Source organism: Streptomyces flavochromogenes (genome assembly GCF_000717595.1).
In the GTDB taxonomy this organism is placed as follows: domain Bacteria; phylum Actinomycetota; class Actinomycetes; order Streptomycetales; family Streptomycetaceae; genus Streptomyces; species Streptomyces flavochromogenes.
This window is the reverse complement of record NZ_JNZO01000018.1, coordinates 56,507-113,872: the sequence shown is the minus strand read 5'-3', so window position 1 is coordinate 113,872 and position 57,366 is coordinate 56,507. Positions and strand designations below refer to the sequence as shown.

Below are 57,366 nucleotides of genomic sequence, written 5' to 3'. Positions count from 1 at the left end.
CACGAGCCGGTGATCATGGCGATCGTGAACCGGACCCCGGACTCCTTCTACGACCAGGGCGCCACCTTCCGGGACGAGCCGGCGCTCGCCCGCGTCGAGCAGGCCGTGGCCGAGGGGGCGGCGATCATCGACATCGGCGGGGTGAAGGCGGGCCCCGGCGAGGAGGTCACGGCCGAGGAGGAGGCGCGACGCACGGTCGGTTTCGTCGCCGAGGTCCGCCGCCGCCATCCCGATGTCGTCATCAGCGTGGACACCTGGCGGGCGGACGTCGGCGCGGCGGTCTGCGAGGCCGGCGCGGACGTCCTGAACGACGCGTGGGGCGGGGTCGACCCCGGACTCGCCGAGGTCGCCGCGAAGTACGGCGCGGGGCTCGTGTGCACCCACGCGGGCGGCGCGGAGCCGCGCACGCGGCCGCACCGCGTGGAGTACGAGGACGTGATGGCCGACATCCTGCGCGTCACCGTGGGGCTCGCGGAGCGGGCGGTCGCGCTCGGGGTGCGGCGGGACGCGATCATGATCGACCCGGGACACGACTTCGGGAAGAACACCCGGCACAGCCTGGAGGCGACGCGTCGGCTCGGCGAGATGGCGGAGACGGGCTGGCCGGTGCTCGTGTCCCTGTCCAACAAGGACTTCGTGGGCGAGACGCTCGACCGGCCGGTGAAGGAGCGGGTCCTCGGGACCTTGGCGACGACCGCCGTGTCCGCCTGGCTGGGGGCGCAGGTGTACCGGGTGCACGAGGTCGCCGAGACACGGCAGGTCCTCGACATGGTGGCGTCCACCCCCGCCCCGTGGACCGCTACTTGCCCGTCTCCTTCGTCACCAACGCCACCGCCTCTTCCACGTCGTCCGTGACGTGGAAGAGGAGCAGGTCCCGCTCCGAGGCCTTGCCGCCCGCGACGACCGAGTCGCGGAGCCAGTCCACGAGGCCCTTCCAGTACTCCGTGCCGAAGAGGACGATCGGGAAGCGGGTGACCTTGCGGGTCTGGACCAGAGTCAGCGCCTCGAAGAGCTCGTCGAGGGTGCCGAGTCCGCCGGGCAGGACCACGAAGCCCTGCGCGTACTTCACGAACATCGTCTTGCGGACGAAGAAGTAGCGGAAGTTCACGCCGATGTCGACGTGCGGGTTGAGCCCCTGCTCGAAGGGGAGCTCGATGCCGAGGCCCACCGAGACGCCCTTGGCCTCGCGGGCACCCTTGTTGGCCGCCTCCATGGCGCCGGGGCCGCCGCCCGTGATGACCGCGAAGCCGGCCTCGACGAGCGCCCTGCCGATCCGTACACCCGCCTCGTACTCCGGCGAGTCCGGCTTGGTGCGGGCCGAGCCGAAGACGCTGATCGCGCTCGGCAGTTCGGCGAGGGCGCCGAAGCCCTCGACGAACTCGGACTGGATGCGCATGACCCGCCAGGGGTCGGTGTGCACCCATTCCGAGTCGCCCTCGGTGTCGAGCAGCCGCTGGTCCGTGGTGCCCGGCTGGACCTGGTCCCTGCGCCTGAGCACCGGCCCGAGCCGCTGCTCCTCCGGCTTCGTCTCCCCTTCAGGGATACCCATGGCCTGCTCCCTCCGTCGATCCAACGATCTTCTGGTCCGGTCAGCGTAGGACCACAGAGGTGACGAAATGCGAAATTACGGGAGTCGGGGCGAGGGAAGTCAGGCGGTCAGCCAGTCGCGCAGCCGTGCCTCGCAGTGGTGGATCCGGTCGACGGGCACGTGCTCGTCCCGCTTGTGGGCATAGATGGGGTCGCCGGGGCCGTAGTTGACCGCGGGCACGCCGAGGGCGCTGAAGCGGGCCACGTCGGTCCAGCCGAACTTGGGCTGGGCGCTGCCGCCGACGGCCTTCATGAAGGCCTCAGCCGCCGGGTGGGAGAGGCCGGGCAGGGCGCCGGGGCTCTCGTCGTCGACCACGAGGTCGGCGATGTCGCAGTCGGCGAAGAACTCGCGGACGTACGCCAGCGCCTCGGCCGGCGAGCGGTCGGGGGCGTAGCGGTAGTTGACCGTGACCGTGCACGCGTCGGGGATGACGTTGGTGGCGACGCCGCCCTGGATCGCGACGGCGTTGAGGCCCTCGTGGTACTGCAGGCCGTCGATGACCGGCTTGCGCGGCTCGTACGCGGCGAGTCGGGCCAGGATCGGGGCGGCGGAGTGGATGGCGTTGGAGCCCATCCAGGAGCGTGCGGAGTGGGCCCGCTCACCCGCGGTGTGCAGGATCACGCGCAGCGTGCCCTGGCAGCCGCCCTCGACCTGGGCGTCGGAGGGCTCCAGCAGGACGGCGAAGTCGCCCTCCAGCCAGTCGGGGTGCGCGTCGGCGATCTTCCCGAGGCCGTTGAGGTCGGCGGCGACCTCCTCGTTGTCGTAGAAGACGAACGTGAGGTCCCGGTTGGGCTCGGGGACGGTGGCGGCGATCCGCAGCTGGACGGCGACCCCGGACTTCATGTCGGAGGTGCCGCAGCCCCACAGGATGCCGTCCTCGTCGAGCCGCGAGGGCACGTTGTCGGCGATCGGCACGGTGTCGATGTGGCCGGCGAGGACGACGCGCTCGCCGCGGCCGAGGCGCGTACGGGCCACGACGTTGTTTCCGTACCGGTCGACCGTGAGGTGCGGCAGCGCGCGCAGTGCCTGCTCGATGGCGTCCGCGAGCGGCTGCTCGGTCCCGCTGACGGACGGGAAGTCGACGAGGGCGGCGGTGAGCGCGGCCCCGTCCTGGGACAGGTCGAGGGGCGCGTCGAGCGGGGTGATGTCAGCCATGTGCCGACCCTAACGCGGCCTCCAGTACGGTGGGCCCCGTGTCCGAGCCCACCCGCCCTCGCCGTCGCGGCCGCCTCGCCCGTTCCGCGGCCGCCTTCGCCGCGCTCCTCGGCCTTGCCTCGTACGTGGCCTTCCACCAGATGACGGGGAGTACCGGTACGCCCCGGTGCAGTGTCGGCACCGGGGACAACCGGTACGAGTTCACTCCGGAGCAGGCGTCGAACGCCGCGATGATCTCCGCCGTGGGCACCAGCCGGGGCCTGCCCGAGCGGGCGGTGACCATCGCCCTCGCGACGGCGCTCCAGGAGTCGGCGCTGCGGAACATCGAGCACGGCGACCGGGACTCGCTCGGACTCTTCCAGCAGCGGCCCTCGATGGGCTGGGGGACTCCGGCGCAGATCATGGACCCGGTGTACGCGTCGGGGAAGTTCTACGACGGCCTGGAGAAGGTCCCGGGGTATTCGCGGCTGCCGCTGACGGTGGCGGCGCAGAAGGTGCAGAAGAGCGGTTTCCCGCAGGCGTACGCGAAGCACGAGCCGGACGCCGGCCTTCTCTCGGCCGCGCTGACGGGCCGGTCCCCGGCCGCCCTCTCCTGTACGGCGAGCGATGCCGAGGGCCGTCCGGGCGATCCCGAGAAGGTGCGCGCGGAGCTGGTGCGCGCCTTCGGCGAGAAGGCGGCTCCGACGGCCGTGACGGGCGGCCCGAGCGCGGGCCGGTCGGCGGCCGAGCCGCCGGTGCTCGTGGTGCCGGTCCGGTCGGCGGCCGGGTCCGGGCGCGCGGCGGCGGACGCGCGGCGCGGCTGGGAGCTGGCGCAGTGGGCCGTGGCGCGGTCGGAGACACTGCGCATCACGGAGGTCGCGTACGGGGACCGGGTGTGGCGCGCGGGTGAGGCGCGGGGAGGCTGGTCGAAGGTCTCGGGGTCTTCGAAGGCGTTCTCGGAGGGGTCCGAGGGGTCTGCCGGGACCACGGGCGCGCCTGCCTCCGGCGGGGAGTACGTCCGCATGCGCCTCGCCCGGTAGTCGCTCGGCGGCCGATCACCCGTACGGTGATTCACTCGCCCGTGGCATGGCAGCGGTGCGCGTCCGGAGAAATTCGCGACCCTTCCGCGCCGTCTTTTGCGCGATGCGCCCCGCCTTCTCCATTCCCTTGCGGGACAAGGGAAGTGACGGTTCGCCAGACGACTGCGCAATGACGCGTTCGTCCGTTTTCCTCCCCACCCGACAATACGACGCATTACCAAGTCTTTACCTTCGACCGCCGCAACCCAACCCGCCCCAGCGCCGGTTGTCACTGCGTCCGAACCACACCTCGCACCTCGTCGAAGGAGCACCATGTCCCTCCCCCTGACCCGTCGGATCGCCCGCGCCGCCCTCCTCATCGCGGCCGGAGCAGCCCCCGTGGTCGGTGCGGCCGGCTCCGCGAGCGCCCTGGACCACAACCTCGCGCCGACCGGCACCCTCGGCGGCATCAGCGCCCTGGACGCCGCCGGTGCGGGCACCGCCGTCGACAGCGCCTCGCAGACCGCCACCGGCGTCGTCGGCTCCACCGGCAGCCAGGCCGTCGGCACGGCCGTCCCCGCCGCCGGCAAGACCGTCGGCGCGGCGGGCAAGACCGCCACCCCGGCCGCCCAGCAGGTCGCCGGCGAGACCGCCGGCAGCGCGGGCGAGGTCGTCGGCAAGACCGCCGGCGCCGCCGCCGAGAGCGCGGAGGGCCCCACCGGCGGCGCCCTGGGCGGCGGCCTCGGCGGCCTGCCGACCGGCCAGACCCTCGGCGGCCTGCCCGTCGGCGGCTGACCCGACCGGGGGACAGTCACACGCGGAAGGGCCCGGGGAGCGGATACTCGCCGGGCCCTTCCGTATGCCGTGCATGTCGCGGGTGGTCAGCCGAGCCGCTTGACCGCCGCCGCGACCCGCTCGTCCGTCGCCGTGAACGCGACCCGCACGAAGCGCTCCCCCGCCTCGCCGTAGAAGTCGCCGGGCGCCACGAGAACGCCCTTCTCCGCCAGGTACGCCACGGTCTCCCAGCACGGCTCGTCCCGGGTCGCCCACAGGTACAGGCTCGCCTCGCTGTGCTCGATCCGGAAACCGTGCGCCTCCAGAGCCGTACGCAGCGCCGCCCGGCGGGCCGCGTACCGCTCCCGCTGCTCGGCCACGTGCGCGTCGTCTCCGAGCGCCGCGACCGTCGCCGCCTGCACCGGCGCCGCCGTCATCATGCCGCCGTGTTTGCGGATCTGGAGCAGCTCACCGAGCACGGCCGCGTCGCCCGCGATGAACGCGGCCCGGTACCCGGCCAGGTTGGAGCGCTTGGACAGCGAGTGGACGGCGACGATGCCCTCGTACGAACCGCCGCAGACGTCCGGGTGCAGCACGGAGACCGGATCGGCCTCCCAGCCCAGTTCCAGGTAGCACTCGTCGGAGAAGACGAGGACACCGTGCTCGCGCGCCCAGGCCACGATCCGGGTCAGCTCGTCCTTCGGGAGGACCTTGCCGGTCGGGTTGGACGGGGAGTTCAGCCAGAGCAGCCTGAGCCCCGCCGGGTCGAGCTCCCGAGGGTCGTCGTAGACGACGGGCGTCGCACCGCAGAGCCGCGCGCCGACCTCGTACGTCGGGTACGCGAGCCGCGGGTACGCCACCCGGTCGCCCGCGCCGAGACCCAGCTGCGTCGGCAGCCAGGCCACCAGCTCCTTCGAGCCCACCACCGGCAGCACGTTCTCATGGGCGAAGTCCACCGCGCCCAGCCGCCGCTCGCACCAGCCGGTCAGTGCGTCCCGCAGCTCCTTCGTCCCCCACACCGTCGGATAGCCCGGCGAGTCCGCCGCCGCGACCAGGGCCTCCTGGATCAGCGCGGGGACCGGGTCGACGGGCGTGCCGACGGAGAGGTCCACGATTCCGTCGGGGTGCGCCACGGCCGTCTTCTTGTACGGCTCCAGCTTGTCCCAGGGGAAGACGGGCAGGCGCGAAGAGACTGCGCTCACGGGTTGGCTCTCACTTCCTGTACGTGCGCGGGTGAGGCGTCGGGAAACGCCTCGGTCCCGTACGGCGGCCGACGCCGTACGGGACCGGATTCGACCTGAAGCGGTCGATCAGCCGTTCTGCGGCGGCAGGGCGGCGATGAAGGGGTGGTCGCGCTCGATCTCGCCGAGCTTGGAGGCACCACCGGGCGAACCGAGCTCGTCGAAGAACTCGACGTTCGCCTTGTAGTAGTCCTTCCACTCCTCCGGGGTGTCGTCCTCGTAGAAGATCGCCTCCACCGGGCAGACCGGCTCACAGGCCCCGCAGTCGACGCATTCGTCCGGGTGGATGTACAAGGACCGCTTGCCCTCGTAGATGCAGTCGACGGGGCACTCCTCGATGCACGCCTTGTCCTTCACGTCGACACAAGGCTGCGCGATGACGTAGGTCACGCTGTCGTTCCTCCTCGATAGGGCTGGTCTGCGCGGGAGCGCGGCGTCGTCGATGCCCGCACCTAGTATCTCCGTTCTTGGGGGCGATCCGAACAGGAGGGGCGGAGAAGCTGTGGAATTCACCGGCGGAGGACGCCTGGAGGTCCGAATCACCAGCGCTGACGTGGGAAAACGTGTCTCCGTTCGGTACGTGACGGACTCGGCGGCCGCGGGCGAGAAGTTCACCGACGCGGTCGGAGTTCTCACATCATGGGACAACTCTGTGCTGCTGATCACACGAAAGAGCGGCGAGAGCGTCCGGATTGCGGAATCCACCCTGGTCGCCGGGAAGATCGTCCCGCCCGCCCCGGCCCGCCGGCGCGGCCCCTCCGCCACCTTCCCCGAGCTGGCCCGCGCCACCGCGCGCGCGTGGCGGCCGGTCGAGAGCGAGGCGCTCGGCGAGTGGACCCTGCGGGCATCCGACGGCTTCACCCGGCGGGCCAACTCGGTGCTCCCGCTCGGTGACCCAGGGCTGCCGATCGCCGACGCCCTGACACACGTACGCGCGTGGTACGAGGCCAGGGGGCTCCCCGCGTACATCCAGACCGCCACCGGCGCCGAGGGCACCCAGGAGCTGCTCTGCGCGGCCCTCGACCGGCACGGCTGGCGACGCGAGGTCTCCGCCGAGGTGCGGATCGCGGCACTGGCCCCGATCGGCGACCTCGACACCGACATCTCCGCCGTACGCCTCTCCCGGACCGTCGACGCCTCGTGGCTCCGCCGCTATCAGCGCTCCGGCGAACCGAGCCCCGCTGTACGGTCGGTGCTGACGTCCGGCCCGCGTGTGTGGTTCGCATCCGTGGCGGGCACGGGAGAGGTACCGGCGGCGATCGGACGATGCGTGGTCGACGGACGCTGGGCCGGCTTCATGGCCGTCGAGGTGGACCCGGAGCAGCGGCGCCGGGGCCTGGCGACCTCCGTCATGACCGCGCTCGCCCGGCAGGCCCTCGACGAGGGCGCGTCGGCGGCCTGGCTCCAGGTGGAGGCGGACAACGACGGCGCGCGGGCGCTGTACGACGGGATGGGCTTCGCGCCGCACCACCACTACCACCACTACCGATGGGCGGAGGCGTGACGGAGGCGTGACGGAGGACGTACCACCACCGGAGGACGGGCCGGAGAACGGACCGGAGGACGGACCAGCACGGCGGGACGGGGCAGCGGGTGAGGACGCCTTCGAGAGCCCGGACCCGCCCGACTGGCGGCGGGAGTTCGCGGAGGAGGCGCGGTCGGAACGACCCGACCTCGCCCGGCTCTGCCTGCTGATCGGAGCGGTGGCCGACCCCACCGTCACCCGGCACGTCCTGAACGAGGCCGAGATCGAACTCGACCGCCTCGCCGGGCTCGTCCCGTACGCCACCCGGATCCTCGGCGACTGGACCACCGCCCTCGCGGAGCTCCTCGGCAGCCGGGAGGGCTTCGAGGGCGTGCCCGCCGACTACCAGCGTCTGGAGTCCTCGCTCCTGCACGAGGTGCTCAGGCGCCGGCGCGGCCTGCCGATCCTGCTCTCCGTCGTCTGGATGGAGGTCGCACGACGGGCGGGCGCCCCCGTGTACGGGCTCGGACTGCCCGGCCACTTCGTCGTGGGCTTCGGCGACCCCGCCGACCTGAACCTCGCCGACCCCTTCGCGGGCGGCCGCGCCATGACGGGCCCGGACGCGGAGCTGCTGGTCACCAGCACGACGGGCGAGGCCCTCGACCGCTCGATGCTCCGGCCCGCCGAGCCCGGCGCGATCGTGCTGCGGGTCCTCAACAACATCCGCGCCTGGGCGGCCCCCCGCCCGGAGCGCTCCGACGTGGCCCTGTGGGCGGTGGAACTCTCCCTGCTCCTCCCCTCCCACCCGGCGAGACTCCGCTACGAGCGCGCCGAGCTGCTCGTCCAGCGCGGGGACTTCCTGACGGGGGCGGCGGAGATGGAGGCGTACGCGCAGGTCATGGACGCGGTGGACCCGGAGTCGGCGACGACGATCCGGCGCCGGGCACAGGCGGCGCGGGCACGGCTGAACTAGCACGTGGGCTTGAAGGGGGCGGGGCGACCGGATTCGAACCGGCGTCCTCCGAGATGCTGTCGCGGCGCACTACCTCTGTGCTACGACCCCGCCCTTGGGATGATCGTAAGGGGTGAAGGGGCGGGGGGACGAGGGGATTTCGGCGAGAGGGCGGGTCCCGCCCGGCACCCGCACCCGGCCCGCCCTCGGGCCCCCGGGACCCGTACCACCCGCCGGGCGTCCCCGGCGGGTGGCGGTGGATCAGATCTGCCAGTACTTGCGGATGTATCCCGTGAGCGTGGCGCTGGCGTGATCGTGGTCCAGCAGGTTGACCTTGGCGTTCATCTGGCCGCCGCCGGTCGAGTCCTCGAAGTTGCCCTCACCCCGCAGGATCTTGAACGTGCCGGACGGGTAGACCATCGTGTCCGACGTCAGCGGCGCGGAGAGCTCGTAGCTGATGAAGAGCTTGTCGCCGTCGCTCTCCGTCAGCGTCGCCGTCCCCTTGATGTCGTACTTGCCGGGGACGGTCGCGGTACACGCCGTCTCGTCCTGCGCCCAGGTGGCTCCGCTGACCGGTGCCCCGCCGGCGGTCCCCGTCCCGACCACCTTGTAGCCGTTACAGCCCACGGTGTCCGGGTGCGTGGTCGCGACCACGCCGAAGTTCACGCTGATGGTGACCGTGGGCGGGTTCTCTATAGCGAACGACGTGCCCGCCATCCCGCCGAAGATCATTGCCGATGCGGCCCCCACGCCCGATATGCGCGCAGCCCAACGACGAGCGGTTCCTGCCATGTTGTCCCCCGGTTGTGATGCGGATTCTGTCCAACGAGGCCTGTGTGCAGGCCTGTTGCAGACAGTTTCCCGGTCCGGAGGCTTCTCCGTCGAGCTTTTGAGACTATTTTCTGATTTTTAGTTTGGGATCCGGAATTAACCGTTCGTTCTCGCGAACCGCCCTACGCGAGTCGTTGCGCGCCTCCCCCCGGCCCCCGGCCGCCCGACGGCACAATGCGGCCATGCCGCTGACCGCAGACATCCTCGTCGCCCTCGTCGCCCTGCTGCACGCCTACATCCTGGTGATGGAGATGTTCCTGTGGGAGAAGGAGACCGGCCGCCGCTTCTCCGGGTTCGACGCGAAGACGGCGCGCGACACCGCCGCGATGGCCGCCAACCAAGGGCTCTACAACGGCTTCCTCGCCGCCGGGCTCGTCTGGGGGCTCATCGCCGACGACCCGATCGCCTTCCGCGTCCGGGTCTTCTTCCTGTCCTGCGTCGTCATCGCCGGCCTCTACGGGGCCGCCACGACCAACCGCCGCATCCTCTTCGCCCAGGCCCTGCCCGGCGCGCTCGCCCTCTCCGCCGTTCTCGTCGCCCACTACTGAAGCGGCGGTACGGGTCCCGCGATCACGCGCCGAGCCCCCGGCCGATGTTCGTCGGGCGGGGGCTCGGAACGCGTCGCTCGGGGCGGTCAGCCCTTCGGGTTCAGGTCGATCGTCTTGGTGCGTTCGTTCTTGGTCTTGCCGAGGAGCGCCTCGCGCATCACGGAGGCCACGTCGTCGGCCGAGACCTCCTGCTTGGTGCCGTCGGTCTTGTTGATCATGATGCCCTTGAAGGCGCCGTCGAGGAGGCGCTCGATGGCCTTCGTGTCGTAGACCGCCACCAGTCGGCCGTCGGCGGCCTTCATGGAGAGGATCTGCGGCAGCGAGCGCGCCGGGCCGAACTGGATCTCCCTGCCGCCCGCCCGGATGGTGATGCGGTCGGACATCGCGGGCGTCGCGAACTCCTTCATCGCCCGGTCCACCTCGGCCTTGCTGATGCTCGGCTGGCGGTCGGTCACCGGCAGCTCGACCAGCTTGGTCTGGCCCGTCTCCACCTGGGCGCGGAAGGCGTCCCTGACGGAGATCATCGAGCGCTGGACGTCGAGACCCTTGCCGGGCTTGCCCTGGACGGGCGTCACCTTGTTCGGGGCGAACAGGATCGTGCCCTCGGTCGCCGACGCGGACGTGCCGGCCAGGTCGGCGAGGGTGACGGCGAGCTTCTCCTCGTCGACGGGGAAGACCGGCTTGGCGACCCGCTCGCCGCCGAAGAGGGAGCCGATGACCGAGACGGGGTTGTAGTCGCTGCCCGCGGCGGCGCGGACGGTCTCCACGCTGTCGAGCGCCAGGCCCGCCTTGTCCGGGGCGAGCTGGACCTTCTTGCCGCCGATGCCGAGCTGGAGCGGGGTCCCGGCGCGCTTGCCGAGGGCCGCGTCCAGCTTGTTGACGGCCTCCTCCCTCGTACCGCCGCCGATGTCCACGCCGAGGACCGTGGTCCCCTTCGGGACGTCGGAGTGGTTGAGGAGCAGCCCGGCGCCGTAGGCGACGCCGGCGAGGCCGACGACTCCGGCGGCGACGAGGACCAGCTTGGAGCGGCCCTTCTTCGCCGGGGCGGCGCGGTTGGGGGCGGGTGCGGGACGCGGCGCGGGGGCCGGGGTCGCCTGCTCCTCGCTGCGGGGGGTGGGCTTCGGGCGGGCCGCGTGCGGCGGGACGACCGGGATGCCGCTGGTGAGGGTGTCGCCGGAGACGTGGCCGTTGCCACCGCCGTCGGCCGGTCGGCCCGGTCCGCGCTTTCCGCCGGGACCCCCGGGACCGCCCCGGCCGGGGGCGGACGGCGCGGGTGCCTGCGGGGTGAGGACCGCGGTGTCGTCGGACATGCGGGGGGCGCCGCCGGGGAACGGGGAGCCCGCGCCCTGGCCCGGTCCGGAGGGTCCGGAGGATCCGGCCAGGCCGCCCGGCCCGCCCAGCGAGGCCGTGCCCGTGACCGGGCCCGTCGTGGGGCCGGTCGGCGCGGCGGGGCCGCGGTACGCGGGCGTACCGCCGGGCGGCGTGCCCGGGTACATCGGGGTTCCGGCGGCGGGAGTGCCGTCGTAGAGCGGGTTTCCGGCGCCCGGGTGGGCGGCGGAGGGGTTGCCGTCGTACCGCGGCGAGCCTCCGGCGGGGGTCCCGTCGTACATCGGGGTCCCGCCTGCCGGCGTGCCCGTGTACATGGGGGTTCCGCCCGCGGGCGTGCCCGTGTACATCGGGGTGCCGCCGGAGGGCGTGCCGCCGTCGTACAGCGGGTTGCCTCCGGTGGGCCTGCCCTGGGTGACCGGGCGGCTCGACGGGGCGGTGCCGACCGTCGGGACGCCGGACGTCGCGGAGCCGGCGAAGCCGGTGCCCCGGTCGTCCGGTCCGGAGGTGGCCGGAGCGGGCTTCGGGGTCGGCGCGGGTGCCGGGGGCAGCGCGGGCTCGGGGGCCGGGCTCGGGGGCGCCGCCTTGCGGGGCGCGAACCAGTCGCTCGTCTCCTTCGCCTTCGGCGCCTCCTCGGCCTGCGGCGGCTCGGGGGCCGCCGCCTGCTCGGGCTCCGGCTCCGGGGCGGGCGCGGGCTCCGGCGCGGTGGCCGGCGACGCCGCGGGCGACTCGTTGACCGTGGTGCGGACCACGACGGGCGGGATCGGACGCGAACCCGGGATGTTGATCCGGATCCGGGTCGTCAGCGTCGTCTCGGTCTTGGGCTCCTCCGGCGGTGCGGGCGCGGCGGCAGTCTCCTCCGGCGCGTCCTGCGAGGGGTGGAGCGACGGATACTGGCGGGATCCGTACGGCGGTGTACCCGAGGGGTACGCGGCTCCACCGCGCCCCTGGGCGCCGGAGGACGAACTGTCAGTCTCTCGACCAGTTTCACGACTCAAAGCAGGATCTCCCGGTTGGCTCCACCGCCCGCTCTTGCTGATGCTCGTATAACCCGGGCGGTTCGGCGGCGCGCACCACCATACTGGGCGCCGCCGCCGTATAGCTGACCCATGGGTGACTGACGACGGTCAATCCGGCCGAAGTCAGGGCGTCCGCGGACTCAAGTCGTCCTGTTCACGGGATCGGTCGGGGCAGGCGGGCCAGCGTGGTGCACATCACAGCGATCGCCATGCCGCCGAAGAGGAAGAGCAGCTCGCCGACGCCTCCGCCGAACGCCCCGTCACCCTCCGGGCGTCCGAAGCTGAGCAGGATGACGGCGACGAGCCAGCCGACGCCGCCCGCGACGACGCCGACCTGGGTCTCGGTGGCCCGCAGTCCGCCGTAGAAGAGGGCGGCGGTCGCGAGGAGGGCGAGGATCAAGCCGACGGGGAGCCAGGCGGCTTGGACGAGTGCGCCCGCGGTGCCGACGAGGACGCCGAGGACGACGAGGCCCGCGTACCAGGCGAATCGGGCGTTACGGGAGACGGTGGACGCGGTGCGTGCGGTCGGTGCCTGGGGCGGGGTGGGCTTCGCGGGCGGCACGGGCGGCTTGGGGCTCATGCGGTCACTCCGGCGAAGAGGTCCGTCTCGCGGGTGCCCGCGGGGGCGCCCGCGGCGCCTCGTACCAACTCGTAGTACTCGGTGGTGAAGATCGGCTGGCCGAGGTCGTTCGAGAGGGCGAAGAACGGGCCGTCGACCGCGACTTGGGTGGCGTGGGCGGCCATCGCCGCGCTCTTGCGGGCCGTGTGCTCCGGTCCGGCGTCGATCTCGGTGGTGATCCGGTCCTCGTCGACGACGCCGGGGACGTCGTCGATCACGGCGGCGGCCGGGAAGGCGGAGCCCTCGGCGCGCAGCCGGGCGAAGCCGGCCTCGGCGACCGGACGCGGGACCCGGTTCCAGTAGATCTTGGCGATCGTGTGGGCCGGTCCCAGGTCGGGGCGGTACGCCGGGTCGGCGGCCAGTTCGGCGGCGCGCATGGCGACCCGGTGGGCCTGGATGTGGTCGGGGTGTCCGTAGCCGCCGTCGGGGTCGTAGGTGACGAGGACCTGCGGGCGGGTCTCCCTGATCACCTCGACGAGGTACGGGGCGGCGGTGTCGACGTCCGTGTTCCAGAAGGCGTTGGCACGCTTGTTCTGCTCGACGCCCATCATTCCGGAGTCGCGGAAGCGCCCGGGGCCGCCGAGGAACCGGTGGTCGGTGACACCGAGCTCGGCCATCGCGGCGGCGAGTTCACCGACCCGGTACGGGCCGAGCCGGTCCTCCCGGTCGGGGGCCAGATGGGCGAGCTCGGGCGGGATGACCTCGCCCTCCTCGCCGAGCGTGCAGGTGACCAGGGTGACGAGGGCGCCCTCGGCCGCGTACCGGGCCATGGTGGCGCCGTTGTTGATCGACTCGTCGTCCGGGTGCGCGTGCACGAGCAGCAGACGGCGGGCGGGGAGATCGGACATGTCCCCACCCTACGAGGTCGGCGCGCGGGGGCGCGCTCAGAACTTGAGGCCGCCGACCATGTTCGCCACGTTCGTGGTGAGGGTGCTGATGGACGGGGCGATGGACGAGCTCGCCAGGTAGAAGCCCAGGAGCGCGCTGATCGCCGCGTGTCCAGCCTTCAACCCGGATTTCCGGATCAGAAGGAAGACGACGATCGCCAGCAGCACCACCACGGAGATCGAGAGTGCCACGGCGGTTCACCTCCACACTTCTTCGGTCGGATATTCGAGTGGTTCGGTCGATCAGCATGTGCCAGGGGGCAGGCCCGTCGGATGCATACCCACCTAGCGCTACGGATCATAACTATCCGTGCGGCCGCATCGATCGGCGGACGGAGGCACGAGGGGGGCGCACAGCGCTAGTTTCAGCCGCATGACCTCGTCTCGACAGCAGCCGGCCACACCCCCTGCCGAGCTCTCCTTCCCCCGCCGTCACGCCCGTACCCAGCGGTTCACCCTGGGCGTTCCCCGTGCCTTCTCGGTCTCCCCCGACGGGGAGCGCGTCGTGTTCGTCAGGGCCGCGTCCGGTGTGGACCGTACGCACCGGCTCTGGGTCCTCGACCTGCCCCGCGACGGCGGCGCGCCCGTGGAGCGGGTGGCGGCCGACCCGGAGGTGCTGCTCGCGGGCGGCGAGGAGGAGTTGTCGCCGCAGGAGCGGGCACGCCGGGAGCGGAGCCGGGAGGGCTCGGCCGGCGTGGTGGCGTACGCGGTGGACGGGGCCGTGGAGTTGGCGGCCTTCCCCCTGTCGGGGCGGCTGTTCGCGGCGGAGCTGCGGGCCGGGACGGCGCGGGAGCTGCCGGTGCCGGGGCCGGTGATCGACCCCCGGCCCTCGCCGGACGGGCGCCTGGTCGCGTACGTGACGGAGGGCGCGCTGCGGGTGGTGGGCGCGGACGGTTCGGGCGACCGGGAGCTGGCCGTTCCGGAGGAGGCGCATGTGTCCTACGGATTGGCCGAATTCATCGCATCGGAGGACATGACCCGGGACCGGGGTTTCTGGTGGTCCCCCTCCTCGGACCGGCTGCTCGTGGCCCGCGTCGACGACCGGGCGGTGCGGCGCTGGTGGATCGCCGACCCGGCGCATCCGGACCGGGAGCCGCAGCCGGTGGCGTATCCGGCGGCGGGTACGGCCAACGCGGACGTGCGGCTGTTCGTCATGGACCTCGCCGGGGTCCGCACGGAGGTGCTGTGGGACCGGGAGCGGTATCCGTACCTCGCGCGCGTGCACTGGTCGGCGGCCGGGGAGCCGCTGCTGCTCGTCCAGGCGCGGGACCAGCGGGAGCAGTTGTTCCTGGCGGTGGACCCGGAGTCCGGGGAGACGAGGACGGTGCGGGCGGAGCGGGACCCGGTGTGGCTGGAGGTGCTGCCGGGGGTGCCTGCCCGGGCACCGGACGGGCGGCTCGTACGGCTCACGGACGAGACCGGGGCGCGGGCCCTGGCCGTGGGCGACGAGGTGCTGACGGATGCCGCGCTGCACGTCCGGGCGGTGCTCGACATCGGGGAGGACGATGTCCTCGTGTCGGCGTCGGCGGGCGCGGAGGCGACTCTCCCGGAGACCGGCGAGGTCCATGTGTACCGGGTGACCGGTGCGGGCGCGGAGCGGTGGTCCGAGGGCGTCGGCGTACACGGAGCGGTGCGTTCGGGGGCGGTGACCGTGCTGGTGTCGGCGCGGCCGGAGACGCCGGGGAGCGTGGCGCGGGTGCTGCGGGACGGCGCGCAGGTCGCGGTGGTGGCCTCGTACGCCCAGGATCCGGTGCTCCGCGCGCGCGTGCGGCTCACGGAGGCCGGCGCGCGGCGGATCCCGTGCGCGGTGCTGCTGCCCTCGGGGTACGCGGAGGGCGACGGGCCGCTGCCGGTCCTGATGGATCCGTACGGCGGTCCGCACGGGCCGCGGGTCCTCGCCGCGCACAACCCGCATCTGACGTCCCAGTGGTTCGCCGACCAGGGCTTCGCGGTGGTCGTGGCGGACGGGCGGGGCACGCCGGGCCGCTCCCCCGCCTGGGAGAAGGCGATCGCGCGGGACTTCGGGCCGACCCTCGACGACCAGGTGGACGCGCTCCAGGGCCTCGCCGGGCGCTTCCCGCTGGATCTGGAACGGGTGGCGATCCGGGGCTGGTCCTACGGCGGCTATCTGGCGGCGCGGGCGGTGCTGCGGCGCCCCGACGTGTTCCACGCGGCGGTGGTGGGGGCGCCGGTGACGGACTGGCGGCTGTACGACACCCACTACACCGAGCGGTACCTCGGCACCCCGCAGGACGATCCCGAGGTGTACGCGGCGCAGTCCCTGCTCACCGACGACGGACTCTCCACTCCGGAGGTTCCGGCACGGCCGATGATGATCGTCCATGGTCTCGCGGACGACAACGTGGTCGTCGCGCACGCGCTGCGGCTCTCCTCGGCGCTCCTCGCGGCGGGCCGGCCGCACGAGGTGCTGCCGCTGACGGGGGTGACCCATATGACGCCGCAGGAGCAGGTCGCGGAGAACCTGTTGCTGCTTCAGGTGGACTTCCTGAAGCGGTCCCTCGGCGCGAAGCGGGGCTGAGTCACCAGCCGGGCGGCGGCGGGTAGGGCGGGGCCGGGGGCGGCATCCCGGCCGGCGGGTACGGACTCGGCGCGCCGGCGGGGTCGCCGCGCCCGGCGAGCAGGACGAGCACCGCGATGCCGGCGAGCAGCCCGAGGAAGGCGGTGAGGACGCTCAGCTGGGCGGTGCCCGGGAGGTCCCCGAAGTCGCCGAGCAGTTCGTAGCGGGTGGTCCTGGCGATCTCGGCGAGGCCGCCGGCCGCCAGGAACACCCCGGCGAGCAGTCCGAAGGCCCGGCCGTGGCGGGCCCGTACGAAGGCGGAGACGGCGGCGGTCCCGTACAGGCCGACGAGGATCAGCGACAGCCAGCCGGGCGGGGGCGCGAGGGCCGCCTTCATGATGGACCGGCCGCCGGTGAAGCGGTCGACGGTGATCTCCAGGGGCAGTTCGGTGGCCCAGTACAGCTCCCACAGGGTCACGACGAGCGCGCACGTCGCGAGGAGGACGCCGGCGGCGACGGCGGGGCCCGTACGCGGGCGCGTGGGGAGGGGTTCGTACGAGGCGGCGGCCGGGCGGCGGCCGACGGCGGCGGTGACGACCAGTCCGGCCGCAAGGCCGAGTTCGACGAGTGCGGTGACGAGGGCGCCGCTGTCGGGCTCCCAGAGGCCCGGCAGCCGCAGGGCCAACGTGACGGTGCCCGTGGCGGCGAGCGCGGAGGCCGCGTGCCGGGAGCGGATCGCGGCGGCCGCGGCGCCGGCGGAGACGACGAGCAGCACGGCGTCGACCAGGGAGGTGGCGGACCGTCCCCGGATGAGGAAGTGGTGGTCCCCGGCCCAGTACCAGGCGAGGTCGACGGGTGAGCCGAGCGCGGCGAGGTCCTTGAGGATCCACACGGCGGCGGTGAGGGCGAGCGCGGCGCAGAGCGCGGCGCCCGTGAGACGTGCCGGTCGTGTCACAGTCACGGTCCCGATACTCACGGTCGCCACCGACCGAAACAAGCGGTTCCGCGAAACCTGTGGGGCGTGGGGAACACAGAGGTCCGGGCCGGGGCGACATGGCGCGCCCCGGCCCGGTTCACGGCACCCGCACGGCCGTACGCTGTGCAGTCTGGCCTGTTCGTATATCGGAGCCGATTCGGTGAAGTTGCCTGTGCGTTAAGGCGATTCGGGCTTCCTGAAGGGGTCGGCGCCGTTCGTCGGCGGCGTCTCGGGGCCGTCCTCGTCGGTCTCCGCGGGGACGACGTGCTTCTCCTCTGCGAAGTGGCAGGCCGAGTCGTGCTTCGCCGGACTGTCCGTGAGACGGAAGACGGCCGGGACGGCGAGCAGCGGGACCTCCAGGGCGCAGCGTTCCTGGGCCTTCCAGCAGCGGGTGCGGAAGCGGCAGCCGGAGGGGATGTTGGCCGGGGAGGGGACGTCGCCGGTGAGGATGATGCGCTCGCGGTGGGCGCGCGCGTCGGGGTCGGGGACCGGGACGGCGGAGAGCAGCGCCTGGGTGTAGGGGTGGGTGGGGTGGTCGTAGATCTGCGCGTCGCTGCCGATCTCGACGATCCGGCCGAGGTACATGACGCCGACGCGGTCGGAGATGTGCCGCACGATCGACAGGTCGTGGGCGATGAAGACGTACGACAGGGAGAACTCGGACTGGAGGTTCCCCATCAGGTTGATGACCTGCGCCTGGACGGAGACGTCGAGGGCGGACACGGGTTCGTCGGCGACGATGATCTCGGGCTGGAGGGCGAGGCCGCGGGCGATGCCGATGCGCTGGCGCTGGCCGCCGGAGAACTGGTGCGGGTAGCGGTTGATGTACTCGGGGTTGAGGCCGACGACGTCCAGGAGGTCCTGCACCTTGCGGCGCCGGTCGCCCTTGGGAGCGACCTCGGGGTGGATCTCGTACGGCTCGCCGATGATGTCGCCGACTGTCATGCGCGGGTTGAGCGAGGTGTACGGGTCCTGGAACACCATCTGGATGTTGCGGCGGACGGCCTTCAGGGCCTTCGGCGACAGGGTGGTGATGTCCTCGCCCTTGTACCTGATCGAGCCGGATGTCGGCCGCTCCAGGTTGACGAGCATCTTCGCGACCGTCGACTTGCCGCAGCCGGACTCGCCGACGATGCCGAGGGTCTCGCCGGCGGCGAGGTCGAAGTCGACGCCGTCGACCGCCTTGACCGCGCCGACCTGCTTCTTGAAGAGGACGCCCTGGGTGAGCGGGTAGTGCTTGTGGAGGTCCCGGACTTCGAGAATCGCCTCGGCCGTGTCAGCCATGGAGGCACTCCTTCCAGAAGTGGCAGGCGCTGGCGCGCGGCACGGGGGACTCGGTGACGTCGTACAGCGGGGGTACGTCGGTGCGGCAGACGTCCTGGGCCAGGGGGCAGCGCGGGTTGAAGGCGCAGCCGGGCGGGATGTTCAGCAGGTTGGGCGGCAGGCCCTTGATCGCGTACAGCTCCTGGCCCTTCTGGTCCAGGCGCGGGATCGATTCGAGGAGGCCCTTGGTGTACGGGTGGGCGGGGGCCTTGTAGATCTCGTGGACGGGGGCGCGCTCGACGATGCGGCCCGCGTACATGACGGCGATCTTGTCGGCGACGTCGGCGACGACGCCGAGGTCGTGGGTGATGAGGATGAGGCCCATGTTGAGTTCGCGCTGGAGCTCGGCGAGGAGGTCCATGACCTGGGCCTGGACGGTGACGTCGAGGGCGGTGGTGGGTTCGTCGGCGATGATCAGTTCGGGTTCGAGGGCGAGGGCCATCGCGATCATGATGCGCTGGCGCATGCCGCCGGAGAACTGGTGGGGATACTGGGCGACGCGTTCCTTGGCCGCGGGGATGCGGACCCGGTCCATCAGCTCGACGGCCTTGGCCCTGGAGTCCTTGCGCGACATGCCCTTGTGCACCTGGAACATCTCGCCGAGCTGGTCGCCGACGCTGACGACGGGGTTGAGCGAGGACAGCGCGTCCTGGAAGACCATCGCCATCTTGGCGCCGCGGACCTTGCGCCGCTCCTCCTCCTTGAGCTTCAGGAGGTCCTGGCCCTGGAAGAGGATCTCGCCCTGAGTGATCTTTCCCGGGGGGATGTCGAGGATGCCCATGACGGCCTGGGCGGTGACGGACTTGCCGGAGCCGGACTCGCCGAGCACGGCGAGGGTCTCCCCCGCGTCGACGGAGTAGTCGACGCCGTTGACCGCCTTGGCGACCCCGTCCCGGGTGTGGAACTCCACGTGCAGGTCGCGCACTTCGAGCAGCATGGGTCCCTACCTCAGCTTGGGGTCGAGGGCGTCGCGGACGGCGTCGCCGAGCATGATGAACGAGAGCACGGTGATGGCGAGCGCGCCCGCGGGCCACAGCAGCATGTGCGGGGCGTTGCGGATGTACTGCGAGGCCGAGGAGATGTCGATGCCCCAGGAGACGGTCGGCGGCTTGAGGCCCACGCCGAGGAAGGACAGGGTCGCCTCGAGGGAGATGTACGTGCCGAGGGCGATGGTCGCGACGACGATGACGGGCGCCAGGGCGTTCGGGGTGATGTGGCGCAGCAGCATCCTGGAGTTGGAGGCGCCCAGTGCCCGTGCCGCCTGGACGTAGTCGTTCTGCTTGGCGGTGATGACCGAGCCCCGGGCGATCCGGGAGAGCTGGGGCCAGCCGAGCAGCACCATGAAGCCGATGACGGGCCAGACGGTGGTGCTGGTGACGACGGAGAGCAGGACCAGACCGCCGAGGATGACGGGAATCGCGAAGAAGACGTCGGTGATCCTGGAGAGGACTCCGTCCCAGGCGCCGCCGTAGAAGCCGGCCAGACCGCCGAAGAGGGATCCGATGATCGTCACGCCGAGGGTGGCGAACACGCCGACCTGGACGGAAGCCCTGGCTCCGTACACCGTGCGGGTGTAGACGTCACAGCCCTGACCGTTGAAGCCGAAGGGGTGCCCGGGCTGGGAGCCCTCCTGCGCCTTGGACAGGTCGCACTGGAGCGGGTCTCCGCTGGCGATCAGCTGGGGCCAGATAGCGATGATCACCAGGAAGAGGATGATCAGGCTGGAGATGATGAAGACGGGGTTGCGACGCAGGTCGTGCCAGGCGTCGGACCACAGCGAGCGGGGCTTGCCGGCGGGGCCGGTGCCGAGCGGTCCGCCCGGGGTCTTCTCCAGCGTCTCGGCCTCTTCCATGGCGAGGTCCGTGGCGCCGCCCGCCCCGGTGTGGTCGATGGCGCGCCCGTCGTCGAACGGCTCAAGGGGCTCAGGCATAGCGGATCCTCGGGTCAAGGATGGCGTACAAGAGGTCGACGAGGAGGTTGGCCAGCAGGAACACCAGGACGAGGACGGTCACGAAGCCGACGACGGTCTGGGTGTTCTGGCGCACGATGCCCTGGTACAGCTGGTAGCCGACACCGTGGATGTTGAAGATCCGCTCGGTGGCGATGGCGCCGCCCATCAGCGCGCCGATGTCGGCGCCGATGAAGGTGACCACGGGGATGAGCGAGTTGCGCAGCAGGTGGCGGGTGATGACGCGGCGACGCGGCAGGCCCTTGGCGACGGCGGTGCGGACGTAGTCGGCGCGCTTGTTCTCCGCGATCGAGGTCCGGGTGAGCCGGGTGACGTACGCGAGGGAGACCGAGGCGAGCACCAGGCCGGGGACGATCAGTTCGCTGAAGGGGGCCTCGGGCGAGACGGCGGGCTTGATCCACCCCCACTCCACGCCCAGCAACAGCTGGAGCAGCAGACCCGTGACGAACGTCGGGATCGAGAGGACGACCAGCGTCAGCACCAGCACGGTGCTGTCGATCGGCCGCCCGCGCTTCAGTCCCGTCAGGACCCCGAGGCTGATGCCGATGACGATCTCGAAGAGGATCGCGACGATGGTGAGCCGGATGGTCACCGGGAAGGAGCTCGCCATCAGCTCGGTGACCGGCTGGCCGTTGAAGGCGGTGCCGAAGTCTCCGGTGAACAGGTTGCCCATGTAGATCAGGTATTGCTGCCACACGGGCTTGTCGAGACCGAACTCCTTCTCCAGCTGGGCGGCGGTCGCCGGATCGCAGGCGCGGTCGCCGCAGAGACCGGCGATGGGGTCGCCCATCACGTTCACCATCAGGAAGATCAGCAGGGTGGCGCCGATGAAGACCGGGATCATCTGCAGCAGACGCCGGATCACATAACGTCCCATGAGGGGCTCCGGGGGGGGTGTGGGGAAGGCGTACGGCCCGGCTCGCGCGTGATCGCCAGGCCGGGCCGTACGCCGACGAGCTGCGTCAGTTGACCTTGATCTGGTCGTACACGGGGACGCTGAAGGGGTTCAGGGTCACGTTGGAGACGCGCTCGGAGTAGCCCGCGCTGCCGTTCTGGTACCAGAGCGGGATGGCGCCCATGTCGTCGCGGAGGACGCCCTCGGCCTGCTGGAAGATCCCGACCGCCTTGGGGATGTCGGCCTCGGCGTTGGCCTGGTTGATCAGCTTGTCGAACTCCGGGTTGGTGTACTTTCCGTCGTTCGACGAGGCGTTGGTGTAGTAGAGCGGCTGCAGGAAGTTCTGGATGAGCGGGTAGTCCATCTGCCAGCCGGCGCGGAAGGGGCCCTTCATCTTCTGCGTGCTGACCTGGCTGCGGAAGTCGGCGAAGGTGCCGACCGGGTTGCCGACGCAGGCCCTGTTGTTGCCGAGGGCGTTGTTGATGGAGTTGCAGACGGCGTCCACCCACTCCTTGTGGGAGCCGGTGTCGGCGTTGTACGAGATCGTCATCGTGCCGCCGGGGATACCACCGCCCTCGGCGACGAGCTTCTTCGCCTCGGCGGCGTTGTACGTGCAGAAGTCGCCGCAGATGTCCTTGAAGCCGCCGTCCTCGCCGAGGACCGGGGAGGTCCAGTCGACGGCGGGGGTGCGGGTCTTCTGGAAGATCGTCTCGGTGATCTGGTCACGGTCGATCGCCATGGAGAGGCCCTGGCGGAGCTTCTCCTGTCCGGGCTTGTTCCAGGCCGGGTCGTAGAACGGGAAGGACAGGGTCTGGATGATGCCGGCGGGCACGTTGATGTACCGGTCGCCGAGGTCGGCCTGGACGTTCTTGAGCTGGGAGGCGGGGATGTCGTCGACGAGGTCGAGGTTCCCGGCCGTCAGGTCGGTGTAGGCGGTGTTGTTGTCGGTGTAGACCTTGAGGGTGATGCCGCCGTTCTGTGCCTTGTCGGCACCGGGGTAGCCGTCCCAGCGCTTGAGGGCCATCTGGGAGCCCTTGGAGTACGAGTCGACGGTGTACGGGCCGTTGCCGATGGGCTTCGAGAGCCAGGCCGCGTGGTCCGTGAAGAAGGCCTGCGGGAGCGGGGAGAAGGCCGCGTAGCCCAGGGTGATGGGCCAGGTGGAGAACTTCTGGGTGAGCTTGACCGTGAAGGTCTGGGGGCCCGTGACCTTGAGGCCGGACATCGTCTCGGCGGTCGGTTCGCCGCTCTCGGGGTGGACCTGGTCGTAGCCCTCGATCTGGCCGAAGAAGTAGGCGTTCTTCTGATTGTTCTTCAGCTGGGCGCCGTAGTTCCAGGCGTCGACGAAGGACTTGGCGGTGACCTTCTCGCCGTTCGAGAAGGTCCAGCCGTCCTTGACCGTGATGGTGAAGTTGGTCGAGTCCGTCGTGTCGATCTTCTCGGCGAGCATGTCCTTGGCCTCGCCGGTCTTCGGGTCGTACTGCTTGAGCCCTCGGAAGATCATGGAGAGGACCTTGCCGCCCTGGACCTCATTGGTGTTGGCGGGCTCCAGCGGGTTCTGCGGGTCGCCCCACGAGGAACTCACGGTGCCGTCGGCCCCGCTGCCACCGCCGCTGTCGTCGCCGCCGCCGCAGGCGGTCGCCGTGAGGGCGACTGCGGTGGCCAGAGCGGCCCACTTGGCGTGCGTGGCTCCGCGCATGGAGTGCCTCCCGAATGTCCTAAGTCTGACTTAGGCCCCAATATCACCCGATATTGACGGAGCTGCACTTTTACGGCCGCCGGACGGTACCCGGGGACCGGGAGCACGACGAAGGGCGCCCCGTTCCGTATGTACGGAACGGGGCGCCCTTCGTGCTGTCTGCCGGTCGGTGCGTCAGTGCACCGGCACGACCTGCTTCTCCTCGGCGAAGTGGCACGCCGAGAGGTGGGCGGCCGGGGTGTCCAGGCCGTCGAAGCGCTGCGGGATCGCCAGGAGCGGCGTCTCCTGCGAGCACCTCTCCTGCGCCTTCCAGCAACGGGTGCGGAAGCTGCAGCCCGACGGCGGGTTCGCCGGCGAGGGGACGTCACCGGTCAGGATGATCCGCTCGCGGTGCGCGCGGGCCTCCGGGTCCGGCACCGGCACCGCGGAGAGCAGCGCCTGGGTGTACGGGTGCGTCGGGTGCTCGTAGATCTGCTCGTCCGTACCGATCTCGGCCATCTTGCCGAGGTACATGACGCCGACGCGGTCGGAGATGTGCCGGACGATCGACAGGTCGTGCGCGATGAAGAGGTAGGAGAGGTTGAACTCGTCCTGGAGCTTCCCCATCAGGTTGATGACCTGCGCCTGGACGGAGACGTCCAGGGCCGAGACCGGCTCGTCGCAGATGATGATCTCCGGGTTGAGCGCGAGGCCGCGGGCGATGCCGATGCGCTGGCGCTGACCGCCGGAGAACTGGTGCGGGTACCGGTTGATGTACTCCGGGTTCAGACCGACGACGTCGAGCAGCTCCTGCACCTTGCGGCGCCGGTCGCCCTTCGGGGCCACCTCGGGGTGGATGTCGAAGGGCTCGCCGATGATGTCGCCGACCGTCATACGCGGGTTCAGCGAGGTGTACGGGTCCTGGAACACCATCTGGATGTTGCGGCGCACGGCCTTCAGCGCGCGGCCGCCCAGCTTGGTGATGTCCTGGCCCTTGTAGAAGACCTCGCCGGCGGTGGCCTGCTCCAGGTTCATCAGGAGCTTGGCGACCGTGGACTTGCCACAGCCGGACTCGCCCACGATGCCGAGGGTCTCGCCCTGGTAGAGGTCGAAGGAGACCCCGTCCACGGCCTTGACCGCGCCGACCTGCTTCTTGAAGAGGATGCCCTGCGTCAGCGGGAAGTGCTTCTTCAGGTTGCGCACCTGGAGGATCGGCTCGCCGCGGCCCACGGGGGCCTCGACGGCGGCGGCCACGGCCTCGTCGTTCTTGCTGAGGTCAGCCATGGATCGTCTCCTTCCAGAAGTGGCAGGCGCTCGTACGGCCCGGGAGATCCGCGCCGTCCTGCTCGGTGACCGGCACGAGGGCCGGGATCTCCGTACGGCAGATGTCGTCGGCCTTGGGGCAGCGCGGGTTGAAGGCGCAGCCGGTGGGCACACGGAGCAGGTTGGGCGGGAGGCCCTTGATCGCGTAGAGCTCCTGGCCCTTCTGGTCCAGGCGCGGGATCGACTCCAGGAGACCCTTGGTGTAGGGGTGGGCCGGGCGCTTGTAGAGCTCGTGCACCGGCGCCTGCTCGACGATCCGGCCGGCGTACATCACGGCGATCTTGTCCGCGACGTCGGCGACGACGCCGAGGTCGTGGGTGATCAGGATCAGGCCCATGTTGTATTCCTGCTGGAGCTCCGCGAGGAGGTCCATGACCTGGGCCTGGACGGTCACGTCGAGAGCCGTGGTGGGCTCGTCGGCGATGATCAGGTCCGGCTCCAGGGCGAGCGCCATGGCGATCATGATGCGCTGGCGCATACCGCCGGAGAACTGGTGGGGGTAGTCGGTCACCCGCGCCTTGGCGGCGGGGATCTTGACCTTGTCCATCAGCTCGACGGCCTTGACCGTGGCGTCCTTCTTGGACAGACCCTGGTGCACCCGGAACATCTCGCCGAGCTGGTAGCCGACGCTGAGGACCGGGTTGAGGGAGGACAGCGCGTCCTGGAAGATCATCGCGATCTTCCGGCCGCGGATCTTCCGGCGGTCCTCCTCGGCCATCTTCAGCATGTCCTGGCCGCGGAACAGGATCTCGCCCTGCGGGATCTTGCCGGGCGGCATGTCGAGGATGCCCATGATGGCCTGCGCCGTGACGGACTTGCCGGAGCCGGACTCGCCGAGGACGGCGAGGGTCTCGCCGGCGTTCACCGAGTAGTTGACACCGTTGACCGCCTTGGCCACACCGTCACGGGTGTGGAACTCGACGTGCAGGTCACGGACTTCGAGCAGCGGACCGGTGTGGTCGGCGCCGTCGCGGGGCGACGGGACCGTCGCGGTGTTGTCGATGATGGTCACCTTTACGCCCTCCTAGCGCAGCTTGGGGTCGAGGGCGTTGCGGACGGCTTCGCCGAGCATGATGAACGCCAGAACGGTGATGCTGAGCATGATCGAGGGCCACAGCAGGATGTGCTGCGCCACTCGGATCTGGTCGACACCGGTGGAGATGTCCACGCCCCACGAGACGGTCGGGGCGGCGAGGCCCAGACCCAGGTAGGACAGGGTGGCCTCGGCCGAGATGTAGCCGCCGAGCGCGATGGTCGCGACGACGATCACGGGGGCCATGGCGTTCGGCAGGATGTGCCGGAAGAGGATCCGGCCGGTGCCGGCGCCGAGGGCCTTCGCCGCGTGGACGTAGTCGGCGTGCTTGACCGTGATCACGGCACCGCGCATGACGCGGGCCATCTGCGTCCAGCCGAGGAACGCGAGGGCGAAGACGACCACCCAGACCGTGCGCTCGACGAAGGACTGCAGGACGACCATGGCGCCGAGCAGGAACGGGATGCCGAAGAAGATGTCGGTCAGGCGCGAGAGCAGCGCGTCGATCCAGCCGCCGAAGTATCCGGCGAGCATGCCCATCACACCGCCGACGATCGTGACGATCGCGGTGACGGCGACGCCGACGATGATCGAGGCACGGGTGCCGTAGATCAGTCGGGCGTAGACGGAGCGGCCCTGGCCGTCGTAGCCGAGCCAGCCCTCGGAACCGATGCTGCCGAGCTCCGGCTTGCCGAGGAAGTGCTTCACGAGGTCGCCCTTGGTCGGCGACGCGCTCGTGAAGAGGCTCGGGAAGACGGCGATCAGGAGCAGGAAGAAGATCAGCACCGACGCCACGAGGAAGTACGGGTTGCGGCGCAGGTCGACCCAGGCGTCGCCCCAGAGGCTGCGGGCCTTCTCCTGCTTCGCGGCGGGAGCCGGGTCGGCGGGAAGCGCGACGGCGTCCTCGACGGCGGTCGCGGTCTTGGTCACGTCAGGCATACCGGATCCTCGGGTCCAGGACCGCGTACAGCAGGTCGATGAGCAGGCTGGTGACGAGGTAGATGATCACCAGGATGGTGACGAGGCCGACCAGGGTCGACCCTTCACGCCGGGTGATCGACTCGGCGATGAGGCCACCGACGCCCTTGATGTTGAAGATGCGCTCGGTGACGACCGCGCCGCCCATGAGGGCGCCGATGTCGGTGCCGAGGAAGGTGACCACGGGGATCATCGAGTTGCGCATCAGGTGCACACCGATGACGCGACGGCGGGGCAGACCCTTGGCGACGGCCGTGCGCATGTAGTCGGCGCGCAGGTTCTCCGCCATGGAGGTCCGGGTGAGCCGGGCGACATAGGCGAGTGAGAGTCCGCCGAGCACGATGGCCGGCGCGATCATCTCGGACACCAACTGGTCGTTGCTGACGTTCGGTTCGATCCAGCCCAGTTCGAAGGCGAACACCATCTTGATGATGAAGCCGAGGACGAAGACCGGGATCGAGATGATCAGCAGCGTGAAGATGAGGATCGCGTTGTCGGCGAGCCGGCCGGCCTTGAGACCGGCGATGATGCCGAGCCCGATGCCGAAGACCAGCTCGAACGCGAACGCCAGAGCGGCGAGCTGCAGAGTGACGGGGAACGCCTCACCCAGTACCTCGGTGATCGGGCGACCGTTGCGGATCTGGGTCCCGAAGTCGAAGTGCAGGATGATGTCGGTCATGTAGTTCCAGTACTGCTGCCAGAGCGGCAGATCCAGTCCCAGATCGTGTCTGATCTTCGCGAGGGTCGCGGGGTCAGCGCCCTTGTCCCCGAACATACCCGCCACGGGGTCGCCGGGCAGGCTGTAGACCATGAGGAAGATCAGCAGGGTGGTCCCGAGGAAAACCGGGATCATCTGGAGCAGTCGTCGTGCGACATAGCGCCCCATCATGCCTCCGTTGAAATATGACAGCAGCAACCGACGGGCCCTCCCTCGGCAACCGCGACCCGCAACGGGTACGCGAATGTCGTGGAAGGGCCCCCCAGCCACATACGTAAGGCGCCGAACGCGGGGCTGACATCCCGTCAGCCCCGCATCGGCAGGCGGACTACGCTTGAGTGATTACTTCTTGACCTCGACGCCGGTCAGGATCGGGTCGCCGTCCTGGCCGTACGCCACGCCCGAAACCTTCTCGGAGTAGCCCGCGTTGACCTTGTAGTACCAGAGCGGGATGGACGGCATGTAGTTGACCAGGTCCTTCTCGATGGCCTGGAACTGCTTGACCGACTCATCGAGGGTCGCAGCCGAGTCCGCCTTGGCGATCTTGGCGTCGAGCTCCTTGTTGCTGAAGTCGCCCTGGTTGCCCGCCGCACCCGTACGGAACAGGTCCGAGATGAAGTTGGCGTTCACCGGGTAGTCGAGCACCCAGCCGGAGCGGTACAGGGACTTGACCTGCTTCGTCTTACGAGCGGTCAGGTCGGCCTGGAAGTCCGGCTTGCCGTCGCCGACGCACTGGACGTCGGTGGCCTGCTGGATGGAGTTGCAGACAGCGTCCACCCACTCCTTGTGGCCACCGTCGGCGTTGAACTGGATGGAGATCTTGTTGCCGGGGACGCCGCCGCCGGCCTTGATGAGCTCCTTGGCCTTGGCCGGGTCGAACTTGGTGACGCCGGCGCCACCGTCCTCCTGGAAGCCCAGGACACCCTTGGCGACCCAGCCGGTCGCGGGCTCACGCGTACCCTGCAGCACCGTCTTGGTGATGGTGGCACGGTCGATCGCCATCGACAGACCCTGGATGACCTTCGGGTCGATCTGCTTCGGCTTCTTCCACTGGTCGGCGTAGAAGGCGACGGCCATGGTCTGGATCGCGGAGTACGGCTGGTCCACGGCGCGGTCGCCGAGGTCCTGGCGGTAGACCGGGAGGTCCTTCGGCGCGATCTGACGGAGCACGTCGACGTTGCCGGACTTCAGGTCCTCGTACGCGGCCTCGAGGGTGGTGTAGTTCTTGAAGACCACACCGCCGTTCTTCGCCTTGTTCGAGCCCTTGTAGGCGTCGTATCGAGTGATCTCGATCTTCTTCTTGTGGTCCCAGCTCTTGAACTTGTAGGGACCGTTGCCGACCGGCTTCTGGCCACCGGCCTCCGGGTCCTTGTAGAAGGACTCGGCCAGCGGGGCGAAGACGATGTAGGCGAGCTTGTGGCCGAAGTACGGAACGGCCTTGGTGAGCTCGATCTTGAAGGTGGTCTCGTCGACGACCGTCAGACCGTCCATCTTGTCGGCGGTGGGCTTGGCGCCCTCGGCCTCGGGGTGGACCTTGTCGTAGCCCTTGATGTCCGCGAACCACGAGGACAGACCCTGGGCGTTCTTGACGTTGGCGTTCCAGTTCCACGCGTCCACGTAGGACTTGGAGGTCACCGGGGTGCCGTCGTGGAAGGTCCAGCCCGGCTTGAGCTTGACGGTCCAGGTCTTCGAGTCCGTCGTGGTGACCGACTCGGCGTTGATCATCTCCAGGGAACCGTCGGCCTTGTAGTCGACCAGGGTCGAGAACAGGCCGGCCATCACGGCGGAGCCGTTGGACTCCATCGTGTCACCGGTGAGCAGGGGCTTCTCAGGCTCGCCCAGCTCGATGGAGAAGATTCCGTTCGGGTCAACAGCGCCCTTGGCGTCGCCGCTGTCGCTCTTACCCCCGCCACAGGCGGTCGCAGCAAGGGCAACGATGATCGCGCCCGTTACCCACTTGGCGCTCTTGGCACCGCGCATGGGTTCCTCCTCATGAGTCCACTTTTGTCACTACAAGAGGGGCGCTCCGAGTTCTGCCGACACCCCTGACGGCATTGCACTCAAGTGCCCCGAGTGTGCTCGTGAGTCGGCACTCCCCACAGTGCGTGACCCATTGACCCGAGCTCAATGGAGCCAACTATTAAGTACGTCCGGGCTGTAAACCACACTTAAGTGGTCTCGTTTTGACAACATCACCACACCCTCGGATACCGAAATCCGGACAAACTGAGCACAGACAGACACCCCCGAAACGGACCGTTAACACACGTACCGGAGAGCGATGGCCGATATGCGGACACCCGGCCTCCGAAATGAAGTTGACGGAAGTTGACGAAAAGCCCGGACTCCCCCACTGCCTGCGGGGGTCCGGGCTCCGGTGCTGACGTCGTGTCGAACCGAAAGTGGGGTAGATCACTGGATCGTGATCTACCCCACTGTCATCAGCCGCATGCGACCGAACTCAACCGATCTTCGGCCGGCTCGGCCCTACTGTTTTCGGCCGCCTGGGCGGTGCCGCCGCACGTCCGTACCGCCGCACGGCCCTACTGCCGTTCCGGTCGTACCAGTTGGCTCGGCTCAGCCGTTCTTGGCGCGGGAGGACGCGCGGCCACGCGCGTTCTGGTCCAGGATCACCTTGCGGATGCGCACGGCCTCCGGGGTGACCTCGACGCACTCGTCGTCGCGGCAGAACTCCAGGGACTGCTCCAGGGAGAGCTTCCGCGGCGGGACGATCGCCTCGAAGGAGTCGGCGGAGGCGGAGCGCATGTTGGTGAGCTTCTTCTCCTTGGTGATGTTCACGTCCATGTCGTCGGAGCGCGAGTTCTCGCCGACGATCATGCCCTCGTACACCTCGGTACCGGGGTCGGTGAACAGGACACCGCGCTCCTGGAGGTTGGTCATCGCGAAGGCGGTGACCGCACCGGCGCGGTCGGCGACCAGCGAACCGTTGTTACGGGTCGTCAGCGTGCCGAACCACGGCTCGTGACCCTCGTGGATCGAGTGGGCGATGCCCGTACCACGCGTGTTGGTGAGGAACTCCGTACGGAAGCCGATGAGGCCACGCGACGGAACGACGAACTCCATGCGGACCCAGCCGGAGCCGTGGTTCGACATGTTGTCCATGCGGCCCTTGCGGACGCCCATGAGCTGCGTGACCGCGCCCATGTGCTCCTCGGGGACGTCGACCGTGAGGCGCTCGACGGGCTCGTGGACCTTGCCGTCGACCTCCTTGGTGACGACCTGCGGCTTGCCGATGGTGAGCTCGAAGCCCTCGCGGCGCATCTGCTCGACCAGGATGGCGAGCGCGAGCTCACCACGGCCCTGGACCTCCCAGGCGTCCGGGCGCTCGGTGTCGAGCACACGGAGCGAGACGTTACCGATCAGCTCGCGGTCCAGACGGTCCTTGACCTGGCGGGCGGTGACCTTGCGCTGCTTGACCGCGGACTTGGCGTCCGCGCCCTTGCCCGTGCCACCACGGCCGACGAGCGGCGAGGTGTTGGTACCGATGGTCATGGAGATGGCCGGCTGGTCGACCGTGATCAGCGGCAGCGCGATCGGGTTCTCCGGGTCGGCCAGGGTCTCGCCGATCATGATGTCGGGGATGCCGGCGACGGCGCAGATGTCACCGGGGCCGGCGACCTCGGCCGGCTTGCGGGTGAGCGCCTCGGTCATCATCAGCTCGGTGATGCGGACGTTGGAGATCGTGCCGTCCCGCTTGATCCACGCGACCGTCTGACCCTTGCGCAGCTCGCCCTGCTCGACGCGCAGCAGCGCGATACGGCCGAGGAAGTTGTCGGCGTCGAGGTTGGTGACGTGGGCCTGGAGCGGGGCCTCCTCGTCGTACACCGGGGCCGGGACGTGCTCCAGGATGGCGGAGAAGAACGGCTCCAGGTTCTCGGAGTCCTGCGGGACCGTGCCGTTCTCGGGCTTGGTCAGCGAGGCGATGCCGTCACGGCCGCAGGCGTAGACGATCGGGAACTCGATCTGGTCCTCGTCCGCGTCCAGGTCGAGGAAGAGGTCGTAGGTCTCGTTGACGACCTCGTCGATCCGGGAGTCCGGGCGGTCCGTCTTGTTGATGCAGAGGATGACGGGCTTGCGCTGCTGGAGGGCCTTGCGCAGCACGAAGCGGGTCTGCGGGAGCGGACCCTCGGAGGCGTCCACGAGGAGGACGACCGCGTCCACCATCGACAGACCGCGCTCGACCTCGCCACCGAAGTCGGCGTGACCGGGGGTGTCGATGATGTTGATCGTGATCGGGGCCCCGCCGTCCTTGGGGTGATACTTCACCGCCGTGTTCTTGGCGAGGATCGTGATGCCCTTCTCACGCTCCAGGTCGTTCGAGTCCATCATGCGGTCGTCGAGCTGCTGGTGGGCGGCGAAGGCACCGGCCTGCTTGAGCATGGCGTCGACGATGGTCGTCTTGCCATGGTCGACGTGGGCGACGATGGCGACGTTACGGATGTCGTGGCGCGTGGGCATGGGTGCTTGCGCTTCTCTCGGATCGTGGGATGCGGCGTCAGTTCCTCGTACGCCCGCCGGGCGGACGCGCCACGGCTATGTCCTATGGTACGGGGCTGCCGCGCAAGGGGCTTCCCCGGCCAAGATCCGAGAAGTTCTACTGCGAGTGAGCAAGGGTGTGGGGGAGGTCGTGCGACCGGGTCAAGGGGCCGACGCGATCCTGCCCGCCGGGATCACCGGCGGGCAAGGAAATTGAGCTGGTTCTGAGGTTGTGACCTGCGGTTTCAGGGCTTTCAGGGCTTTCCGTGCGTTCGGTGCCCCCAGGTGTGTGGCCCGGTGCGCTCAGGGAGTGCGCTCGGCGCCCTTCGAGGTCTCCCGCTTCTTGAAGCCGATGTCCTGGTACCGCGGACCGGCCAGGCCCCAGGCACCGGCGTTCACCAGATCCGCCCTGGCGGCGACGAGCTGCGGGCGCTGATAGAGGGGAATGGAGCCGGCGGCGGCCCAGATCCGGGCGTCGGCCTGGCGCACCAGCTCCCGGGCCTCCTCCTCGTCGAGCGTCCCCGCCGCCTGGTCGAAGAGCTGGTCGATGCGGTCGGTGCCGACCCGCGAGTAGTTCTGCTCGACCAGGAGGGAGCCGTCCGAGGCGGGCTCGGGCTTGGCGAAGATCGGCCGGGCGTCGGTCGCCGGGAAGGCGGAGGCGGGCCACGAGTAGAGGGCCAGGTCGTAGTCGCCCGAGGCCACGTGGTCCTTGAAGAAGCTGTCGTCGGAGACCTTGCTGACCTCGGTACGGATGCCGACCGCGTCGAGCATCCGGACGATGCGGTCGCCGACCGCACGCAGCGACTCGGAGCCCGGGCCGGACGGCAGGACGAAGCGGAGGCTGAGCGCCTTGCCGTCCTTGCCGAGGCCCTTGTTCGCCTCGGGCGCCGTCACGGGGGCGGCGGTGCCGCGCGGGGCGTAGGCCCCGGCGACGCCCTTGTCCGTGCGCGCGATCGTCTGGGCGGCGTGCGCGCCGGCGCCCGTACCGGTGTCGAGTGCCTCGGCGCGGGCGAGGAGCGCGGCGCTCTGACGTGCGGCGGCGGGGGCCGGGGCGAGGATGTTGGTGCCGTTCTCGGGGCCGCCGGCGCCGATGACGGGGGCGGGGGCGGCTCGGCGCTCGCCCGGCTTGTCGTCGCCGACGATGTAGAGGCCCTCGTCGGAGGCGGTGTCGGCGGCCTGCTTCTTGGCGTCGGTGGCGGTGTCGGCGGCCTGCTTCTCGGCGTCGGTGGCGGCGGCGTCCCTCTTCTCGGCGCCTTCCTTCTTCGCGCCCTCGCCGGCCTTCTCCTTTTCGCCGGCCTTCTGCTCCGCCGCCTTCTTCTCCGCGGCCTTCTTCTCGGCCTCACTGCCCGCCTTGGTGCCCGCGTCCGCGGGCTTCCTGGCCGCGCCGCCGGGGACCCAGCCCGCGTCGGCGAGGAGGGCCCGCGCCTCCGCGGTGTCCTGGTTGCCGAGGGCGTCGCTGCTGTCCGCGTACGCGGCCTGGCCCGCGAGGGCCAGGTGACTGCCGGGGGGATCCGCCGGGAGACCGAGCGGCTTGAGTACGGATTCGGCCAGTTCCCGGCGGTTGATCGCGCGGGCCACCGCGCGTCGTACCCGCTCGTCGGCGAGCGGTCCGGACTCGCCGTTCAGCGAGAGCTGGGTGTAGGCGGGCTCCAGGGACTTGCGGACGACGTACTTCGCCAGGGTGTCCTGGGCGGTCGCGTAGGCGGCGATGGCCTTCTGGTTCTTCTCGCGGGCGGCCTGGACCTCCTCCGCCTTCCCCTCGTCGGAGCCGTGGGCGAGCGCCCAGGACTTGAGCGCCTTGGCGGGGGTGATCGAGGCGCCGGGGCCGTGGGCGACGGCGGCCTGGGCACCGCTGCGTCCGGCGCGGGCGTCGCGGAGGGCGAGCGAGATGCGTTCGGCGGTGGACCCGTCGATCTCGGCCAGGTCGAGGGTGCCCGCGGCGAGGGCGTCCGCCCGGTCGGCGCGGGCGACGGCCTTGAGGACCATGCTGTCGAGCTTGGCGGGCTGTCCCCACCAGCGGGGGTTGCGGGTGAGGGTGACATCGCCGTTCTTGCGGTCGATCGCCTTCAGCAGGAACGGTCCTGCGGAGGCCTTGAGGGTGGTGCGGGCCCCGTCGTTGAAGGAGTTCGGGGAGCCCATCACCTGCTTCGGGTAGAGCGGGGTGAAGAGGGACTGCCAGTCGGCGTAGGGCTTGGAGAAGGTGACCCGTACCTCAAGGTCGTTCTTGCCCCGCTCGATCTTCTCGATCCGCTCGTAGCCGGAGTTCCGCGCGGTCCAGTACGCGGTGTCGCGGCCGCTCAGCGCCCGCCACTGGGCCACGAAGTCCGGCGCCCCGATCTCCCGTCCGTCGCTCCAGACCGCCTGCTGGTTGAGCTTGTAGAGGACGACCTGCTTCGGCTCCGTCTCGACGACCTGCGCGGTCTCCAGGTAGTCGGGGTTGAGCCGCGGCCGCCCTCGTTCGTCGATCGTGTAGAGGGAGGGGAGCACGGCTCCGGCGATCCGGGACGTGGTGCCGTCGGCGTCGGCCTGGAAGGTGTTGAGGGTGGTGGGGAGCGCGTCGACGGCCCAGCGCAGGGTGCCTCCGTCGGCGACCTTGTCGCGGGCGGCGGGCGCGTTGTCCTGGGCCGCGGCCCGGGCCTCGTCGGCCTCGTCGGAGCTGCATCCGGCGAGGACGGTGACGGCGAGGACGGCGCTGGTGAGGGTGGCGACGGAGCGGAGCGTGCGGGAGCGGGGGCTCCTGGAGCATGTCCTCCCGCGAGGGGCGCCGATCTGGGACATGACTTGTACCCCTTCGTCCAGATTCATTCCATTTGGAGATGATCACACCTATTGCTCATACACTGAAAAGGACGGAGCGGATCCGGCCACGGCGACACGGCGGCACGTCCGGAAAACCCCACTCGTGCGGCCCAACCGCCGGAGAAGGAGCGCTCCGGACGAGTGGAATCCCGTGCACATGGCTTCCCAAGCGGGAATGTGACGCGCGACACTCCTGCCGAAGCCGCTCGCGGAAGTGAGGGCAACCATGTCCGTTCAGGACGATCTGGCAGCCGTCAAGCGCTGCCTCGAAGACCTGGTCCGCACCGTCGGACAGCTCGAGCGCTCCGTCGCGGCCGAGCGGGGCGCACCCGCCGCGCCGGCCTCGGGCCGCGCCGAAAGCCTGGTGACCATCCCCGACGCCCCGTACGACAGCGGGCTGTGGACGGACACGGACGACGAGGGACTGGGAGCACGCGACCGCCACGCGCCGTAGGCCGCCCCGCGCCGTAGGACGTACCGGCAACCGACCGTAGGAGGGCCTGTTGGCCACAGGTACGGAACCGCCCGGATCCGCCACGGGGGTGCGCTCCCCGGGGCGCGCCGCCATCGCCGCCCGACATCTGCGTACCGACCGCTGGTGGCTCTCCCCGGCGGCGACGGCCGCCGGACTGCTCGCCTTCGTCGCGTACTCCACCTGGCGGGCCTTCGCCAACGCCGACTACTACGCCGCGCCCTACGTCTCGCCGTTCTACTCGCCCTGTCTGGCGGAGAACTGCGTCCCGATGAGGGGCGGACCGAACTGGGAGATCTTCGGCAGCTGGTGGGGCCTCTCGCCCGCCCTGCTGATCCTGGTCTTCCCCCTGGGCTTCCGGCTGACCTGCTACTACTACCGGAAGGCGTACTACCGGGGCTTCTGGGCGTCTCCCCCGGCCTGCGCGGTCGCCGAGCCCCACGCGTCGTACACCGGCGAGACCCGCTTCCCGCTGCTCCTGCAGAACCTCCACCGGTACTTCTTCTACGCGGCGCTGCCGGTGGCCGGAATCCTCACGTACGACACGGTGCTCACCTTCCGGAACGCCGACTACGCCTGGGGTCACGCGGGGCTCGGGACGCTCCTCTTCCTCGTCAACATCGCCCTCATCTGGGCGTACACCCTCTCCTGCCACTCCTGCCGGCACATCGTCGGCGGACGGCTCAAGCACTTCTCGAAGCATCCGGTCCGCTACCGGCTGTGGACCTGGGTGGGCCGGCTGAACACCCGTCACATGCTGCTCGCCTGGTCCTCCCTGATCAGCGTCGCCCTCTGCGACCTGTACGTGTACCTGCTCGCCACCGGCACCTTCGACGACCCGAGGTTCTTCTGAGATGACGCACGTCGAGCGAGAGCAGTGGGACGTGGTCGTGGTCGGCGCGGGCGGCGCCGGGCTGCGGGCCGCGATCGAGGCACGCCGTGCGGGCGCCCGTACGGCGGTCATCTGCAAATCCCTCTTCGGCAAGGCCCACACCGTGATGGCCGAGGGCGGGATCGCCGCCTCCATGGCCAACGTGCACCCGCAGGACGACTGGAAGACCCACTTCCGCGACACCATGCGCGGCGGGAAGTTCCTCAACCAGTGGCGGATGGCCGAGCTGCACGCCCAGGAGGCCCCCGAGCGGGTCTGGGAGCTGGAGACCTGGGGCGCGCTCTTCGACCGCACCCCCGACGGCCGGATCTCGCAGCGCAACTTCGGCGGCCACGAGTACCCGCGGCTCGCGCACGTCGGCGACCGCACCGGCCTCGAACTGCTCCGCACCCTCCAGCAGCGGTCCGTCGGACTCCAGCAGGAGGACCACCGCGAGACCGGCGACCACGAGGGCCGGCTGAAGGTCTTCCAGGAGTTCACCGTCACCCGGATCCTCAAGGACGGGGACGGGCGGGTCTCCGGGGTCTTCTGTTACGAGCGGGAGAGCGGACGCTTCCTGGTCCTGGAGGCGCCCGCGGTCGTCCTCGCGACCGGCGGCATCGGCAAGTCCTTCAAGGTGACCTCGAACTCCTGGGAGTACACCGGAGACGGGCACGCGCTCGCCCTGATCGCGGGCGCTCCCCTGGTGAACATGGAGTTCGTGCAGTTCCACCCGACCGGCATGGTCTGGCCGCCGTCGGTGAAGGGCATCCTCGTCACGGAGTCCGTCCGCGGGGACGGCGGAGTCCTGCGGAACTCCGAGGGCCGGCGCTTCATGTTCGACTACGTCCCCGACGTCTTCAAGGAGAAGTACGCGGAGACGGAGGAGGAGGGCGACCGCTGGTACGAGGACCCCGACCACAACCGCCGCCCGCCCGAACTGCTGCCGCGGGACGAGGTGGCGCGGGCCATCAACTCCGAGGTGAAGGCGGGGCGCGGGTCCCCGCACGGCGGGGTGTTCCTGGACGTGTCGACCCGGATGCCCGCCGAGACGATCAAGCGGCGGCTGCCCTCGATGTACCACCAGTTCAAGGAGCTGGCCGATGTCGACATCACGGCGGAGGCCATGGAGGTGGGCCCCACCTGCCACTACGTGATGGGTGGCGTCAACGTCGACTCCGAGACGGCGGCGACGGTGGGGGTACCCGGGCTGTTCGCGGCCGGTGAGGTGGCCGGCGGCATGCACGGCTCCAACCGGCTCGGCGGGAACTCCCTCTCCGACCTGCTGGTCTTCGGCCGTCGGGCCGGTCTGTACGCGGCGCAGTACGCGCTGTCGGGAGTCGGCGGCGGGATCGTGGCCGACGACGTCGAAGCCGCGGCGGCGGAGGCCCTGGCCCCGTTCGGGTCGGTGTCCGGCGCAGGCGGCGACCACGGGCCCGAGGAGGACGCGGGCCCCCCGGAGAACCCGTACACCCTCCACCAGGAACTCCAGCAGACCATGAACGACCTCGTCGGGATCATCCGGCGGGAGGGCGAGATGGCCGAGGCCCTGGACCGGATCGCCGCCCTGCGCGCTCGCGCCCGGCGGGTCACGGTCGAGGGCCACCGGCAGTTCAACCCCGGCTGGCACCTCGCCCTCGACCTGCGGAACATGCTGCTCGTCGGCGAGTGCGTGGCCCTCGCCGCCCTGGAACGCACGGAGTCCCGCGGCGGACACACCCGCGAGGACTACCCGGCGATGGACCGCGCCTGGCGCCCGGTGAACCTGCTGTGCCGTCTGGACGGCGACGGGATCGCCCTCGAACGGACCCGTACGGAGCCCGTACGGCCCGACCTGCTGGCGCTGTTCGAACAGGACGAACTGGCGAAGTACCTCGCCGAGGACGAGCTGGAAGGCCTGGAAGGGGGGCACGGCGCATGAGCACGTACGACGCGCGGTTCCGGGTGTGGCGGGGAGACGCCGACGGCGGCGAGCTGACCGACTACACGGTGGAGGTCCACGACGGCGAGGTCGTCCTCGACGTGGTGCACCGCCTGCAGGCCACGCAGACGCCGGATCTCGCGGTGCGGTGGAACTGCAAGGCGGGCAAATGCGGTTCGTGTTCGGCCGAGATCAACGGCAGACCGCGGCTGCTCTGCATGACCCGGATGTCGGTGTTCACCCGGGACGAGGTGATCACCGTGACCCCCATGCGCGCCTTCCCGGTCGTGCGCGACCTGGTCACGGACGTGTCCTTCAACTATGCGAAGGCCCGGGAGATCCCGGCGTTCGTGCCGCCCGCCGGGGTGGGTCCCGGCGAGTACCGGATGCGGCAGGAGGACGTGGAGCGCTCGCAGGAGTTCAGGAAGTGCATCGAGTGCTTCCTGTGCCAGGACACCTGCCATGTGGTGCGCGACCACGAGGAGAACAAGGAGGCCTTCGCCGGGCCCCGGTTCCTCATGCGGGTCGCGGAGCTCGACATGCACCCGCTGGACGCGGCCGAGGAGGCCGGGCTCGACCGGCGGCGGACGGCACAGGAGGAGCACGGACTCGGCTACTGCAACATCACCAAGTGCTGCACGGAGGTGTGCCCGGAGTCCATCCACATCACCGACAACGCCCTGATCCCGATGAAGGAGCGGGTCGTGGACCGGAAGTACGACCCGCTGGTGTGGCTCGGCAACACGATCAGGCGGCGGAAGGCGACCTAGCGCCGGTGTCCCCGCCGGCACCGTCACCGGCACCCGCGCCCGCACCGGCCTCCGCGCCCGCGCCCATGCCCGCGCTCCAGCGGCCGAGGAGCGGCTCGGCGAGGGTGCGGGCGGGGAGACAGAGGGTCTGGCCGTGCCGGGCGAACAGCTCGTCGCGGGAGGTGAAGCGGCCCAGGTCGGTCCGGAGGTGGGCGGAGAGGTCGCAGGGGGCCGATCCGGCGCAGGCGGCCGGGGCGTCCCAGTCGACGGTCGTCCGCGCCACGGCCTCGAACAGGGTCTCCGCCCCGTCGTTGGTGAAGGCGTCCGCGGGGGCCGGTCCGGTCTCCGCCCGGTTCGCGAAGAGCTCCGCGACCGGCACCCAGGTGTCGTCGAGCAGGAACTCGGGCCAGGCGAGCAGCACCTCCTCGGGCACGAAGGGTCGCAGCCTCGGAAAGCGCGGATACCAGAAGGCACCGTCGACGAGCAGGCCCCGCACCCGCGTGTGCACGCCGAGGGAGCGGGCCACCGCCTCCAGGACCGCCATGCGCTGACTGCACGAGCCGCGCCCGAGGCGCAGCGTCCGCGACACGCGGCGCAGGTCCTCCACGGAATACACCGGCCGCACGGTGGCGGCGATGATGCCGTGCGCGGTCCTGAGCCGGTCGCGGTCGGTCGTCGCGCCCCGCTCGTCCGCCACGCGGCGCACCCGGGTCACGAGCGCGGCGACCCGGGGGTGCGCCAGATCCAGGATCGGCGTGGGCCGGGTCGACCCGGCGGTCTCCGCGTCGGGTGCCGGACCCGCGCCGGCGGTCCGGAAGGGCATCAAGAGACGGCTCGTCATGGCGGACTCCCCCTGTGCGCGGCGACGGTTCGCGCCGATGGCCCCATCCTCCTCCGGCCCGTCCTCCCCCGACACGCGGGGTCGCTCCCGGGAGCCCGAGTCGTGCAAGCGGGGCGCGGCGTCGCGCCGGCGGGGGCTCAGTGCCAGTCGGCGCGGTAGGCCGCCCAGTCGCCCTCCTCCGCGGCGAAGTCGACGTACAGCGCGACACCGAACCGTGCACGGTCGGGGTCGGTGCGCCCGAGACCGAGTCTGACGCCCCGGACGGCCGCCTCGACGGTCTCCGCGTTCTCGTGGTGGCCGAGGTCGTCCTCGTGGAAGAAGGGGAGCCCCATCAGGAGGTCGGTCGACTCGGGGGTCACTTCGAGGGCGAGGCTGGTCTGCTGGGCGACGTACCCGCCGTACAGGCTCTCCAGCGGCATCCACGTGTCGTACGACATGACGGCGATCTGATCCACGCGCCGGGCGACCTGGCCGAAGAACTCCTGCGACCACCACTTCTCCTTGCCCGTGAGCAGGCCGTTGGCCGAATGCAGCCCGGGGAGAGGGTCGATCTGGTGGGCGGCGATCGAGAGCTGCGCCTTCCGCGGCCGGGTGACCTCTCCGAGGTCGTCGAGGAGCGAGAGGTAGTCGGTGTCGTCGGAGAGCAGCGGCTCCAGGTCGAAGTGGACCCCGTCGAAGCCGGCGTCCAGGATCTGCCGGGCCGAGGTCACGACGGCCGCGCGGGTCCCGGCCCTGTCGAGGTGCAGTCCGTCGGGTCCGTCGTTGGCCAGGACGTCACCGAGCCAGGCCTGCACCCGTATCCCGGGCATCGTGCGGTGCACGGCGTCGATGAACCACTTCGCGCGCGGGTACTTGGCGGCGGGCAGGGTGCCGTCGTGCTCCAGGGGCCCGGCGTGGACGTACAGGTCGCGTATGCCCGTGCCCTTGATCCGGGCGGCGAACGCGGCGACGTCCGCGTCCTTCTTCCGCCCGTCGACCCAGGCGTGGCCGAGCCAGACGGCGTCCTTGTCCCGGGTCTTCGCGTCGTCCCTGAGGTCGCCCGCGTAGCTGACGCGCAGGGCGAGCGCGCCGAACAGCGGGGGCACCACGAGGACGAGGACGAGACCGAGCACGAACCAGCGCCCCCGTCGCCACATTCTCCTCAGTCGTCCACTCACCCGAGCCCCCTCGTGCCGTCGTGTCACGTGCCCCACCGCTTCTCACCGTAGCGGCGGCTACTGACAGTGACGCAGGGCTGTGGAGAATGGTTTCCGTGGGGCTGTGATGGCACTCCGGCCCCAGGTCGTCAGGTCGCGAGGCGACATACCCGGACATAACCTCCCCCTTGTGACGCGAATAGCCACCCGAGCCCTTCTCGCGGTACTGGTGGCGGCGTGGTGGCTCCTCGTGCCCGCCGTTCACGGTGCCCGTGCCGACGACCCCGTCGCCCTGTCCCAGGACGGGCAGATCACCGACCGGGTGGACGCGCTGGGCGATCGCCGCGCCTCCGTGGTCCAGGCCCTCGACCGGCTCTACGACGACCGGCGGATCCAGCTCTTCGTCGTCTACGTACGGGACTTCTCCGGCCGCACGGGCCAGGCATGGGCCGACGCCACGGCCGAGCGCAACGGTCTCGGTGCCGACGACGTACTGCTCGCCGTCGCCACCCGCGACCGGCAGTACGGCTACTCCGCCGACCCGGACGCCCGCCTCACCCAGGGCCAGCTCGACGACGTGGCCCGGACCGCGATCGAACCGGCGCTCCGGCAGAACGACTGGGCGGGCGCCGCGATCGGCGCGGCCGACGGCTACTCCGCCGTCCTCGCCGGGCGGCCCGTCCCCACTCCGGCCATCACCCCCGGGCCCGCCGATCCGGGCGGCGCCGTCGACGACGGCACCTCGGCGACCGATCTTGTCCTGCCGGTCGTCCTGGTCGGCGGCGCCGGCGCCGTGGCGGCCTACGCGTTCGCCAAGCGGCGCCGGCGGACCGAGACCCGCACCACGCCGCAGGGCGGGCAGGGCTGGGGCCCGCCGAGGGAACCGGCGCCGCCGTCCCTCGACGAGCTCGACGGCCAGGCCCGTCGGACGCTGGTCGCCACCGACGACGCCGTCCGCACCAGCCAGGAGGAACTCGGTTTCGCGACCGCCCAGTTCGGAGAGGAGGCCGTCCGCCCCTTCACCGAGGCGGTCGCCTTCGCCAAGGAGCAGCTGACGGCCTCGTTCCGGCTGCGGCAGAAGCTCGACGACTCGTTCCCCGAGGACGACTCGACCCGGCGGACCATGCTGGACGAGATCCTGCGGCGCTGCGCGGAGGCCGACGCCAGGCTGGACGCCGAGAGCGAGGACTTCGACCGGCTGCGGGCCCTGGAACGGAACGCGCCCGAGGCGCTGGCCACCGTCGAGGCCGCCTCCCGGGAACTGTCCGGGAGGACGGGCATGGCCGAGGCGGCCCTGACGGCGATGCGCGAGCGGTACGCCGAGACGGCCGCCGCGCCCGTCGCAAGCGACGTCGAACAGGCCAAGGACCGTCTCGTCTTCGCGACGACCCACGTCGACCAGGCCCGCCGGCGGATCGACGACGGCGACAACGGCGGGGCCGCCGTCCACATCCGGGCGGCCGAGGGTGCCGTGGACCAGGCAGCCCGGCTGGTCGAGGCGGTGGACCGGCGGGCGCAGGACCTGGCCGAGGCGGTCGGCAAGCTGCCGGGCGCCCTGTCGGAGACGGATGCCGACCTGGCGGAGGCCCGGGGGCTGCTGCAGGGGACCACCGAAGGGTCGACGGCCGATCTCCGGGGCCGCATCGCCCGCGCCGAATCGGTGCTCGGCGAGGTGCGGCGGGTCACGGACACCGGACGGTACGACCCGCTCGACTCCCTCCGCCGGGTGGAGGAGGCCGACGCGGCGCTCGACGAGGCGCTGGAAGGCGCGCGGGAGCGCGAGTCGGGCAGCCGACGCGCCCGTGCGCTCCTCGACCAGTCGATGCTGACGGCCCGTTCGGCGATCGGGGCGGCCTCGGACTACCTCACCACTCACCGTGGCGCCGTGGGCAGTGAGGCCCGTACGCGCCTTGCCGAGGCCCAGCGGCGCTGGGAGAAGGCGCGCGGGCTCTCCGAGGCCGACGACCCGCAGGCCGCCCTCGCGGAGTCCCAGCAGGCGGACGCCCTCGCCCGGCGGGCCCAGGACCTCGCCGAGCAGGACGTCCGCAGGTATGGGAACCCGAACGGCATGGGCGGTGTATCAGGGGTAGGAGGGGGCGGTGGCGGCGGGCTCGGCGGTGCGGTGCTCGGCGGCATCATCCTCGGCGGACTGTTCGGCGGGGGAAGGGGAGGCGGACATGGGGGGTTCGGCGGAGGTTCGGGCGGGGGTCTCGGCGGCGGGCCCGGCAGCTTCGGCGGCAGCGGCACGCGTGGCCGGCTGGGCGGCGGAGGTCGTTTCTGAGGGCGGCGCGCCGCGTGTCCGCCCCCTTTCTGTCCCTCTCAAGGAGAAGAGCCATGAGCAAGCAGACCATCCTCGGCCGGGTCACCCAGCTGGCGAAGGCCAACATCAACGCGCTGCTGGACCAGGCGGAGGATCCGCAGAAGATGCTGGACCAGCTGATCCGCGACTATTCCCACAACATCGCGGAGGCGGAGGAGGCGGTGGCCGCGACCATCGGCAACCTCCGGCTGATGGAGCAGGACCACCAGGAGGACGTGGAGGCGGCGAAGGAGTGGGGCGGCAAGGCGCTGGCCGCCAGCCGGAAGGGCGACGAGCTGCGGAGCGGCGGGCAGACGTCGGAGGCGGACCGCTTCGACAATCTGGCGAAGGTGGCGCTCGGCCGTCAGCTCCAGTCCGAGAAGGAGGCGCGGACGGCGGAGCCGACGATCGCCGCGCAGACCGAGGTGGTGTCGAAGCTCAGGACGGGCCTCGACCAGATGAAGGCCAAGCTCGGCGAGTTGCAGGCCAAGCGCGACGAGCTGGTGGCGCGCGCCAGGTCGGCACAGGCGCAGAACACGATGATGGACGCCGTGAAGAACATCGACGTGCTCGACCCGACCAGCGAACTGAGCCGGTTCGAGGACAAGGTGCGCCGGGAGGAGGCGCGGGCGATGGGCAAGCAGGAGCTCGCCGCGTCCTCGCTGGACGCCCAGTTCGAGCAGCTGGACGCGCTGGGCGACAGTGCCGAGATCGAGGCCCGGCTGGCGGCGCTCAAGGGCTGACCGGGTGCCTGTCCGGCCTCGCCCGCGCGGCCGGGGCCCGGCGTCGGCTCAGCCGTACGGCCGGGTGGGGGCGGCATGCGGTCGGGTGGGGGCGGCGTGCGTCAGAACATGCTGAGGAGCTGTTCCACCGTGGGTTCCGCGGCCCCCTCGCCGTCCGGCAGGGCCAGTTCGAACCAGACGGTCTTGCCTCGCGGGGTGCGACGCGAGCCCCAGGAGGAGCTGAGCAGCCCGACCAGCTGGAGGCCCCGGCCGCCCTCGTCGGTGTCCTTGGCGCGGCGGCGCCGGGGCTGCACCAGGCCGGCGTCCCAGACCTCGCAGACGAGGGTGCGGTCGCGGAGCAGCCGCAGCCGTATCTCGCCCTCGCCGTAGCGCAGTGCGTTGGTGACGAGCTCGCTGACGAGGAGTTCGACGGTGTCGACGAGCGGTTCGAGGTCCCAGGCCTTGAGCTGGGTGCGGGCGAGTTCACGGGCCCGGCCGACCGAGCGGGGTTCCCTGGGGAGCCGCCAGTCTCCGACGGCCTCGCTGGGCAGTCCCTGGATCCTGGCCATGAGGAGGGCGATGTCGTCCTCGCCGTGTCCGGTATCCAGGCTGGTCAGGACCCGGTCGCAGACGTCCTCCAGGGGACGGGCGGGGTCGGTGAGGGCGCGCCGGAAGGCGCTCAGGCCCTCGTCGAGGGGGTGGTCGCGGGATTCGACGAGCCCGTCGGTGTAGAGGGCGAGGAGGGCTCCTTCGGGGAGTTCGACCTCGACCTCCTCGAAGGGTTCGCCGCCGACCCCGAGCGGCATCCCCGGGGGTACGTCGAGCAGCAGGGCGTCCTCGCCTGGTTCGACGAGCACCGGCGGGAGGTGGCCGGCGTTGGCGAAGGTGCAACGGCGGGTGACCGGGTCGTAGACGGCGTAGACGCAGGTCGCGAGGTAGACCTCGGAGAGTTCGGGGCCACGGGACTTGTGGCCGCGGGACTGCTGGGCGCCGATGGGGGCGCCGAGGCCGCGGGCGATCTCGTCGAGGTGGGAGAGGACTTCGGCCGGCTCCAGGTCGAGCTGGGCGAGGGTGCGGACGGCGGTGCGCAGTTCGCCCATGGCGACGGCGGCGCGCAGGCCGCGGCCCATGACGTCCCCGATGACGAGGGCGGTGCGGTGGCCGGGGAGTTCGATGACGTCGAACCAGTCGCCGCCGACCTCGGTGGCGGCGGTGCCGGGGAGGTAGCGGCAGGCGATGTCGAGGCCGGCCGCCTCGGGGTCGCCGGGCGGGAGCAGGCTGCGCTGGAGGATCAGGGCCCGCTCGTGCTCGCGGCGGTAGAGGCGGGCGTTGTCGATGCAGACGGCGGCGCGGGCGGCGAGTTCGGCGGCGAGGGCGCGGTCGCGCTCCCCGAAGGACTCGCTGCCCTTGGTGCGGGAGAACTGGACGAGTCCGACGACGGTGTCGTGGGCGACCATCGGGACGACCAGGGTGGTCTGGACGAGTTCGCCGTCGGCGCCGGGCACGGTGCGGAGGCGGCCGGTGCGCAACGCCCCGGCGCAGGGCGAGTTGAAGGGGTAGCGGTGGACCGCGCCGACCTCGATCGGTTCGGGTCCGCAACAGCCGCTGCCCGGGCCGTGGGCCTCGTCGGTTCTCAGCGGGGTGTCGGAGACGGCGCTGGCGAAGGCGACCCTGCGCAGTTCGGCGCTGCCGGCCCCGTAGCCGACGTCGTGGGAGCTGCCCCATCGGCCGGGCGGCGCCTCGTCACCGGTGAGCAGGCCCTGGTAGAGGTCGACGGAGGCGAGGTCGCAGAAGCCGGGGACGGCGACGTCGAGCAGCTCGCGGGCGGTGGCCTCCAGGTCGAGGGAGTTGCCGATGCGGGCGCCGGCCTCGTTGAGGAGGGCGAGGTTGCGGCGGGCGCTGGCGGCTTCCCTCGCGGCGTTGTGGCGGCGGGTCACGTCGATGCCGAGGCCGGCGACGCCGATCGGGCGGCCGGATCCGCTGTGCACGCGGTAGAGGTTGATGGACCAGTGGCGGCGGTCCCGGGAGCCGGGTGCGGCGCCGACGATCTCGAAGTCGGTGACGGACTCCCCGGTCTCCAGGACGCTGCGGAGGGCCGCGGTCATCCGGTCGGCCTCGGGCAGGTTGAGGTAGTCGTGGACGGTGCGGCCTCGGTGGTCGTCGGCGGAGCCGCCGAAGACGGTGGCGAAGCGCCGGTTGGCCCGCTTCACGGTGAGGTCGGTGCCGAAGAGGAGAAAACCGAAGGGGGATTGGCCGAATATCGCCTGGGAGGCGGCGAGGTCCGTCTCGATGCGGCGCAGGGCGCGAACGTCGACGACGATGCAGAGCGCGGCCCGCTCCCCGGTCTGCGTCTCGCTCGGCATGACGTACATCTCGGCGATGCCGTGGGGCCGGTCGTCGCCGGGGATCCGGAAGGGGACGAGACCTGTCCACTCCTTGCCGTCGAGGATCTCCCGGACCCGCCGGTGACCGCGCTCGCGCAGGTCGGCGGGCATGAAGGCCTCGACGGGGTCCTTGCCCCTGGCCTGCTCCGCGGTGACTCCGAAGAGGTCCACGGCCCGTCGGCTCCACTGCTCGACGAGTCCGTCGGGCCCGATGGAGAAGGACGCCACCCGGATGTAGTCATAGATGGAGCCGGGCGGGCTGCTCTGCCACACGACGCCGCCACTCGCCTGCTCAGGTATCTCGCTCACGCGACCGTCCCCTCCAGCTCACCGCACCGGACCGGCCATGCCCGCAGTATTCAATACGGCAGGCCCCGACGGCACGACGTTCACGATCACAGGGTGGTCTCGTTCGCTTCGCGCCGAGTACCGGTGATCGTTGTCCCACCCTGTTTACTCACCAGGGAGAGCCAGCTCGAACCATACGGTTTTGCCGGTCCTTCCTTTACGAGTGCCCCAGCGACGTGCGGAACAGGCCACCAGACCGAGTCCGCGGCCCCCTTCGTCCTCGGGTCCGGGTGCGCGCGCGGTGGGGGGATCCGGAAGCGGATCGGACACCTCCACGAGCAGCGCGGGCTGATGGGCGGGGTCGCTGCCGTCGAATCGGGGGCGGACGAGGCGGACCCCGATCGGTCCGGACGCGTACCGCAGGGAGTTGGTCACCAGCTCGCTGACCAGCAGGACGGTCACATCACCGAGGGCCGAGTCGAGGTCCCAGGCACGCAGCGTTTCGCGCACGGCATGCCGGGCCGTGCGCACGGCGTTCGCCTCCGCCGGGAAGTTCCACTCGGCGCGGTCGCCGTCGGTGTCGATCACACCTGATCACTTCCCCAGCCGTGCGTCAGCAGGAAGGCCCACGTCCTCTTTCAACGGGTCAATCAGGACATACCCGGAATATGGGGCGGGATATCGCGCTGGGCGCAGCAGCGGGCGCACGGTGGCACGAACGGCGTAGAAAGTCAGCCGTGCGCTCCGGTGCCGGGAGCCGCCGGGAGCCTTCGCGCGGCCTCGGCGACGGCGGGGCGGTCCTGGTCGAGCCAGTCGACCGAGTCCAGCTCGGACCGGGTGAGCCAGCGCAGGGCGTCGTGGTCCTCCAGCGGGCGCGGTTCGCCCGAGAGCAGCCGGGCGGTCCAGACCCGGAGGACGTATCCGGGCTTCAGCGGCCACTCGCCGGGGATCCGCTCGCCCGGCTCGACCTCGACGCCGAGTTCTTCGCGCAGTTCGCGGACGAGGGCCTCCTCGGGACTCTCGCCCGGTTCGAGCTTGCCGCCGGGCAGTTCCCAGCGGCCGGCGAGCTCGACGGGGGCGCTGCGGCGAGCGGCAAGCAGCCGCCCCCGGTCGTACAGGGCGCCCGCGACGACGACCACGGCGGGGTCGTGGGGCGTGGTGGGGCCGGTGGTGCGTTCGGTCATGGGCGCGAGCGTAGCCCGCCCCGGCCGACGCCCGTGGGGCTCAGAGCGCGGGGGTGCCGATGCGCTCGACCCAGTAGAGCTGCTTGTGGCCGCGGTCGTCGAGGCTGTCCGCGATCTTCTGCGCTTCGTCCTCGGTCGCGTACCGCCCCACCCGGTAGCGGTTGCCGTTGTCGTCCTGCCGAATGACGAGCCAGGCGAGGACAGGGCCGCTCTCGGTCATCAGGCTTCTCCCTCCGCCGGTCCGGGCGCCGTTGAGGATCTCCGTGAAACCGCAATCCGCATATGCCGGAGCTTACGCCTGACCTTCACACAGCGGATACGGAATTGCACAAAGAGATACGGATCGGCCGGGAACCGACGGCGGGAGGCCGAAGTCACGCCCCGGGGGCGCCGCGGGCACGGTCGGCACGGGCATCGGGACGGGACCGCCGGCGCCCTAGGGGTCGGGGTGGGTCGCCCGCTCGCCGACGACACGGGGAGCCGGACCGTGCACCGTGTGGGGGTGGGCCGGGGAGGAGCGGCCCTTGGTGTCCCCGCGGTCAGCGCGCGGAGGACGCGGGCGACACCCGGTCACGACGAGGGCGGAGAAGCCTGGGCTCGGGCACCGAGGACACCGAAGAAGGCGAGGACCGAGACGACGGAGGCGATGACCATGGCGCCGAAGCCGACCGGGGCCACGGCATCCGTCGTCCGACCGGTTCGCGGGTACGGACGAGGAAGGCAGGAGCTGCTCATGACGGACGGCGGCACGCGGTCGCGCCGGGCTCAGGCGAGTTGACGGCCCGTCGACTCGCGGTCACGCGGCCCGGGCGGGGGCCCGCGGAACGGTCACCTCACCGGCAGATGGTACGAGAGGCGGTAGCGGTCGGCCGGGACCACGACGTCGGCGGTCTCGACGGCCCGGCCGGACGCGTAGTACGTGCGCTCCACGACCATCACGACATGACCCGGGACCCCGCCGAGCGCCAGGAGTTCCTCGGCGAGGCCGGGCCGGGCGCCGACCTCCTCCACCACGTTGTCCACGACCACATCGATGGCCGCCATCCGCTCGACGACACCACAGCCACCCAGGGGGCCCTCCTCGGGCAGCATGACCGGCGTCCGGCCCGTGACGGCGAGCGGCTCCCAGGAGGTGGCGACCATCATGGGCTCACCGCCGTCCCGGTACACGTACCGCGTGCGCATCACACGCTCCCCCGGCTCGATGCCGAGGCGCTCGGCCACCTCGCCGCTCGCCGGCTCCTGCTCACTGCTCGACTCCCAGGTGCCGCGGGCCCCTTCGGCCGCCTGCTCCTGCCGGAAGGGGCTGGCGCCCGACGCGGGGCGGTAGCCGGAGCGGGCGATCCTGCGCGGCACCGGGCGCTCCCGGACGTAGGTGCCCGAGCCGGAGCGCCCTTCCACCAGTCCCTCGGCCATGAGTACCTTGCGGGCCTCCAGCGCGACGGTGTCCGACACCCCGTACTCCTCGCGGATGCGTGCCTGCGAGGGGAGGCGGGTATGCGGCGGAAGCGAGCCGTTCGCGATCTTCTCCCGCAGATCGCTCGCCACGCGGAGATAGGCGGGCTGCTCACCGAACGTCACTGGACACTCCCCTCAGGTTGACTTACAGCTACAGCCTGACAACCGTCGGTCGCGATCCGCAAGCATGGGCCAAGGTTTCACTCGAAGTGATGACTCCGAGATCACACCTCTTCCTACCCACGGTCACCCCGGGTAGGCCACGTCGGCCCTCTTGACCCGCATTGGTACAGACCAATACGTTCCTGCCCAGCACGCTTCACAGCGCGCGCACGCTCCACGCCGTGCGCGCCGTCCGCACGCTCCACCGCACGCGCCATCCCGCCTCGCACAGGAACGAGCCCATGCGTCCCAGAGCCATGACCAAGCTGACCTTCGGTGCGGCCGCCGCGGCCACTCTCGGCCTCCTCGCCACCCTGGCCCCCACCGCCGACGCCCACCAGCCGTCCGGGCACAAGCCCCAGCTGAAGCGGATCGGCTATTTCACCCAATGGGGCGTCTACGGACGGAACTTCCAGGTCAAGGATCTGGAGACGAGCGGCACCGCCGCCAAGCTCAGCCACATCAACTACGCCTTCGGCGTGATCGGTTCGGACGGCAAGTGCCTCATGGGCAACGCACCCGGCTCCGACCCGTGGGCCGACTACGTGCGCCCGGTCGACGCCGCCACCTCGGTGGACGGCGTCGGTGACACCGCCGACCAGCGACTGGCCGGGAACTTCAACGAGTTGCGCGAGCTGAAGGCCAAGAACCCCGGCCTCAAGGTCATGATCTCGCTCGGCGGCTGGACCGGCTCCGCCCACTTCTCCGACGCGGTGCGCACGGACGCGGGCCGCAAGACCCTCGTCGCCTCCTGCATCGACACGTACATCAAGGGCAACCTGCCCGCCGACGGCGCCCGCGGCGGGGCAGGAGCCGCCGCCGGGATCTTCGACGGCGTCGACCTCGACTGGGAGTGGCCCGGCTCGGACGGCGCCCCCGGGAACGTGATCCGCCCCGAGGACAAGCCCAACTTCACCAAGCTGGTACGGGAGTTCCGCACCCAGCTCGACGCCTACGGCCGCTCGCTCCCGAAGGCGCAGCGCAAGCACTACGAGCTCAGCGCGTACGTGCCCACGGCGCCCGCCAAGATCGACGCGGGCTTCGAGGTCGCCAAGATCATGCGGGACTTCGACTTCGTGAACCTCCAGGGCTACGACTTCCACGTCTCCGGCGAGAAGACCACCGCCCAGCAGTCCGCGCTCTTCGCCGCGAACGACTTCAGCGTCGACCAGACCGTCAAGGCCTGGCTGCGGCGCGGCGCCCCCGCCCACAAGCTCGTGGTCGGCATGCCGTTCTACGGCCAGGGCTGGACCGGCGTCACCGGCGGCGGCGACGGCCTCGGGCAGCCGGCGACCGGCCCCGCCCCCGCGACCTGGGTGGCGGGCTCCGAGGACTACAAGTACCTGAAGAAGCTGGCGGATTCGGGGGCGTACAAGCTCCACCGCGGTTACCGGAACGGCCACGCCTGGCTCTTCGACGGAACCAACCTGTGGACGTACGACGACCCGACCGTGCTGCGCACCAAGGCGTCCTACGTCCGGCAGAACGGGCTCGGCGGCGCGATGGTCTGGTCCCTCGACGGGGACACCCCGGACGGCGAGCTGATCACCGCCATCGACCGGGGTCTGACCCGGCGCTGACACCCCCGCCCCGGCCGCCGTCCCACGGTGGCCGGGGCCCACGAACCGCGGACCGGCCCCGCCGCTCGCGGTGGACCGGAAGCGGCGGTCGGTCACGGGCCGCCGCTCCCCCGGAACGCCGCCCGGTCCGCAGACGGCGGGGCCGGGCCTCCCTCGGGAGACCCGGCCCCGTTTCCCGTACGCAGTCCCGATGAAGTCACGTACGAAGTACCTACGAATTCCCGCAAGAAGCCCCGCACGGTTCCCGTACGAGTTCCCGCAGAAGTCGGGCACGGAGGCCCGCACGGGCCGCGCGGGCCCACGGAATCAGGCGGACGTGCCCCCGCCCGCCGCGCCCGCCGGCGGTGTGCCGGTCAGATCGAGAGCGGTGCGCGCGTCCGCGCCCAGGTCCTCGGGCAGGGCCTCCCACGCCGGTTCGTACGCCTCCCAGAAGGCGTCCGCGTCGGCCGCCGTCGCCAGCTTGAGCCACTGCTTCGACGCCGCTGCGAGCTCCTTGCGGAGCGCCGCGACGGACGGGGCGGACTCGGCGGGCCAGGTGCGCTGCCCCAGTCCCGCGTACGCCGTGTTGATCGCGCCCAGGAGCTCCGTGGCCCACACCTTGTTGGCGGTGAAGTCCTCGTCCGGGTCCTCCTCCGGCTCCCGGTACGTCACCGTCTCGATCGGGTTGACGGTCGTCAGGAAGGACTCCTGGTCGTCCGTGAGCAGGGTCGCGTCGGAGCGCACGGAGCCGCTGAAGGGCTTCTTCTCACCGGCGAACGCGCAGGTCACCGTGCGGTCGCCGAGGCGCCAACTCTGGGCGCTCGGAAGGTAGTAGTACAGCCAGACGTCCGCGGGGACGGCCCAGGTGTCCAGGGCGTACTCGCCGTTGACCGTCTCGCAGCGCTTCTCCGCGATCTTGTCGATCGCGTCCTCTCCGGGCCACTTGTCGAAGCCGGTCACCTTGAAGCCGCCGGTGACCTCACCGATGTGCGGGCGGTCGCAGCCGACGACCGTGACGTCCGTCGCGTACTCCTCCAGCTTGCCGTCGGGGGTGAAGCACTGGCCGGTCCGCAGCGAGAACGGCGACTTCGAACGGGCCGCCTCGTCCACGCCCTCCTTGACGCCGCCCCAGAACGAGCCGATACCGCCGGTGGCGATGCCGATCACGAGCAGCAGACAGCTGAGGACGGAGAGGACGATGCCCGCGACCGCCAGCCCCTTGCCTGCCTGGTCCCGCTTCTTGATCTGCGGAAGCGCGACGAGACCGAGCACCAGGCCGAGGGGCGGCAGGCAGCAGACGATGCCGGCGACGAGGGAGCCGATGGCGAGCCCGTTGGTGGTCCGCCGGGGCGGCCGCCCGTACGGCCCGACGCCGGGCATGCCGGGCCCGCCGGGCATGCCGGAGGTCCCGGCGTAGGGACCGGCCGTGTACGGCATCCCCGGCGAGGTGTACGGCCCCGGCGCGGGCCGGCCCCCCTGCTGCGGGCCTCCCTGAGGGGACGGCGGCGGCGGGGTCGGCGGGGTCGGCTCCACGGGTGCGGTGCTCCTGTTCGGGGCGAACGGTGCGAACAAGCGATCGGTCGCGCATCGTACGCGGCCGGGCGACGAGGGCGACATGCGGGGGACGACTCCGGCGATCCGGGCGACGGCGGCCCCGGGGCCGGGCCACGACCGGAAGGGGCGGCCGCCGTCAGGCGACCGCCCCTCACCGCTCACGATCCCTACTGTTCACGATCCCTACTGTTCACGATCCGAGCTGCTCACGATCAGAGCCGTTCGCGATCCCTCGGGAGCGCGGTCAGAACTGCAGCCCCCAGGAGTCGATCTTGCCGGTGTCGATGGAGGCGTTGTCCGTGACCCGGAGCTTCCACGTGCCGTTGGCGACCTCCGAGGAGGCGTTCACGGTGTACGTGGTGTTGATGTTGTCCGAGCTGCCACCGGTGCCGAAGCCCTTCAGCGTGTACGCCGAGCCGTCGGGGGCGATCAGCTGGACCTGGAGGTCACCGATGTAGGTGTGGACGATGTTCACCGGCACCTGGAGGGCGGCCGGGGCGTTGCCGGTGACGCCGCTGACGGTGACCGGGGACTCGACGGTCGCGTTGTCGGCGATGGCGAAGTCGGCGGTGTTCTCGAACTTCGGGCCGGTGGGCGGTGTGGTGGTGCCGCCGCCGACGTAGAGCAGCCGGTTCGGAGAGCCGGAGCCCGGGTTGGTGACGACGTTCGGCGTGGCGGCGGTCGTCAGGGCCGTGGAGACCTGCGCCGGGGTCGCCGTCGGGTTGCCGGCGAGGTAGACGGCCGCGGCGCCCGCGACGTGCGGGGTCGCCATGGACGTACCGGAGATGGTGTTGGTGGCGGAGTCGCTGGAGTTCCAGGACGAGGTGATGGAGGAGCCCGGGGCGAAGATGTCCAGGACCGTGCCGTAGTTGGAGAAGCTGGAGCGGGCGTCGGTGCTGGTCGTGGAGCCGACGGTGATGGCCTCGCCGACGCGCGCCGGTGAGTAGTTGGACGCGTTGGAGCTGTCGTTGCCCGCCGCGACCGCGTACGTGACGCCGGAGGCGATCGAGTTGCGGACGGCCGTGTCGAGGGCGGTGTCGACGCCGCCTCCGAGACTCATGTTGGCGACGGCCGGCTTCACGGCGTTCCGCGTGACCCAGTCGATGCCCGCGACGACCTGTTCGGTCGTGCCGGAGCCGGAGTTGTCGAGGACGCGGACGCCGACGATCTTCGCCTTCTTCGCGACGCCGTACGACGTGCCCGCGACCGTACCGGCGACGTGGGTGCCGTGACCGTGGCCGTCCTGCGCGGTGTTGTCGTTGTCGATCGCGTCGTAGCCGTAGGAGGCCCGGCCGCCGAAGTCGCTGTGCGTGATGCGTACGCCGGTGTCGATGATGTACGCGGTGACGCCCTGGCCCGCGGTGTCCGGATAGGTGTAACTCTGGTTCAGCGGAAGGGCCTTCTGGTCGATCCGGTCCAGGCCCCAGGACGGCGGGGACGGCTGCGTGCCGTCGACGTGGAAGACACGGTTCTGGACGACGGAGGTCACGGCGGGGTCGGCCGCGAGCTTCCGCGCCTGCGCCTCGGAGAGTTCGACGGAGTAGCCGTTGATCGCCGAGGTGTACGTCCGCTTGATCTTCGCACCGAACCTGGCGGCCACGGCACGGCCCTTGGCGGTCTCCGCCTGCGCCGACTCGTCGAGGGTGACGATGTAGCTGCCCGCGATCGTGCCTTCGGCTCCCGCGTTCTCGATGACGCCCTCCGCGGCGGCCGGTGAGGCGGCGGCCGGGAGGGCGGAGAGGGTGCCGAGGGTGAGGGCGGTGACGGCGACGGCCGCGGCGGTGGCGATCCGACGCCGTGATTCACGCATCACTGACATGTGAGGGGTCCTCCTCATTGGTGGTGCGTTGCTGTGGGGGATTAGCAGGGACATGACAAGACGACGTGGCTCCACGCCGCCTCGTACATCCGGCTGCCGAGCGAAAGATTGACTGATCCATAGGAATCTCACAAGGGCTATCGACAGCCCGCAACACCCGCGCCACACAGCTGACATGCTGATCTTCATGACCTCCTACGTCTGCCGCCGCTGCCAGGTTCACTCGCCCACGGACACCCTCACCTGGTGTTGTCCGAAGTGCCGCGGCCCCTGGGACCTGGAGTTCGCCGGTGGTCCGGTTTCACTCCCGTCACTCGCGTCACGGCGAAATTCGTTGTGGCGTTACGAGGAGGCGCTGCCGCCGATGCCATGCGCGCCCGACGTGACGCTCGGGGAGGGCCGAACGCCCCTCGTTCCCCTGGAGGAAGGGGAGCAGGGATCGGTTTCCGCCAAACTCGACTTCCTCATGCCGACCCTGTCCTTCAAGGACCGGGGCGCGGTGATGCTCGCCGCCCACGCCCTCCGCCTCGCACGGAACGGCAGCCTCCGCCGGGTCGTCGCCGACAGCAGCGGGAACGCGGGCACGGCGATCGCCGCCTACGGCGCGCGGGCCGGGCTCGACGGCCTCGTGTACGTCCCCAAGGGCACCTCACCCAAGAAGCTGGAACAGATCCGGGCGCACGGGGCCCGGGTCGTCGAGGTCCCCGGCGACCGCGAGGCCACGGCACGCGCCGCGCGGGCGGCCGCCGACGAGCCGGGCACCTTCTACGCCTCGCACGTCTACAACCCGTACTTCCTGCACGGCACCAAGACCTACGTCTACGAGCTGTGGGAGGAGCTCGGCGGCCGTCTCCCGGACACGATCGTCGTCCCCGTCGGCAACGGCACCCTGCTCCTCGGGGCCGCCCTCGCGCTCGACGAACTGCACCGCCATGGACTCACGGACAACCGCCCCGCCCTCGTCGCCGTCCAGGCGGAGGCCGTCTCCCCGCTGGCAGCGGCCTTCCACGCGGGCGCGGAGGAGCTGGGTGAGGCCGTCCCCGTCCGCCCCACCCTCGCCGAGGGCATCGCGATCCCGGCGCCGCCCCGCGCCCACCAGATCCTGCGGGCGGTTCGGGCGACGGGCGGCACGTTCCTGACGGTGTCGGAGGACCAGATCCGCACTGCTCAGCTGGAGTTGTCCCGTCGGGGCCTCTTCGTGGAGTCCACCGGCGTGGCCTGCTGGGCGGCGGTCCGGGCAGCCGCGCCGAGGCCCGGGCTCACCGTCGTACCGCTGTGCGGTGCGGGGGCGAAGACCGGCCTGGCGCGGTGACCCTCCGGAGCGGCGGGGCGGGCGTCCGGGGCGAAGCCGCTCAGAACTCGTCGGCGCCGTTGCGCAGCTGCTCCGTCCAGTAGCCCGTCTTCGCGGCGGCCCCGTCGACGGCCAGGCCGCCCGCGGGGGCCTTGACGACGATGCTGCCCTCGGCCGGGCCGTCGGCGGCGAAGAGGTTCACGTTGAAGCTCTTCACGACCTCGTTGTCCTCGTGGACGCCGCCGAGCGCGACGCGCACGTTCGCGTACGCGGGCGCGCCGGGCTTCAGGACGACCGGGGTGGCCGGCTTGCTCTTCGCGACGGCCGGGACGTCCTTGGCGGTCTGGATCGGACCGAAGGCGATCAGCGGGTACTCGAGCAGGGTGCAGGCCTTGCCGGAGGTGTTGGTGGCGGTGAGGACGATGTGCTCGGTCGGGACCTCGTCGGCCTTCGCCGCCGTGACCTTGATGTCGCCGTAGGCACAGGCGGGCGCCGTGGCGGAGGTCTTGCCGCCGGTCGAGGATCCCGTCGTGGACCCCTTCGTACCGCTGCCGCCGGACGTGCCGCCGGTCGCCGTCGAACCACCGGTCGCCGTCGACCCGCCGGCGGAGCCGGAGCCGCTCTTCGCGGCGGTCTGGTCGGCGGTGCCCGCGGCGGCGCCCGTTCCCTTGTCGGTGGCGCCCGCGGCCGACTGGGAGGAGCTCGCGCTGCCCGCGTCCTTCGCGCCGGTGTCCGTGTCGCCGCCGCAGGCCGTCAGGCCGAGCGAGAGGGCGGCGATGGCGGCCGCGGCCAGGACGGTGGACTTGTGGTGGGTGCGCATGGTGGTTCTCCCCCGTGAAGCGTTCGGATCGGTGCGGATACCCGGGGCGACCGCCCCGGCGTATGGGCTCCGGGTACTGCGTGTACTCGGTGCTGTATCCAGCTTCCGGCCCGGCGCTGCCGTCCCGCTTGCGTACCGCTAACGATCCGCTGACAGCCGGGAGAGCCCCGCTGCCGCCCGCACCGACCCCTCGGTGAAACCGGCCGCGTCGGATGCCGCGATCGCGCGTTCCAGCTGGTCGGCGGCCTCTGCGACGCGGCCGATGCCGGCCAGCGCCTCGCCCTTGACGATCTGCAGCTGGGCCTGGACGACCACCGCGTCGGGCGCGACGAGTTCCCCGGCGCGAAGTGTGTGCGCGAGCGCCGCCTCGTAGTCCCCCTCCCTCATGCAGCGCCCCGCCAGGTGATGGAGCGTGAGCACCTGGGTGGACGGATGGCCCGTTCGGTCGGCGAGCGATACGGCGTGCACCATGAGCAGCCCGGCCCGCTCGTGCTCCCCGGTCGCGTCCAGGACGGCGGCGTAGTTGACGTACGCGATCGCCTCGCTGATCGTGTCCCCGGCCCGGGCGGCCAGGCCGGGCGCCTTCTCCAGATGGACGAGGGCCTCGGCGTCCCGGCCCTCCTCGTGCAGGATCCAGCCGAGCAGCGCCCTGGTCCGCGACTGCGCGTCGAAGTCGCCCACGTGCTCGGCCGAGGCGAGTCCGGCCTCCAGGAGCGGCGTCCAGCCGTCCCCGATCCGCATGAGCATCAGTGGCCACTGCACCAGGGCGAGCCGCCAGGCCCGGTCGTGCAGGCCCAGGGCGGCCGCGGCGGTGACGGCGCCCTCCAGCGCGGCGCGCTCGGCGACGTACCAGTCGAGGGCCGCCGTACGGTCCTCGAACTCCAGGGTCGCGGCGGGCCGGCGGGCGTCGGCGGGCAGCGAGTAGCAGGGCTGGGAGCCCGGCTCGGCCGCCGCGTCGGCCGCGAGCCCCGTGTACAGGTAGTGGTCGAAGAGGCGCCGCAGACCCTCGGGGTCGGCGTCCTCGGCGAGGTGGCGGGCGTAGAGCCGTACCAGGTCGTGCGGCATCCAGCGGCCGGGGACGGGCTCGGTGAGCAGATGGGCGGCGGCCAGCCGGTCCAGGTCGGCGGAGGCCTGCACCGGGGACGTGCCGACGAGCGCGCCGGCCGCGAACCGGTCCAGGTCGGAGCCGGTGTGCAGGCCGATCGCGCGGAACAGCCGGGCCGCCGAGTCGGGCAGCTGCTGCACGGTGAGGTGCAACGCGGCCGAGACGCCCCGGTCCTCGACGTCGAGGAGCATGAGCCGGTTCTGTTCGTCGGCGAGTTCGCCGACCATCGCGTCGAGGGTCCACCGCGGGCGCTCGGCGAGCCGGGCGGCCGTCACGCGCAGGGCGAGCGGCAGGCCGTCGCAGAGTCCGGCGAGCCGGGCGGCGGCGGCGGGTTCGGCGGCGACGCGCGTCTCGCCGAGGACGGTGGTGAGCAGCGCGGTGGAAGCGGCCGGGGGGAGATGGCCGAGCGGCACCGGCCGGGCCGCGTCGGAGGCGATGAGACCGCCGAGCCGGTCGCGGCTCGTGACCAGGGTGGTGCAGTCGCCGCCGGGCAGCAGGGGCCTGACCTGCTCGGAGGAGCGGGCGTTGTCGAGGACGACGAGCAGTCGGCGGCCGGCGGTCAGGGAGCGGAACAGGGCGCCGCGCGCCTCGACGGCCTCCGGGATCCGCTGCGGCTGCACGCCC

48 protein-coding genes and 1 tRNA gene (2 of these 49 only partly in view) are annotated in these 57,366 nt (G+C 71.1%); 15 read left to right on the top strand and 34 right to left on the bottom strand.

Annotated elements, in window-relative coordinates:
• Nucleotides 1–855: the 3' portion of a dihydropteroate synthase gene (gene folP, locus IF00_RS0122245; protein WP_051820553.1), read on the top strand. The gene continues 33 nt to the left of window position 1, outside the view; only the last 855 of its 888 coding nucleotides appear in the window; the start codon falls outside the window, past its left edge; it ends in the stop codon at nt 853–855.
• Here folP and IF00_RS0122240 read toward each other — a convergent pair.
• Both IF00_RS0122240 and dapE read right to left on the bottom strand, forming a co-directional pair.
• Nucleotides 800–1,549, bottom strand: coding sequence for an LOG family protein (locus tag IF00_RS0122240; RefSeq protein ID WP_037638834.1), 750 nt, complete (start codon nt 1,547–1,549; stop codon nt 800–802). The two genes, folP and IF00_RS0122240, sit on opposite strands and share 56 nt — an antisense overlap.
• Nucleotides 1,550–1,648: 99 nt before the next feature.
• Nucleotides 1,649–2,743: a succinyl-diaminopimelate desuccinylase gene (dapE, locus tag IF00_RS0122235; protein WP_030320686.1), complete on the bottom strand. Its 1,095-nt coding sequence runs from the start codon at nt 2,741–2,743 to the stop codon at nt 1,649–1,651.
• Nucleotides 2,744–2,772: 29 nt separating this feature from the next.
• Here dapE and IF00_RS0122230 point away from each other — a divergent pair, with 29 nt between their 5' ends.
• On the top strand, nt 2,773–3,762 hold the full coding sequence (locus IF00_RS0122230; RefSeq protein WP_030320684.1) for a hypothetical protein: 990 nt from the start codon (nt 2,773–2,775) through the stop codon (nt 3,760–3,762).
• 312 nt (nt 3,763–4,074) lie between these two features.
• On the top strand, nt 4,075–4,536 hold the full coding sequence (locus IF00_RS0122225; RefSeq protein WP_030320681.1) for a hypothetical protein: 462 nt from the start codon (nt 4,075–4,077) through the stop codon (nt 4,534–4,536).
• A gap of 86 nt (nt 4,537–4,622) precedes the next feature.
• On the opposite strand, the gene IF00_RS0122220 is transcribed toward IF00_RS0122225, so the two are convergent.
• Complete coding sequence (locus IF00_RS0122220) at nt 4,623–5,717, bottom strand: bifunctional succinyldiaminopimelate transaminase/glutamate-prephenate aminotransferase (RefSeq protein WP_030320680.1); 1,095 nt, start codon at nt 5,715–5,717, stop codon at nt 4,623–4,625.
• A gap of 108 nt (nt 5,718–5,825) precedes the next feature.
• Nucleotides 5,826–6,146, bottom strand: coding sequence for a ferredoxin (fdxA, locus tag IF00_RS0122215; RefSeq protein ID WP_015035968.1), 321 nt, complete (start codon nt 6,144–6,146; stop codon nt 5,826–5,828).
• A 112-nt stretch (nt 6,147–6,258) separates the two neighbouring features.
• Here fdxA and IF00_RS0122210 point away from each other — a divergent pair, with 112 nt between their 5' ends.
• Both IF00_RS0122210 and IF00_RS0122205 read left to right on the top strand, forming a co-directional pair.
• Nucleotides 6,259–7,260, top strand: a complete 1,002-nt coding sequence (locus IF00_RS0122210; RefSeq protein ID WP_030320678.1) for a GNAT family N-acetyltransferase — start codon at nt 6,259–6,261, stop codon at nt 7,258–7,260.
• 7 nt (nt 7,261–7,267) lie between these two features.
• Nucleotides 7,268–8,194, top strand: coding sequence for a transglutaminase family protein (locus tag IF00_RS0122205; protein WP_030320677.1), 927 nt, complete (start codon nt 7,268–7,270; stop codon nt 8,192–8,194).
• A 17-nt stretch (nt 8,195–8,211) separates the two neighbouring features.
• Here the strand turns inward: IF00_RS0122205 and IF00_RS0122200 are convergent.
• Nucleotides 8,212–8,286: transfer RNA gene (locus tag IF00_RS0122200), tRNA-Leu, on the bottom strand.
• Nucleotides 8,287–8,434: 148 nt separating this feature from the next.
• A complete protein-coding gene (locus IF00_RS0122195) occupies nt 8,435–8,890 on the bottom strand; it encodes a cupredoxin domain-containing protein (protein WP_030320676.1) in 456 nt (151 codons plus the stop codon).
• Nucleotides 8,891–9,186: 296 nt separating this feature from the next.
• Here IF00_RS0122195 and IF00_RS0122190 point away from each other — a divergent pair, with 296 nt between their 5' ends.
• On the top strand, nt 9,187–9,552 hold the full coding sequence (locus IF00_RS0122190) for a DUF1304 domain-containing protein (RefSeq protein ID WP_030320675.1): 366 nt from the start codon (nt 9,187–9,189) through the stop codon (nt 9,550–9,552).
• 86 nt (nt 9,553–9,638) lie between these two features.
• Here the strand turns inward: IF00_RS0122190 and IF00_RS0122185 are convergent, their stop codons facing one another.
• The 4 genes from IF00_RS0122185 to IF00_RS0122170 all read right to left on the bottom strand — a co-directional run bounded on the left by IF00_RS0122185 (nt 9,639) and on the right by IF00_RS0122170 (nt 13,595).
• Entirely contained in the window at nt 9,639–11,876 is a 2,238-nt protein-coding gene (locus IF00_RS0122185; protein ID WP_030320674.1) for a peptidoglycan binding domain-containing protein, read from the bottom strand.
• A 175-nt stretch (nt 11,877–12,051) separates the two neighbouring features.
• A complete protein-coding gene (locus IF00_RS0122180; RefSeq protein ID WP_030320672.1) occupies nt 12,052–12,477 on the bottom strand; it encodes a DUF6113 family protein in 426 nt (141 codons plus the stop codon).
• Complete coding sequence (gene mshB, locus IF00_RS0122175; RefSeq protein ID WP_030320671.1) at nt 12,474–13,364, bottom strand: N-acetyl-1-D-myo-inositol-2-amino-2-deoxy-alpha-D-glucopyranoside deacetylase; 891 nt, start codon at nt 13,362–13,364, stop codon at nt 12,474–12,476. The genes IF00_RS0122180 and mshB overlap by 4 nt, the downstream gene beginning before the upstream one ends.
• A 36-nt stretch (nt 13,365–13,400) precedes the next feature.
• Nucleotides 13,401–13,595: a hypothetical protein gene (locus tag IF00_RS0122170; RefSeq protein WP_030320669.1), complete on the bottom strand. Its 195-nt coding sequence runs from the start codon at nt 13,593–13,595 to the stop codon at nt 13,401–13,403.
• A 181-nt stretch (nt 13,596–13,776) separates the two neighbouring features.
• On the opposite strand from IF00_RS0122170, the gene IF00_RS0122165 reads away from it, so the two are divergent.
• On the top strand, nt 13,777–15,942 hold the full coding sequence (locus tag IF00_RS0122165) for a S9 family peptidase (RefSeq protein ID WP_030320667.1): 2,166 nt from the start codon (nt 13,777–13,779) through the stop codon (nt 15,940–15,942).
• A gap of 1 nt (nt 15,943) precedes the next feature.
• Here the strand turns inward: IF00_RS0122165 and IF00_RS0122160 are convergent, their stop codons facing one another.
• The 13 genes from IF00_RS0122160 to IF00_RS0122100 form a co-directional block, all read right to left on the bottom strand.
• Entirely contained in the window at nt 15,944–16,882 is a 939-nt protein-coding gene (locus IF00_RS0122160) for a hypothetical protein (RefSeq protein WP_030320665.1), read from the bottom strand.
• Nucleotides 16,883–17,074: 192 nt separating this feature from the next.
• Entirely contained in the window at nt 17,075–18,181 is a 1,107-nt protein-coding gene (locus IF00_RS0122155; protein WP_030320663.1) for an ABC transporter ATP-binding protein, read from the bottom strand.
• Nucleotides 18,174–19,157, bottom strand: coding sequence for an ABC transporter ATP-binding protein (locus IF00_RS0122150; protein ID WP_030320662.1), 984 nt, complete (start codon nt 19,155–19,157; stop codon nt 18,174–18,176). The genes IF00_RS0122155 and IF00_RS0122150 overlap by 8 nt, the downstream gene beginning before the upstream one ends.
• Nucleotides 19,158–19,163: 6 nt before the next feature.
• On the bottom strand, nt 19,164–20,150 hold the full coding sequence (locus IF00_RS0122145) for an ABC transporter permease (RefSeq protein WP_030320660.1): 987 nt from the start codon (nt 20,148–20,150) through the stop codon (nt 19,164–19,166).
• Entirely contained in the window at nt 20,143–21,066 is a 924-nt protein-coding gene (locus IF00_RS0122140) for an ABC transporter permease (RefSeq protein ID WP_030320659.1), read from the bottom strand. The genes IF00_RS0122145 and IF00_RS0122140 overlap by 8 nt, the downstream gene beginning before the upstream one ends.
• Nucleotides 21,067–21,151: 85 nt before the next feature.
• The gene (locus tag IF00_RS0122135) at nt 21,152–22,780 is read right to left on the bottom strand and encodes a peptide ABC transporter substrate-binding protein (RefSeq protein ID WP_030320657.1); all 1,629 of its coding nucleotides are present in this window, start codon (nt 22,778–22,780) and stop codon (nt 21,152–21,154) included.
• A gap of 174 nt (nt 22,781–22,954) precedes the next feature.
• Nucleotides 22,955–24,043 (bottom strand): ABC transporter ATP-binding protein, encoded by a 1,089-nt coding sequence (locus IF00_RS0122130; protein WP_030320655.1) that lies wholly within the window; start codon nt 24,041–24,043, stop codon nt 22,955–22,957.
• Complete coding sequence (locus IF00_RS0122125; RefSeq protein ID WP_030320653.1) at nt 24,036–25,094, bottom strand: ABC transporter ATP-binding protein; 1,059 nt, start codon at nt 25,092–25,094, stop codon at nt 24,036–24,038. Before IF00_RS0122125 ends, IF00_RS0122130 begins: the two co-directional genes overlap by 8 nt.
• Nucleotides 25,095–25,106: 12 nt before the next feature.
• Nucleotides 25,107–26,054, bottom strand: coding sequence for an ABC transporter permease (locus IF00_RS0122120; protein WP_030320651.1), 948 nt, complete (start codon nt 26,052–26,054; stop codon nt 25,107–25,109).
• Nucleotides 26,047–26,979, bottom strand: a complete 933-nt coding sequence (locus IF00_RS0122115; protein ID WP_030320650.1) for an ABC transporter permease — start codon at nt 26,977–26,979, stop codon at nt 26,047–26,049. The genes IF00_RS0122120 and IF00_RS0122115 overlap by 8 nt, the downstream gene beginning before the upstream one ends.
• Nucleotides 26,980–27,153: 174 nt before the next feature.
• Entirely contained in the window at nt 27,154–28,791 is a 1,638-nt protein-coding gene (locus IF00_RS0122110) for a peptide ABC transporter substrate-binding protein (RefSeq protein WP_030320644.1), read from the bottom strand.
• Nucleotides 28,792–29,388: 597 nt separating this feature from the next.
• On the bottom strand, nt 29,389–31,290 hold the full coding sequence (typA, locus tag IF00_RS0122105) for a translational GTPase TypA (RefSeq protein ID WP_030320643.1): 1,902 nt from the start codon (nt 31,288–31,290) through the stop codon (nt 29,389–29,391).
• Nucleotides 31,291–31,611: 321 nt separating this feature from the next.
• Nucleotides 31,612–34,086, bottom strand: a complete 2,475-nt coding sequence (locus IF00_RS0122100) for an ABC transporter family substrate-binding protein (RefSeq protein WP_030320642.1) — start codon at nt 34,084–34,086, stop codon at nt 31,612–31,614.
• 247 nt (nt 34,087–34,333) lie between these two features.
• On the opposite strand from IF00_RS0122100, the gene IF00_RS0122095 reads away from it, so the two are divergent.
• The 4 genes from IF00_RS0122095 to IF00_RS0122080 are packed head-to-tail and all read left to right on the top strand — an operon-like array spanning nt 34,334 to nt 38,141.
• Complete coding sequence (locus tag IF00_RS0122095; RefSeq protein WP_030320641.1) at nt 34,334–34,561, top strand: hypothetical protein; 228 nt, start codon at nt 34,334–34,336, stop codon at nt 34,559–34,561.
• A 49-nt stretch (nt 34,562–34,610) separates the two neighbouring features.
• Complete coding sequence (locus IF00_RS0122090; protein ID WP_030320640.1) at nt 34,611–35,432, top strand: hypothetical protein; 822 nt, start codon at nt 34,611–34,613, stop codon at nt 35,430–35,432.
• 1 nt (nt 35,433) lies between these two features.
• Complete coding sequence (locus IF00_RS0122085; protein WP_030320639.1) at nt 35,434–37,371, top strand: fumarate reductase/succinate dehydrogenase flavoprotein subunit; 1,938 nt, start codon at nt 35,434–35,436, stop codon at nt 37,369–37,371.
• Complete coding sequence (locus IF00_RS0122080; protein ID WP_030320637.1) at nt 37,368–38,141, top strand: succinate dehydrogenase/fumarate reductase iron-sulfur subunit; 774 nt, start codon at nt 37,368–37,370, stop codon at nt 38,139–38,141. Before IF00_RS0122085 ends, IF00_RS0122080 begins: the two co-directional genes overlap by 4 nt.
• On the opposite strand, the gene IF00_RS0122075 is transcribed toward IF00_RS0122080, so the two are convergent.
• Both IF00_RS0122075 and IF00_RS0122070 read right to left on the bottom strand, forming a co-directional pair.
• Entirely contained in the window at nt 38,119–38,961 is an 843-nt protein-coding gene (locus IF00_RS0122075; protein WP_037638830.1) for a transglutaminase domain-containing protein, read from the bottom strand. The two genes, IF00_RS0122080 and IF00_RS0122075, sit on opposite strands and share 23 nt — an antisense overlap.
• A 137-nt stretch (nt 38,962–39,098) precedes the next feature.
• Nucleotides 39,099–40,154 carry a glycoside hydrolase family 18 protein gene (locus IF00_RS0122070; protein WP_388305927.1) on the bottom strand — a complete coding sequence of 352 codons (1,056 nt, stop codon included), beginning with the start codon at nt 40,152–40,154 and terminating at the stop codon, nt 39,099–39,101.
• Between the two features lie 133 nt (nt 40,155–40,287).
• Between IF00_RS0122070 and IF00_RS0122065 the strand changes: the two genes are divergently transcribed.
• Nucleotides 40,288–42,378, top strand: a complete 2,091-nt coding sequence (locus IF00_RS0122065; protein WP_030320632.1) for a TPM domain-containing protein — start codon at nt 40,288–40,290, stop codon at nt 42,376–42,378.
• A 53-nt stretch (nt 42,379–42,431) separates the two neighbouring features.
• Nucleotides 42,432–43,139 (top strand): PspA/IM30 family protein, encoded by a 708-nt coding sequence (locus tag IF00_RS0122060; protein WP_030320631.1) that lies wholly within the window; start codon nt 42,432–42,434, stop codon nt 43,137–43,139.
• 101 nt (nt 43,140–43,240) lie between these two features.
• Here IF00_RS0122060 and IF00_RS0122055 read toward each other — a convergent pair whose 3' ends face one another.
• The 5 genes from IF00_RS0122055 to IF00_RS0122030 form a co-directional block, all read right to left on the bottom strand.
• On the bottom strand, nt 43,241–45,811 hold the full coding sequence (locus IF00_RS0122055) for a SpoIIE family protein phosphatase (RefSeq protein WP_030320629.1): 2,571 nt from the start codon (nt 45,809–45,811) through the stop codon (nt 43,241–43,243).
• A 144-nt stretch (nt 45,812–45,955) separates the two neighbouring features.
• Complete coding sequence (locus tag IF00_RS0122050) at nt 45,956–46,378, bottom strand: ATP-binding protein (protein ID WP_030320628.1); 423 nt, start codon at nt 46,376–46,378, stop codon at nt 45,956–45,958.
• Between the two features lie 143 nt (nt 46,379–46,521).
• Entirely contained in the window at nt 46,522–46,974 is a 453-nt protein-coding gene (locus IF00_RS0122045) for a (deoxy)nucleoside triphosphate pyrophosphohydrolase (protein WP_051820551.1), read from the bottom strand.
• Nucleotides 46,975–47,014: 40 nt separating this feature from the next.
• A complete protein-coding gene (locus IF00_RS0122040) occupies nt 47,015–47,194 on the bottom strand; it encodes an SPOR domain-containing protein (RefSeq protein WP_030320624.1) in 180 nt (59 codons plus the stop codon).
• A 608-nt stretch (nt 47,195–47,802) separates the two neighbouring features.
• Complete coding sequence (locus IF00_RS0122030) at nt 47,803–48,555, bottom strand: GntR family transcriptional regulator (protein WP_030320623.1); 753 nt, start codon at nt 48,553–48,555, stop codon at nt 47,803–47,805.
• A gap of 281 nt (nt 48,556–48,836) precedes the next feature.
• Here IF00_RS0122030 and IF00_RS0122025 point away from each other — a divergent pair, with 281 nt between their 5' ends.
• Complete coding sequence (locus IF00_RS0122025) at nt 48,837–50,174, top strand: glycoside hydrolase family 18 protein (protein WP_030320621.1); 1,338 nt, start codon at nt 48,837–48,839, stop codon at nt 50,172–50,174.
• 306 nt (nt 50,175–50,480) lie between these two features.
• On the opposite strand, the gene IF00_RS0122020 is transcribed toward IF00_RS0122025, so the two are convergent.
• Nucleotides 50,481–51,686 carry a DUF4190 domain-containing protein gene (locus IF00_RS0122020; RefSeq protein WP_030320620.1) on the bottom strand — a complete coding sequence of 402 codons (1,206 nt, stop codon included), beginning with the start codon at nt 51,684–51,686 and terminating at the stop codon, nt 50,481–50,483.
• Between the two features lie 265 nt (nt 51,687–51,951).
• Nucleotides 51,952–53,526, bottom strand: a complete 1,575-nt coding sequence (locus IF00_RS0122015; protein ID WP_030320618.1) for a S8 family peptidase — start codon at nt 53,524–53,526, stop codon at nt 51,952–51,954.
• A 175-nt stretch (nt 53,527–53,701) separates the two neighbouring features.
• Between IF00_RS0122015 and IF00_RS0122010 the strand changes: the two genes are divergently transcribed.
• Nucleotides 53,702–54,838, top strand: coding sequence for a threonine synthase (locus tag IF00_RS0122010; RefSeq protein ID WP_030320616.1), 1,137 nt, complete (start codon nt 53,702–53,704; stop codon nt 54,836–54,838).
• Between the two features lie 40 nt (nt 54,839–54,878).
• Here the strand turns inward: IF00_RS0122010 and IF00_RS0122005 are convergent, their stop codons facing one another.
• Together IF00_RS0122005 and IF00_RS0122000 are read right to left on the bottom strand one after the other, a co-directional pair.
• Nucleotides 54,879–55,637: a DUF4232 domain-containing protein gene (locus IF00_RS0122005; protein ID WP_030320615.1), complete on the bottom strand. Its 759-nt coding sequence runs from the start codon at nt 55,635–55,637 to the stop codon at nt 54,879–54,881.
• A 138-nt stretch (nt 55,638–55,775) separates the two neighbouring features.
• Nucleotides 55,776–57,366, bottom strand: the 3' portion of a protein-coding gene (locus IF00_RS0122000; RefSeq protein WP_037638824.1) for an AfsR/SARP family transcriptional regulator. Its footprint extends 1,052 nt past the window's final position; the window shows 1,591 of its 2,643 coding nt (coding positions 1,053–2,643); its start codon lies off the right edge, out of view; the stop codon is at nt 55,776–55,778.

What these genes read in the sequence shown, in the direction of transcription:
- IF00_RS0122240 (WP_037638834.1), bottom strand. Translation starts at nt 1,549, where the DNA reads ATGGGTATCCCTGAAGGGGAGACGAAGCCGGAGGAGCAGCGGCTCGGG.
- dapE (WP_030320686.1), bottom strand. Translation starts at nt 2,743, where the DNA reads ATGGCTGACATCACCCCGCTCGACGCGCCCCTCGACCTGTCCCAGGAC.
- IF00_RS0122225 (WP_030320681.1), top strand. Translation starts at nt 4,075, where the DNA reads ATGTCCCTCCCCCTGACCCGTCGGATCGCCCGCGCCGCCCTCCTCATC.
- IF00_RS0122195 (WP_030320676.1), bottom strand. Translation starts at nt 8,890, where the DNA reads ATGGCGGGCACGTCGTTCGCTATAGAGAACCCGCCCACGGTCACCATC.
- IF00_RS0122190 (WP_030320675.1), top strand. Translation starts at nt 9,187, where the DNA reads ATGCCGCTGACCGCAGACATCCTCGTCGCCCTCGTCGCCCTGCTGCAC.
- IF00_RS0122180 (WP_030320672.1), bottom strand. Translation starts at nt 12,477, where the DNA reads ATGAGCCCCAAGCCGCCCGTGCCGCCCGCGAAGCCCACCCCGCCCCAG.
- mshB (WP_030320671.1), bottom strand. Translation starts at nt 13,364, where the DNA reads ATGTCCGATCTCCCCGCCCGCCGTCTGCTGCTCGTGCACGCGCACCCG.
- IF00_RS0122165 (WP_030320667.1), top strand. Translation starts at nt 13,777, where the DNA reads ATGACCTCGTCTCGACAGCAGCCGGCCACACCCCCTGCCGAGCTCTCC.
- IF00_RS0122155 (WP_030320663.1), bottom strand. Translation starts at nt 18,181, where the DNA reads ATGGCTGACACGGCCGAGGCGATTCTCGAAGTCCGGGACCTCCACAAG.
- IF00_RS0122150 (WP_030320662.1), bottom strand. Translation starts at nt 19,157, where the DNA reads ATGCTGCTCGAAGTGCGCGACCTGCACGTGGAGTTCCACACCCGGGAC.
- IF00_RS0122145 (WP_030320660.1), bottom strand. Translation starts at nt 20,150, where the DNA reads ATGCCTGAGCCCCTTGAGCCGTTCGACGACGGGCGCGCCATCGACCAC.
- IF00_RS0122140 (WP_030320659.1), bottom strand. Translation starts at nt 21,066, where the DNA reads ATGGGACGTTATGTGATCCGGCGTCTGCTGCAGATGATCCCGGTCTTC.
- IF00_RS0122135 (WP_030320657.1), bottom strand. Translation starts at nt 22,780, where the DNA reads ATGCGCGGAGCCACGCACGCCAAGTGGGCCGCTCTGGCCACCGCAGTC.
- IF00_RS0122130 (WP_030320655.1), bottom strand. Translation starts at nt 24,043, where the DNA reads ATGGCTGACCTCAGCAAGAACGACGAGGCCGTGGCCGCCGCCGTCGAG.
- IF00_RS0122120 (WP_030320651.1), bottom strand. Translation starts at nt 26,054, where the DNA reads ATGCCTGACGTGACCAAGACCGCGACCGCCGTCGAGGACGCCGTCGCG.
- IF00_RS0122115 (WP_030320650.1), bottom strand. Translation starts at nt 26,979, where the DNA reads ATGGGGCGCTATGTCGCACGACGACTGCTCCAGATGATCCCGGTTTTC.
- IF00_RS0122110 (WP_030320644.1), bottom strand. Translation starts at nt 28,791, where the DNA reads ATGCGCGGTGCCAAGAGCGCCAAGTGGGTAACGGGCGCGATCATCGTT.
- typA (WP_030320643.1), bottom strand. Translation starts at nt 31,290, where the DNA reads ATGCCCACGCGCCACGACATCCGTAACGTCGCCATCGTCGCCCACGTC.
- IF00_RS0122100 (WP_030320642.1), bottom strand. Translation starts at nt 34,086, where the DNA reads ATGTCCCAGATCGGCGCCCCTCGCGGGAGGACATGCTCCAGGAGCCCC.
- IF00_RS0122095 (WP_030320641.1), top strand. Translation starts at nt 34,334, where the DNA reads ATGTCCGTTCAGGACGATCTGGCAGCCGTCAAGCGCTGCCTCGAAGAC.
- IF00_RS0122085 (WP_030320639.1), top strand. Translation starts at nt 35,434, where the DNA reads ATGACGCACGTCGAGCGAGAGCAGTGGGACGTGGTCGTGGTCGGCGCG.
- IF00_RS0122080 (WP_030320637.1), top strand. Translation starts at nt 37,368, where the DNA reads ATGAGCACGTACGACGCGCGGTTCCGGGTGTGGCGGGGAGACGCCGAC.
- IF00_RS0122075 (WP_037638830.1), bottom strand. Translation starts at nt 38,961, where the DNA reads ATGACGAGCCGTCTCTTGATGCCCTTCCGGACCGCCGGCGCGGGTCCG.
- IF00_RS0122060 (WP_030320631.1), top strand. Translation starts at nt 42,432, where the DNA reads ATGAGCAAGCAGACCATCCTCGGCCGGGTCACCCAGCTGGCGAAGGCC.
- IF00_RS0122045 (WP_051820551.1), bottom strand. Translation starts at nt 46,974, where the DNA reads ATGACCGAACGCACCACCGGCCCCACCACGCCCCACGACCCCGCCGTG.
- IF00_RS0122040 (WP_030320624.1), bottom strand. Translation starts at nt 47,194, where the DNA reads ATGACCGAGAGCGGCCCTGTCCTCGCCTGGCTCGTCATTCGGCAGGAC.
- IF00_RS0122025 (WP_030320621.1), top strand. Translation starts at nt 48,837, where the DNA reads ATGCGTCCCAGAGCCATGACCAAGCTGACCTTCGGTGCGGCCGCCGCG.
- IF00_RS0122015 (WP_030320618.1), bottom strand. Translation starts at nt 53,526, where the DNA reads ATGTCAGTGATGCGTGAATCACGGCGTCGGATCGCCACCGCCGCGGCC.
- IF00_RS0122010 (WP_030320616.1), top strand. Translation starts at nt 53,702, where the DNA reads ATGCTGATCTTCATGACCTCCTACGTCTGCCGCCGCTGCCAGGTTCAC.
- IF00_RS0122005 (WP_030320615.1), bottom strand. Translation starts at nt 55,637, where the DNA reads ATGCGCACCCACCACAAGTCCACCGTCCTGGCCGCGGCCGCCATCGCC.